50 protein-coding genes and 3 pseudogenes (2 of these 53 cut by a window edge) are annotated in these 56519 nt (G+C 72.7%); 24 read left to right on the top strand and 29 right to left on the bottom strand.

The window, feature by feature from the left end:
* Positions 1-1074 carry the 3' portion of a PucR family transcriptional regulator gene (locus OG534_RS04680; protein ID WP_326586797.1) on the top strand. Its footprint begins 33 nt before the window's first position, so 1074 of the gene's 1107 nt are visible here — the last part of the coding sequence; its start codon lies beyond the left edge, outside the window; it ends in the stop codon at positions 1072-1074.
* A gap of 400 nt (positions 1075-1474) precedes the next feature.
* Here OG534_RS04680 and OG534_RS04675 read toward each other — a convergent pair whose 3' ends face one another.
* The 4 genes from OG534_RS04675 to OG534_RS04660 form a co-directional block, all read right to left on the bottom strand.
* Positions 1475-2848 carry a DUF1996 domain-containing protein gene (locus OG534_RS04675; protein WP_326586796.1) on the bottom strand — a complete coding sequence of 458 codons (1374 nt, stop codon included), beginning with the start codon at positions 2846-2848 and terminating at the stop codon, positions 1475-1477.
* Positions 2849-2857: 9 nt separating this feature from the next.
* Positions 2858-3496, bottom strand: coding sequence for a DUF4142 domain-containing protein (locus tag OG534_RS04670; protein WP_326586795.1), 639 nt, complete (start codon positions 3494-3496; stop codon positions 2858-2860).
* Between the two features lie 336 nt (positions 3497-3832).
* Entirely contained in the window at positions 3833-4555 is a 723-nt protein-coding gene (locus tag OG534_RS04665) for a sigma-70 family RNA polymerase sigma factor (protein WP_326586794.1), read from the bottom strand.
* 164 nt (positions 4556-4719) lie between these two features.
* Positions 4720-5394 (bottom strand): hypothetical protein, encoded by a 675-nt coding sequence (locus OG534_RS04660; RefSeq protein ID WP_326586793.1) that lies wholly within the window; start codon positions 5392-5394, stop codon positions 4720-4722.
* A 369-nt stretch (positions 5395-5763) separates the two neighbouring features.
* Between OG534_RS04660 and OG534_RS04655 the strand changes: the two genes are divergently transcribed.
* A complete protein-coding gene (locus tag OG534_RS04655) occupies positions 5764-6918 on the top strand; it encodes an MFS transporter (RefSeq protein ID WP_442807212.1) in 1155 nt (384 codons plus the stop codon).
* The gene (locus OG534_RS04650) at positions 6915-8057 is read left to right on the top strand and encodes a sugar ABC transporter permease (RefSeq protein ID WP_326586791.1); all 1143 of its coding nucleotides are present in this window, start codon (positions 6915-6917) and stop codon (positions 8055-8057) included. The genes OG534_RS04655 and OG534_RS04650 overlap by 4 nt, the downstream gene beginning before the upstream one ends.
* Before the next feature lie 49 nt (positions 8058-8106).
* Here the strand turns inward: OG534_RS04650 and OG534_RS04645 are convergent, their stop codons facing one another.
* Positions 8107-9372, bottom strand: coding sequence for an MFS transporter (locus tag OG534_RS04645; RefSeq protein ID WP_326586790.1), 1266 nt, complete (start codon positions 9370-9372; stop codon positions 8107-8109).
* Between the two features lie 427 nt (positions 9373-9799).
* Positions 9800-10561 (bottom strand): maleylpyruvate isomerase family mycothiol-dependent enzyme, encoded by a 762-nt coding sequence (locus tag OG534_RS04640; protein ID WP_326586789.1) that lies wholly within the window; start codon positions 10559-10561, stop codon positions 9800-9802.
* Positions 10562-10712: 151 nt separating this feature from the next.
* Here OG534_RS04640 and OG534_RS04635 point away from each other — a divergent pair.
* Positions 10713-11008: pseudogene (locus tag OG534_RS04635) on the top strand (transposase); the annotation flags it as partial.
* A gap of 89 nt (positions 11009-11097) precedes the next feature.
* Here OG534_RS04635 and OG534_RS04630 read toward each other — a convergent pair.
* Positions 11098-12309, bottom strand: coding sequence for an acyl-CoA dehydrogenase family protein (locus OG534_RS04630; protein WP_326586788.1), 1212 nt, complete (start codon positions 12307-12309; stop codon positions 11098-11100).
* Between the two features lie 128 nt (positions 12310-12437).
* Here OG534_RS04630 and OG534_RS04625 point away from each other — a divergent pair, with 128 nt between their 5' ends.
* Positions 12438-14324, top strand: coding sequence for a CoA transferase (locus OG534_RS04625; protein ID WP_326586787.1), 1887 nt, complete (start codon positions 12438-12440; stop codon positions 14322-14324).
* Positions 14321-16021 (top strand): class I adenylate-forming enzyme family protein, encoded by a 1701-nt coding sequence (locus OG534_RS04620; protein WP_326586786.1) that lies wholly within the window; start codon positions 14321-14323, stop codon positions 16019-16021. Before OG534_RS04625 ends, OG534_RS04620 begins: the two co-directional genes overlap by 4 nt.
* 81 nt (positions 16022-16102) lie before the next feature.
* Here the strand turns inward: OG534_RS04620 and OG534_RS04615 are convergent, their stop codons facing one another.
* The 3 genes from OG534_RS04615 to OG534_RS04605 are packed head-to-tail and all read right to left on the bottom strand — an operon-like array spanning position 16103 to position 18353.
* Positions 16103-16897, bottom strand: a complete 795-nt coding sequence (locus OG534_RS04615; protein ID WP_326586785.1) for a metal ABC transporter solute-binding protein, Zn/Mn family — start codon at positions 16895-16897, stop codon at positions 16103-16105.
* Positions 16855-17721 (bottom strand): metal ABC transporter permease, encoded by an 867-nt coding sequence (locus tag OG534_RS04610; RefSeq protein WP_326586784.1) that lies wholly within the window; start codon positions 17719-17721, stop codon positions 16855-16857. The genes OG534_RS04615 and OG534_RS04610 overlap by 43 nt, the downstream gene beginning before the upstream one ends.
* Complete coding sequence (locus OG534_RS04605) at positions 17718-18353, bottom strand: ATP-binding cassette domain-containing protein (protein WP_326586783.1); 636 nt, start codon at positions 18351-18353, stop codon at positions 17718-17720. Before OG534_RS04605 ends, OG534_RS04610 begins: the two co-directional genes overlap by 4 nt.
* Before the next feature lie 280 nt (positions 18354-18633).
* On the opposite strand from OG534_RS04605, the gene OG534_RS04600 reads away from it, so the two are divergent.
* Entirely contained in the window at positions 18634-19053 is a 420-nt protein-coding gene (locus tag OG534_RS04600) for a TOBE domain-containing protein (protein ID WP_326586782.1), read from the top strand.
* A 7-nt stretch (positions 19054-19060) separates the two neighbouring features.
* On the opposite strand, the gene OG534_RS04595 is transcribed toward OG534_RS04600, so the two are convergent.
* The 3 genes and pseudogenes from OG534_RS04595 to OG534_RS04585 form a co-directional block, all read right to left on the bottom strand.
* Positions 19061-19489, bottom strand: coding sequence for a molybdopterin-dependent oxidoreductase (locus OG534_RS04595; protein ID WP_326586781.1), 429 nt, complete (start codon positions 19487-19489; stop codon positions 19061-19063).
* A gap of 128 nt (positions 19490-19617) precedes the next feature.
* Positions 19618-20109, bottom strand: a pseudogene (locus OG534_RS04590) ((2Fe-2S)-binding protein); the annotation flags it as partial.
* Positions 20106-20930 carry an FAD binding domain-containing protein gene (locus OG534_RS04585; RefSeq protein ID WP_326586780.1) on the bottom strand — a complete coding sequence of 275 codons (825 nt, stop codon included), beginning with the start codon at positions 20928-20930 and terminating at the stop codon, positions 20106-20108. The gene OG534_RS04585 and the pseudogene OG534_RS04590, both read right to left, overlap by 4 nt.
* 303 nt (positions 20931-21233) lie before the next feature.
* Here OG534_RS04585 and OG534_RS04580 point away from each other — a divergent pair, with 303 nt between their 5' ends.
* Entirely contained in the window at positions 21234-22703 is a 1470-nt protein-coding gene (locus OG534_RS04580; RefSeq protein ID WP_326586779.1) for a PucR family transcriptional regulator, read from the top strand.
* Between the two features lie 16 nt (positions 22704-22719).
* Here OG534_RS04580 and OG534_RS04575 read toward each other — a convergent pair whose 3' ends face one another.
* From OG534_RS04575 to OG534_RS04560, 4 genes are all read right to left on the bottom strand, one after another.
* Positions 22720-23118: a TOBE domain-containing protein gene (locus OG534_RS04575; protein ID WP_326586778.1), complete on the bottom strand. Its 399-nt coding sequence runs from the start codon at positions 23116-23118 to the stop codon at positions 22720-22722.
* Between the two features lie 9 nt (positions 23119-23127).
* Positions 23128-23961: a hypothetical protein gene (locus tag OG534_RS04570; RefSeq protein WP_326586777.1), complete on the bottom strand. Its 834-nt coding sequence runs from the start codon at positions 23959-23961 to the stop codon at positions 23128-23130.
* Positions 23962-24137: 176 nt separating this feature from the next.
* A complete protein-coding gene (locus OG534_RS04565; protein ID WP_326586776.1) occupies positions 24138-25946 on the bottom strand; it encodes an Ig-like domain-containing protein in 1809 nt (602 codons plus the stop codon).
* Between the two features lie 242 nt (positions 25947-26188).
* Positions 26189-27268 (bottom strand): hypothetical protein, encoded by a 1080-nt coding sequence (locus tag OG534_RS04560; RefSeq protein ID WP_326586775.1) that lies wholly within the window; start codon positions 27266-27268, stop codon positions 26189-26191.
* A 502-nt stretch (positions 27269-27770) separates the two neighbouring features.
* On the opposite strand from OG534_RS04560, the gene OG534_RS04555 reads away from it, so the two are divergent.
* Both OG534_RS04555 and OG534_RS04550 read left to right on the top strand, forming a co-directional pair.
* Positions 27771-28841 (top strand): ferritin-like domain-containing protein, encoded by a 1071-nt coding sequence (locus tag OG534_RS04555; protein WP_326586774.1) that lies wholly within the window; start codon positions 27771-27773, stop codon positions 28839-28841.
* A gap of 551 nt (positions 28842-29392) precedes the next feature.
* The gene (locus OG534_RS04550) at positions 29393-32113 is read left to right on the top strand and encodes a DUF6777 domain-containing protein (protein ID WP_326586773.1); all 2721 of its coding nucleotides are present in this window, start codon (positions 29393-29395) and stop codon (positions 32111-32113) included.
* A 104-nt stretch (positions 32114-32217) separates the two neighbouring features.
* Here the strand turns inward: OG534_RS04550 and OG534_RS04545 are convergent.
* Positions 32218-32430 (bottom strand): annotated as a pseudogene (locus tag OG534_RS04545) (hypothetical protein); the annotation flags it as partial.
* 14 nt (positions 32431-32444) lie between these two features.
* On the opposite strand from OG534_RS04545, the gene OG534_RS04540 reads away from it, so the two are divergent.
* The 3 genes from OG534_RS04540 to OG534_RS04530 all read left to right on the top strand — a co-directional run bounded on the left by OG534_RS04540 (position 32445) and on the right by OG534_RS04530 (position 35135).
* Positions 32445-33146 (top strand): hypothetical protein, encoded by a 702-nt coding sequence (locus tag OG534_RS04540; protein WP_326586772.1) that lies wholly within the window; start codon positions 32445-32447, stop codon positions 33144-33146.
* 101 nt (positions 33147-33247) lie between these two features.
* Positions 33248-34576, top strand: a complete 1329-nt coding sequence (locus OG534_RS04535; protein WP_326586771.1) for an FAD-dependent oxidoreductase — start codon at positions 33248-33250, stop codon at positions 34574-34576.
* Between the two features lie 151 nt (positions 34577-34727).
* Positions 34728-35135: a hypothetical protein gene (locus OG534_RS04530; RefSeq protein ID WP_326586770.1), complete on the top strand. Its 408-nt coding sequence runs from the start codon at positions 34728-34730 to the stop codon at positions 35133-35135.
* 78 nt (positions 35136-35213) lie between these two features.
* Here OG534_RS04530 and OG534_RS04525 read toward each other — a convergent pair whose 3' ends face one another.
* Together OG534_RS04525 and OG534_RS04520 are read right to left on the bottom strand one after the other, a co-directional pair.
* A complete protein-coding gene (locus tag OG534_RS04525; RefSeq protein ID WP_326586769.1) occupies positions 35214-35669 on the bottom strand; it encodes a GNAT family N-acetyltransferase in 456 nt (151 codons plus the stop codon).
* 170 nt (positions 35670-35839) lie between these two features.
* Positions 35840-36256, bottom strand: coding sequence for a VOC family protein (locus OG534_RS04520; RefSeq protein ID WP_326586768.1), 417 nt, complete (start codon positions 36254-36256; stop codon positions 35840-35842).
* A 282-nt stretch (positions 36257-36538) separates the two neighbouring features.
* Between OG534_RS04520 and OG534_RS04515 the strand changes: the two genes are divergently transcribed.
* The 3 genes from OG534_RS04515 (at position 36539) to OG534_RS04505 (ending at position 40242) form a co-directional block, all read left to right on the top strand.
* Positions 36539-37189, top strand: a complete 651-nt coding sequence (locus OG534_RS04515; RefSeq protein WP_326586767.1) for a DUF4232 domain-containing protein — start codon at positions 36539-36541, stop codon at positions 37187-37189.
* Positions 37190-37557: 368 nt separating this feature from the next.
* Positions 37558-38034, top strand: a complete 477-nt coding sequence (gene bfr, locus OG534_RS04510; RefSeq protein ID WP_326586766.1) for a bacterioferritin — start codon at positions 37558-37560, stop codon at positions 38032-38034.
* 144 nt (positions 38035-38178) lie between these two features.
* Complete coding sequence (locus OG534_RS04505) at positions 38179-40242, top strand: SpoIIE family protein phosphatase (protein WP_326586765.1); 2064 nt, start codon at positions 38179-38181, stop codon at positions 40240-40242.
* Positions 40243-40311: 69 nt separating this feature from the next.
* On the opposite strand, the gene OG534_RS04500 is transcribed toward OG534_RS04505, so the two are convergent.
* Entirely contained in the window at positions 40312-40509 is a 198-nt protein-coding gene (locus OG534_RS04500; RefSeq protein ID WP_326586764.1) for a hypothetical protein, read from the bottom strand.
* Positions 40510-40675: 166 nt separating this feature from the next.
* Here OG534_RS04500 and OG534_RS04495 point away from each other — a divergent pair, with 166 nt between their 5' ends.
* On the top strand, positions 40676-40972 hold the full coding sequence (locus OG534_RS04495; RefSeq protein ID WP_326586763.1) for a hypothetical protein: 297 nt from the start codon (positions 40676-40678) through the stop codon (positions 40970-40972).
* A 76-nt stretch (positions 40973-41048) separates the two neighbouring features.
* Here the strand turns inward: OG534_RS04495 and OG534_RS04490 are convergent, their stop codons facing one another.
* Together OG534_RS04490 and OG534_RS04485 are read right to left on the bottom strand one after the other, a co-directional pair.
* Positions 41049-42173 carry a CapA family protein gene (locus tag OG534_RS04490; protein WP_326586762.1) on the bottom strand — a complete coding sequence of 375 codons (1125 nt, stop codon included), beginning with the start codon at positions 42171-42173 and terminating at the stop codon, positions 41049-41051.
* A 204-nt stretch (positions 42174-42377) separates the two neighbouring features.
* On the bottom strand, positions 42378-43187 hold the full coding sequence (locus tag OG534_RS04485; RefSeq protein ID WP_326586761.1) for a DeoR/GlpR family DNA-binding transcription regulator: 810 nt from the start codon (positions 43185-43187) through the stop codon (positions 42378-42380).
* A gap of 95 nt (positions 43188-43282) precedes the next feature.
* On the opposite strand from OG534_RS04485, the gene galT reads away from it, so the two are divergent.
* The 3 genes from galT (at position 43283) to OG534_RS04470 (ending at position 47630) form a co-directional block, all read left to right on the top strand.
* Entirely contained in the window at positions 43283-44350 is a 1068-nt protein-coding gene (gene galT, locus OG534_RS04480; protein WP_326586760.1) for a galactose-1-phosphate uridylyltransferase, read from the top strand.
* Positions 44347-45567, top strand: coding sequence for a galactokinase (gene galK, locus OG534_RS04475; protein ID WP_326586759.1), 1221 nt, complete (start codon positions 44347-44349; stop codon positions 45565-45567). Before galT ends, galK begins: the two co-directional genes overlap by 4 nt.
* 146 nt (positions 45568-45713) lie before the next feature.
* A complete protein-coding gene (locus OG534_RS04470; protein ID WP_326586758.1) occupies positions 45714-47630 on the top strand; it encodes a glycoside hydrolase family 5 protein in 1917 nt (638 codons plus the stop codon).
* A 248-nt stretch (positions 47631-47878) separates the two neighbouring features.
* Here OG534_RS04470 and OG534_RS04465 read toward each other — a convergent pair whose 3' ends face one another.
* Positions 47879-48433 (bottom strand): DM13 domain-containing protein, encoded by a 555-nt coding sequence (locus tag OG534_RS04465; protein WP_326586757.1) that lies wholly within the window; start codon positions 48431-48433, stop codon positions 47879-47881.
* 420 nt (positions 48434-48853) lie between these two features.
* Between OG534_RS04465 and OG534_RS04460 the strand changes: the two genes are divergently transcribed.
* The gene (locus OG534_RS04460) at positions 48854-49282 is read left to right on the top strand and encodes an Rrf2 family transcriptional regulator (RefSeq protein WP_326586756.1); all 429 of its coding nucleotides are present in this window, start codon (positions 48854-48856) and stop codon (positions 49280-49282) included.
* A gap of 83 nt (positions 49283-49365) precedes the next feature.
* On the top strand, positions 49366-49878 hold the full coding sequence (locus tag OG534_RS04455) for a GNAT family N-acetyltransferase (RefSeq protein ID WP_326586755.1): 513 nt from the start codon (positions 49366-49368) through the stop codon (positions 49876-49878).
* A 3-nt stretch (positions 49879-49881) separates the two neighbouring features.
* On the opposite strand, the gene OG534_RS04450 is transcribed toward OG534_RS04455, so the two are convergent.
* Positions 49882-51027 (bottom strand): epoxide hydrolase family protein, encoded by a 1146-nt coding sequence (locus OG534_RS04450; RefSeq protein WP_326586754.1) that lies wholly within the window; start codon positions 51025-51027, stop codon positions 49882-49884.
* Positions 51028-51090: 63 nt separating this feature from the next.
* Here OG534_RS04450 and OG534_RS04445 point away from each other — a divergent pair, with 63 nt between their 5' ends.
* Positions 51091-52062, top strand: coding sequence for a helix-turn-helix transcriptional regulator (locus OG534_RS04445; protein ID WP_326586753.1), 972 nt, complete (start codon positions 51091-51093; stop codon positions 52060-52062).
* A 25-nt stretch (positions 52063-52087) separates the two neighbouring features.
* Here the strand turns inward: OG534_RS04445 and OG534_RS04440 are convergent, their stop codons facing one another.
* The 4 genes from OG534_RS04440 to OG534_RS04425 form a co-directional block, all read right to left on the bottom strand.
* A complete protein-coding gene (locus tag OG534_RS04440) occupies positions 52088-52354 on the bottom strand; it encodes a hypothetical protein (protein ID WP_326586752.1) in 267 nt (88 codons plus the stop codon).
* Positions 52355-52397: 43 nt separating this feature from the next.
* Positions 52398-53612, bottom strand: a complete 1215-nt coding sequence (locus OG534_RS04435; protein WP_326586751.1) for a cytochrome P450 family protein — start codon at positions 53610-53612, stop codon at positions 52398-52400.
* A gap of 175 nt (positions 53613-53787) precedes the next feature.
* Positions 53788-54912, bottom strand: coding sequence for a hypothetical protein (locus tag OG534_RS04430; protein ID WP_326586750.1), 1125 nt, complete (start codon positions 54910-54912; stop codon positions 53788-53790).
* A 149-nt stretch (positions 54913-55061) separates the two neighbouring features.
* On the bottom strand, positions 55062-56108 hold the full coding sequence (locus OG534_RS04425; protein ID WP_326586749.1) for a helix-turn-helix domain-containing protein: 1047 nt from the start codon (positions 56106-56108) through the stop codon (positions 55062-55064).
* Between the two features lie 219 nt (positions 56109-56327).
* Here OG534_RS04425 and OG534_RS04420 point away from each other — a divergent pair, with 219 nt between their 5' ends.
* Positions 56328-56519 carry the 5' portion of a DUF3224 domain-containing protein gene (locus tag OG534_RS04420; RefSeq protein WP_326586748.1) on the top strand. 216 nt of this gene lie beyond the right edge of the window, so only the first 192 of its 408 coding nucleotides appear in the window; its start codon is at positions 56328-56330; the stop codon falls past the right edge of the window.

Genomic DNA, 56519 nt, shown 5'->3' with positions numbered 1-56519 from the left:
CAGGAGCAAACCCGGGAACAGACACCGGACGAGGACAAGCACCAAGCGGAGAGCGAGGACGACATCGAGGACCGGAGCAGGGTCGAGAGCAAGATCGAGAGCAAGATCCGGGACAGGATCGAGCGCGGGGCAGCGGCCCGGGCGGAGGTCGGGACGGACGTCGGGACGGACGTCGGGACGGAGGTCAGGGCAGTGGCCAGGGAGGAGGTGGGACACCTGATCAGGGAGGACTGCGAGGTCACGCACGAGGGCCGCGACGAAGGCGTCCGCGAGGGCGACCGAGCCCGCCAGGACCTCTTCAAGACCCTCACCGACGACCGGGCCGCGTCCGAGAGTTCCCTCAGCGAGCTCGCCGAGGCGGCCGGCTGGCCCCTCCCCCCGGCCGTACGGGCCATCGTGCCGGCCACGCCCGGCGAGGCGCACCAGCTCGCCGCCGCACTGGACGACAACGTCCTCACCGGCGTGTTCGCGGGCCGTCCGTGCCTCCTGGTCCCGAGTCCCGACCCGGACACCCGCGCCCCCATGGAACACCTGCTGCGCGGGCGGTTCGCGGCCGTGGGCCACGCCGTACCCCTCCGGGACACGGCCTCCTCACTGCGCTGGGCGCTGCGCCTGTTCGCGCTGACGCCCGCCCGCCCGGGCCTGGAGGCCCGGCCCGTCTTCGTCGACGACCACCTCTCGACCCTGCTGCTGCTCCAGGACGAGCCCCTGGCCCACGCACTGGCCGCCCGGTGGCTGCGGCCGCTGGCGGATCTGACCCCCCGCCAGAGCGAGCGGCTGGAGGTGACCCTGCTCGCCTGGCTGGAGGGCGGCGGCGCCCCCGAGGCGGCCAAGGCCTTGAGCGTGCACCCGCAGACCGTGCGGTACCGCATGCGCCAGCTGGAGAAGCTCTTCGGAACCGGCCTGCGGGACCCGCGTACCCGGTTCGAGCTGGAGATGGCCCTGCGCAGCCGCCGGCTGATGGCCCAGGTGCGGCGTCAGCATTCGCGGGTGACCCGTAGGACGGCCCGCGTGATACAGGCGGACTTCACTCCGCTGGTCGTCGGTCGGATGGCTCGCGTCAACGGTCTGTGAACCACGGCCGCCCGGCCCGGTCCCGTCGTCACGGGGCCGGGCCGGGCGGTTTTGTGTGCGTGTGCTCCGTCGGGACGCGGCCGGGCACACGCGTGCGGTGTTGGCCCGAAGTCGGCTTCGGGCCAACACCTTTCCCGGGGCGGGCGCGGTGGGTGGGGGAGGGAAGCGCCCGTCCCGGGAGCGGAGGGGGTCCCGTGGACCTGTGCGGGCCGCGGGACCTGTGCGGACGGTGCGGACCGCAGGGGACCCGAGCGGACCCGTGTGGACCGGAGGCCCGTGCGGACCTGTGTAGACCCCGTGCGGACCTGTGTAGACCCCGTGCGGACCTGTGGAGAGCTGTGCAGACCCGTGTGGACCCGTGCGGTTCCGTGTGAATCCGCACGGGTCCGTGTCGCCGGCGTCAGCGGCAGGTGCGTCCGTCGTTGATGCAGCCCACGGCCTTGTTCATCAGGCCGTTCGACATCACGTTGATGAAGTCGTCGTGGTCGGTCACCGGCTTGTGCAGCTGCTCGGGGAAGCTGTCCACGGCGAAGCGGGCACCCGGCGCCACCCCGTAGGTGAGGCGCATCACCAGCTGCGGGATCGCGGTGAAGCCCTTCTGGCAGCGGCCGTTGCGGTCGGGGAAGGCCACATGGGTCCGGTGGTTGGCGCTGTCGATGTTCTTGCCGTCCCAGCAGCTCTGGAAGGTGTGGGTGCGCACCACGTCGCTGCCCTTCGGGCAGGTCGGGTACTTGTCCTTCAGCTGGCGGTTCTCGAATCCGGTGCAGCTCCACGAGGCGTTCGCGTTGGCCGTGCCGTTGGTGAAGGCCTTGGCGTCACCGGTGATGATGCGCAGGAAGCGCGGCATGGCCGTGACCTTGCTGACGGGACTGCCCTTGAAGGTGATCGACACCTGCTTCGGCTGCAGGATGGTGCCGACGTTGCCGTCCTGGCCGCCGCCGGGCGCCTGGGCGTCCCGCTCCTTCTTGCCGTCGCGCAACCGCAGCACGGGCCAGTAGTAGCTGGACTGGTCGCCGTTGCCGCAGGTGGTGCCGGACTTGGCGAGGCTGTCGTTGGTGGAGAAGGCGTCGGTGGACTTGTTGCCCACGTAGTCGTGCATGTGGTGGGCGCCGTTGGAGACGCCGGGCGCGACGATGACGTTGTCGGGGTTGAAGTGGCCGTTCTCGTTGCGGCCGCACTGCGAGCTGAAGGAACCCGTGGACGCACCCCTCGCGGGCGCGGGCGTGCGGACGTTCGGCCGGATCTTGGTGATGTTGACGAAGTCGCTCTTCGCCGGCCCGCCCTTCTGTCCGGCGGCCTGGGCGGCACCGCGCTGGCCCTCGGCCTGGGCGCCGCCCCCGCCGTCCTCGGCGGCGGGCGCCTTCTTCATCGTGCACGCGCTCAACGACGCGAGCTCCTGGGGGCGTTCGGCGGAGCGGCCGATCGCGTCGGCCATGCCGGCGATGGTCTTGTCCCGCTGTCCCTTGAGCTGACCGAGAAGGGCGTCGCCCTTGGCCTCGCCGGCGGCGAGCTTGCGGTAGGCGTCGGCCACCTGGTCGTCCAGCTGGGCGAGGTTCTTGTCGACCTCGGCCTTGGCCTGGTCGGGGACGGCGGTGAGCTTCTCTCCCACGTCGGGGCAGTCGATGGTCGTCGTCTGCGCGGCGCGCTCGCCCTCCTGGCCCGCGGACGCGTTGCCGGCCACGACGGCCACCCCGCCCCCGCCCAGCGCGAGCGCGCAGACCACGCCCAGGAGTTTGTTCGACAACCTCGGGCGTTTGTGGCCCTTTTGGCTCATGCGATCACTTCACTTCGTCGGTTGGACATTGTCGGAAAGCGCGTCGAAGTCGACCAGGCCGGTGTCTTCGAGGACCGTGATGTGGTCCAGGACCGTGGCGTTGGCGGACGTGGCGAGGGCTCGCACCATGGAGTTGCGGGTCTGAGCCCGGATTCCGGCCAGCAGGGCGAACACCTTTCCGTGCGCTCGGCGCAGCAGCTGGGTGAACAGCCGTTCGTATTCGTCTCCCTTGGCGCGGGTCAGCTGGCCCAGCCAGTCCTGCTGCTGCGCGGAGGGCTGGTTGGGCAGGTCGATGCCGAGGGCCTGGCCGACCTGGATGACCTGTCGGTCCAGTTCGGCGTGGCCGTCGACGAGGTGCTCTCCGGCCGTGCGCACCGCGGGGCGCGTCCCGCGCTGCTGGGCCTGCCGTCCTGCGGGCAGCTCCCACAGGCCGGCGAGCCGGACCTTCCGTACGAAGTCCCGGTCGGCCGCGGTCAGCGGGCCGTACGCCGTGCTCAGCGTTCCGGCGCCGTCGTCCACGTCCGCCGGGACCGCGACGGCGGCCGAGGCCCGCCCGTCGAAACTGTCCACGGGTATCAGCAGCGCGATCAGGGTGAGGGCCAGGGCGGTGATGACGACGCCGCTTCCGATCGCGTATCGCGTGGCCACCGACAAGCTGCTGATGGATCTCCGCCGCAATGACAGCACTGTGCCTCCTTGCTCCAGGGGGCCGGGAGGGTGGCGGGGCAGGAGGGTCCGCACGTGCCGTGCGGTGCACACCCGCTTTCCCGGGGTGTCACGGGACGCTAGTGCCCGGTGTGGTGGCGCTGCGGGAGGACATCACCATCGGATAAACATCCTGGCGGATCCTCGAAAGGCTGATACATTGCCGCGCTCGGCCCCGCCCGCCGCCCGAGGCCGCGCGCAGGCCGGTCCCGGCCGTCGCGCGGGAGGGACCGGTGGGGCGCACGGCCTGCGGTCCCTCCCGCGCGCATGCCCGCAGGATCAGGCCGACGACGCCGTCAGCACGACGTCCCGCGCCGCCCTGGAGGTCCGGTCCTGCCGTGGCGCGGGGTGCTCCGGCGCCGCAGCAGCCGTCCGCGGGTCCGCCTGCGTCTCCGTCTGCGTGTCCGTCAGGAGCGCGATGAGGGACGTACGGGCGCGGGCGACGCGGGAGCGGACGGTCCCGATCGGGCAGCCGATCGCCGTCGCCGCCTCCGCGTAGGGCAGACCGAGCAACTGGGTCAGGACCAGGGCCTCCCGGCGCTCCGCCGGGATCGTGGCCAGGAGTTCCGCCAGGGCGATGCCGTCCTCGAAGCCCGGTACGTCGTACGGCTGGGCCAGTTCGGCGGCCGTCTGCCAGTCGTGGCGGTCCGAGAGTCTGGGCCGGGCGGCCGCGTGCCGCAGGCTGTCGACGACCGTGCGACGGGCTATCGACAGCAGCCAGGTCCGCGCGGAGGAACGGCCTTCGAACCGGTGGAGGCCGGCGAGGGCCCGCAGGAACACGTCCTGGGTTAGGTCGTCGGCCGCCTGCGGGTCGGCGCTCAGGTAGGCCACGTAGCGCCAGACGTCGCGGTGCAGCGCGCGGACGAACCGGTCGGTCTTCACGGGGTCGCCGTCGCGGGCGGCGAGCGCCAGCCGGGTCACCGCCGCGTCGGAGTCCTGGGTGTGCCGGGCCGGCCGTTCGTCGGCGGCACGGGTCGTCTGGGTGGGCAGGGCAGGAGTCATCGCCACAAGGTCCTTACGGATAAGGGGTGTCCGGCGCCGCCACGAGGGGCGGGGCCGGTGAGGGGTACGGCCTGCCGGAGGGCATGACCGAGGCCCGAGGCGCCACATGCGGGTGTGGGTGCGAGTGCGGGAGCAGTCGCGGACGCGGCTCGGGTAACCAGCTGTCAGAGGACAGCGGTTCCCGCGGGCGGACCCCGTGAGGTGATGGCATGGGAGAGGAAGAGGCGCCGCGGCGCGCGGTCGTGGCGCCGGCGGCGTACCCGGAGGCGCGGCGGCCGGTGCGCGGGCGCGGCCGGGCGGAGCAGCAGGCGCAGCGGGGTCCACAGCCGTGCGCCGACGGCGCGCGCGACGCGGAAGGCGGCCCGTTCGCCGTAGGCGAGCCACAGGCCGCACAGCACGGCGGCCAGCAGGTGGGCGGCCAGCATCCCGGCCGGTGACATGGCGGCGGCCTCGTGGCCACCCGCCGACAGCGGCCCCGCGGCCGTGGTCGACGCGGCGTCCGCCATCTCGTGCACGCCGTGGTGGGCGTGGGCGGCGGCCTCCGATGTCCCGGCTCCGGGCGGCGGGTGCGGCATCCGCCCGGTTCCGGCCGTCGCCGCGGACGGGACGAGGGTCTGGGCCGCGAGGGACTGGGCCAGGGAGAACCCCGCGTGCAGCACGGCCTGGACGGTCACGGCCGCGGCCGTGACGGCGAGCAGCCCGCGTTCCCGGCCGGCGAGGGACCAGGCCGCCGCCGCCGTACCGGCCAGCGCGGCGAACGCCGCCCACCAGGGCACCGCCGTCCCCGACATGAGCACGTGGCCGGTGGCCGCGAGCAGCACGCAGAGGGCTGCGAACATCGCAGCCCGTAAAGCGCGTAGACAGCGGACCGGCCTCATGGAGGGCTCATCCTTGCACCGGCCTCCCGAGCCGCACATCAGGGTGCGCACTTCCGGACAAGTTCCTGCGGCCCGCCGTGTCACGGCTTGGCCGCCCGCCTCGTGTGGTGCAGGGCACAACGGAACGGGGGAACCGGTCCGCCGCTCCATCCGACTGCCTACCCGGTCGGTCGAAGAGTTCAACGTCCTGGGAAGGGAGACTTCGTGACGGCGGAAGGGGCGGCGGAGCCGACGGCGACCGCATCGCCGGCAGCGGCGGCGGATGGCGCGGCGAGAGCGGCGGCGGACGACGGGGCGGGCCGGTGGTTGACCGCGCTCCTCACCTGCGCCATGGCGTTCTCGATGCTGCAGCTGTTCCTGCTCGGTGCGCTGGGCCCGCGGCTGGTCGACGAACTGGGCATCTCTCCCGCGGTGTTGGGACTGACGACCACGATCGGGTTCGGCACCGCCGCCGTCCTGTCACCGGCCGGGGGCCGGATCGTGGACCGGATCGGTCCACGGCGTTCGCTGGTAGCCCTGTTGCTGCTCTCCGCCGCCGCGCTCGCCCTGATCGGCGCCGCGCCCGGCGCCGGTCTGCTGCTGGGCGCCGTCGCCCTGGGCGGAGTACCGCAGGCGCTGGCCAACCCGGCGACCAACAAGGCCGTTCTGCGTTCCGTCCCGCCCGCCCGGCGGGGCGCGGTGACCGGGCTCAAGCAGTCCGGTGTGCAACTGGGCGCCTTCGCGGCCGGACTGCCGCTCGCACTGCTCGCGGGCGGGATCGGCTGGCGCGGCGCGGTGTGGACGGGCGCCGGTGCGGCCCTGCTCTGCGGAATGTGGGCCCTGCGCGTGCTCCCCGCGGACCAGCCGCCGCCCGCCGCGGGTCCCCGTACGACGCTCGTGCCGCGGGGGATGACGGCCTGGCTGGCGGTCTTCTCGCTGTTCCTCGGCGCCGGAATCGCCTCGGTCAACACCTACCTGGCTCTCTTCGGTGCGCAGCGCCTGGGCATGGGCGCGACGACGGCGGGCGCGCTGGTCGCCGTACTGGGCGTGGCGGGGATCGTGGGCCGGGTGGGGTGGTCGAAGGCGGCCCGCCCCGGGCGCGCCGAGTGGCTCCCCGGCTGGCTCGCATGTGGCGCTCTGGGAGCGGCGGTTCTGCTGGCGGCCGCTCTGGCCGCGGGTCCGCTGGTGTGGGTCGGTGCGGTTGCCGTCGGCGTGTTCGCCGTCTCCGGCAACGCCGTCTCGATGGTGCTGGTCATGCAGCGGGCCGCCCCGGGCCGGGCCGGACAGGACTCGGCGCTCGTGGCGGCCGGGTTCTTCGCCGGATTCGCGGTGGGACCGCCGCTGTTCGGCCTGCTCGCGCAGAGCGGACGGTACGGACCGGGCTGGCTGCTGGTGGCGGCGGAGTTCGCGGCGGCGGGAGCCGTCGCCTTCCTCTGGGCGGTACGGGACCGGCGGGACCGACCGGGCCGGCTGGACCGAGCCCACCGACCGGAAGGGAAGACGTGAGCGGCACGATGGAGTCCGGTACCCCCGGCGACCGGCTCGGCCAGGCGCTGGCGGACGTCATCGGGCGGGTGGCCGTGACCGGGGCGGCGGTGGGCTCCCGCTTCCCGCTGTACGCCGAACCGGGCGACGGGCGGTGGACGACGACCGGCCGCGGATCCTGGACCGGAGGCTTCTGGGCCGGGCTGCTCTGGCTGCGGGCGCGGTACACCGGAGCCGAGGACGACCGGCGGGCGGCCGCCGCGTGCACGGCCCGCCTCGAACCGTGGGTGGGCGCCGACACCGCCACCCGGGGACTGATCTTCTGGTACGGGACCGCTCCGGCCGGGGACGACGCCGAAGCCGCCGCGCTCCGCGCGCGGGCGGCCCGGGCCTGCCTGTCGGCGTACGACCGCGAACTCGGGCTCGTGCCCTGGGGCGACGCACTGGGCGGCCCCCGCCTGCTCGCCCGCGTGGACGCGGTTCCCGGGACCGTACCCCTGCTGGCGGGCGCGGGACCACGAGGGGCGGCCGCGGCCGCGGACCACCTCCACCGCCACCTCGACCTCTGCCTCGGCGCGGGCGAGGGCGAGGGCGAGGGCGCGGGTCCTTATGAAGGACGGAATCCGCACATCCGCCCCGCCCTGCGCTTCGACGCGGGCGCGGGCTGGCAACCCTGCGAGGACCCGCCGCCGGGCTGGAGCCGCGGACGGGCCTGGCTGTTGCTCGCCGTCGCCGACGCCCTGCTGCGTCCGGAGGTCTCGGCCGGCGGCACGGCCCGCCTCGAACAGGCGGCCGCCGTCCTGCTCGCGCCGCAGGCAGCCCCGGCCGGACCGCTCGTCCCGCCCGCCGACGCCTTGCGGCCGGACGGGCCCCTCGACACCTCGGCCGCCGCGATCACGGCGGTCGCCCTGCTGAAACTCGCCCGGGTCCCCGGCCCCCGGGCGGCGCAGTACGCGGCCCGGGCCGAGGCGGTCCTCGACCGCCTCGCGCGGAACCACCTCACCGGCCGGGCCCCCGGCCGCCCGCCCGGCATGCTCCTGGACGGCTGCTACGACGCGGCGAAGGGGCTGGCGGTCCGGCACGAACTCATCTGGGGCGACTTCTTCCTGACGCTCGCCCTGGCCGCCCTGCACGGGATCGTGGACATCACCCGCGTCTAGGAGTGTCCTGTGAAGCTCCCACGGATCAGGACTCCGCGTGCCCTTCTGCTCAGGCGGCCTTCACCCAGCGGCCGTTGAGGATCGACGGAATGCTGAGGACCAGGGCGGCGGCGGGGACCGCCGCGTACCAGGCGAACCCGGTTCCGGAGCCGAAGGTGTCGATGAGCCACCCCAGCAGGAAGTAACCGCAGGCGATCAGCAGCGACTCGACGAACGTGATGACGGACAGCAGGCTGGAGCGGTAGCGCGAGGGCACGCCCTGGTTGAAGACGTCGTCCACCACCACGGCGGTGATGTCCGGGGCTCCCACGGCGAGCAGGAACACCACGATGGTGAGCCACGCCCATTCCATGCCGCTGAAGCCGAGGGACGCGATGAGGACGGCCAGGGTCAGCGGCACCAGCAGGCGTACGCCGAGCCGCCGATTGGCCCGGTCCGCCAACAGGGGGGCGAATCCGCCGATGAGGAATGCGGCGGACATCACGGCGCTCACGAGGCTGGTGGCCACGCCCTGATGGGTGAGGGCTTCCTGGATGAAGATGAAGTAGGGCGTCATGGTCGCGTGCATCAGTCCCGAGACCAGGACCAGGGAGGCCAGCCGGGGAGTGACGCTCTTCAGTACGGCCATCTTGCCCAGTTGCGGTCCGTCGGCGTCGGCGTCGGCGTCGGCGCCGGTGTCGCCGTCTCCACCACCGTCGCGGTCGTCACCGGACTCGGCCGGCTCGTCGAGATCGGCCACGTCCTTCCCCCGGAGCTCGGGCACCCGGGCCATCAGCACCACGGCCGACAGGGTCAGGGCAACAGCCGCGCCGAGGTACACCAGTTCCCACGAGATCTTCTGGAGACTGCCGCCCACGGCGATGGCCAGCGCCATGGTGAGGGAGCCCAGCGTCGTGTAGCGGGACTTCACCTTGACGTAGTGGATCTCCAGGCCGCGCCGCCGGAGCAGGTCGTACAGCAGCGCTGTCTCGGCTCCGGAGACGAACGCCATCCCGATGCCGTACAGGATGAAGATGGCGACGAACCAGGGATACCCGGAGAGCGTGACCTCGCCGACCAGACACAGCGCGATGAGCGACTGTCCGAAAACGATGCTCGTTCGGCGCCCGATCCGGTCGGCGAGGAACCCGGTCGGGATCTCGGCCAGTGCACTGACCAGATAGAGAAGTGTCTGCAGCAGCGCAATCTGGCCGGCCGAGAAACCCTGGTCGATCAGATAGACAACGAAAACGCCACGCTGGAACAATGAATTGGACAGGACGGCATAGACGTAGTAAGGAAGTGCCAGCGACCTCGTACCCTTGTAGGGAGGCACTTGGTCTGCATGTTTCTGCCCCGTCGGGTCTAATGCGCCAGGTTCCGCGACCATGAAGCTCAACCTCCCCCTTTCGCGCCCGAATTCAAATTCCGGGCGCGGCAACCCCACACCGGCCTCAGTTCCTCCGATTTGACGGGGCGGGCGGGTGTCGATTTCTTGATCAATCTATCCCATGGGCGCGTCGGCCAGATGGTGGGGTGAAAGGGGATAATTCGGCCTCGGTTGATTTGCGGTCTTGGAGCACCTAACAGAACGCCTGGGCGTAGCCATATCCCCTTCCTGGCTGAGTCGGCAGTGCTGCGGGAGGCGCTCGGGCCCGGGCTGTACGAGGCCGTACTGGCCGTCCGCCGCGCGGACGCGGAGCTGTTCGCGATGTTCACCGAGGCGGACGTCATCAAGGCCGTCCGCCGGCGGTATGGACCGGCTACTCCTCGGGCTCCCAGGCGATCAGCTGCTCGAACACCTGCTGGTCGCCCTCGATCTTCAGGTCACTCAGCGTGAGGCGGCCCCAGACGAAGAGGAGCAGCTGCTCGGCCGTGCCCGTGGCCGAAGCGGAGGCGGGCGCGGCGTCGTCCGTGAGGGGTGCGGGCCAGGCGCCGGTGCCGTCCAGCGCGAGGAGCCAGGAGCGGCCCTCGGTGGCGTGGTAGTGGATGGTGGCGGCCTCGTGCGGCCAGGCCGCCGGGGTGGAGTTGCAGGTGTCGAGAAACTCGGCCACGCCATCGATCGCGACGTCCGCCGGCATCGGCTGCACGGCGCCTGCGGCGAGCTGGGCGTCGTAGGTGTGCACCAGCACCTCGTGCACCCGGCGCCGGGCAACGCCCCAGGCATTCGTCGGCGACACGCCGGCGCCCCACCACGCCCAGCACTCGCGCTCCGGGCCGGCCTCGCGCAGCGCACTCAGCAGCAGCTCGTTCGACTCGGCGTACCAGGCCAGCAGCGCCTCGAGCTCGCGCGGCACCTCTGCGGCATCCTTGGCCGGCGGAGCCTCGGCCGGGCCCGCGGCGACGATCGCGGCCCACCAGCGCTGGCCCGTACCCAGGTGCTGCACCAGATCGAACAACGTCCACTCGGGGCAGGACGGCACCGGAGCCCCAAGGCTGGGCGCGGCGGCAACCGCACTCCGGAACGCGGCCGAACGCTCGTCGATCAATTGCAGCAGGGCGGAAAACTCAAGACTCTCTGTCACATCGCTTACCTATCACTCCAGCTCAGCCGACCGCACCCTGTTTTCCAGGCCGTCAGCTGCGGGAGTCAGAGCACCTAATGGCAAGCCTGGTCATGGTCATATCCCCTTCCTGGCCGGTTCGTTGAACGAGTCATGGGGAAGGGGAATGGTCCTCCGTGGATGGTCCGGTCGCCCCCGTCACCGGCCGCGGCGGTTGTTCGCCGACCGGGCTACGACTTCGACAAGTACCGTCGGCTGCTGTGGAAGCGCGGCACCAAGCCGGTCATCGCCCGACGCGGAGTTCCGCACGGCTCCGGCCTGGGCTCGGTCTGCTGGGTAGTCGAGCGGACGAACGCGTGGATCCACGGCTTCCGACGGCTACGGATCCGCTGGGAGATCCGCGACGACATCCACGAGGCGTTCCTGAAGCTCGCCTGCTGTGTGATCACCTACAGGCGCCTCCAGGCATTGTGTTGGCTCCTCTTGATCGTCGGGCCGGTAATGAGCAGGCGCGGCGGTTCTTCGACGGGCGGTGCGGCGCACCGGGCGGCGCGGGCTCATCCGTGCGTGGCGCCCGGGCAGGACGGGGGAACGGGCGTCCGGCCGTATGCGCGCAGGACGCGGCGGGCCACCGAGGTGATGTGCAGCTCGTCCGGGCCGTCGAGGATGCGGGCGGCGCGTCCCGTGCGGAAGAGCGCGGGCAGCGGGGTGTCCGGGCCGAGGCCGGCGGCTCCGTGGACCTGGATGGCGGAGTCGGTGACCTGCTGGAGCATGCGGGCGGCGGCGACCTTGGCGAGCCCCACCTCCGTACGCGCGTCCTGCCCGGAGTCGATCAGGGCCACCGCCTCGTGGACGAGCGGGCGGGTGGTGCGCAGCGCGAGCAGGGCGTCGAACACGTGGCTCTGGATCAGCTGCTGGTCGGCGAGCGGCCCGCGGGAGCCGCTGTGGCCGGCGGCCCTCGCGCACATGAGGTCGAAGGCGCGCTGGGCCTGGCCGAGCCAGCGCAGGCAGCGCAGGGTACGGCCCAGCTGCAGCCGCTCACCGGCGATGGCCGGAGCGTCGCCCGGCTCACCGAGGAGGTGGTCGGCCGGGACGCGGACCCGGTCGAACGCGATCTCGTACTGGCCCACCGCACCGAGCACGGGGAGTTCGCGTACGACGCGGAAGCCGGCGGAGGCGGTCGGCACGAGCAGCAGCGACAGCCCCTCGCGGTCGCCGGGGGCCCCGGAGGTGCGGGCCATGACGGTCACCAGATCGGCGCCCGCCGCCCCGGAGGTGAACCACTTGCGGCCGGTGACGACCCAGCTGCCGTCCGGGAGGCGCTCGGCCCGGGTGCCGGTCCGGAACGGGTCGGTGCCGGGCACGTCCGGCTCGGTCATGGCGTAACACGTCCGGATGTCCCCGGCGACGAGCGGCTTCAGGTACGCCTCGCGGACCCCGGGTCCTCCGTACCGCGCCAGCATCGTGACGTCGAGCAGCGGGGCGGACCCCAGCGCGGCCGGACCGTGGTCGCTGGCGCCCTCGGCCTCGGCCAGCTCGGCGTAGGCACGGAAGGGCAGCCCGCCGCCGCCCAGTTCCACAGGGAGGGGCAGTGCCCAGAGGCCCGCGTACCGGGCCTCGCTCCGCAGCGCGGTCAGCACTTCGGCCGCGGCGGGCCCGCCCCCGTCCAGCACCGCCTCCCGGGGGACCACCCGCATGCGGACGAACCGGGCGACCTGATCCCTCAACTCGTATCCCCTGCATGGATCTTCCACTGTGTTCCTCCTCATTCCCGGGAACTCGCGGGAACGGCCGACCGACTGTCTGTCCGTGGAACTGGTCGGGTGCGAACGCTCCCGGGTTCCCGCGTTCCGCAAGACCCGGGCGCCGGCCACCGCCGCGCCAGGAGAGGAGAGGCATGGCGTCACCAGCCATCACGCGGACGGTCCGGCCGCTCGACACACTGCGCTTCGACGTCTCGGGCCCCCCGCAGATCACGGGCGTCGTCGCCGAGCACCTGCGGCTGTTCGGCGCACGGACGGACCGCCCCGGCCCGGGGGACGCGTCCGACGGCGGCACCACGCTCACGGGCGGCGGCTTCGAACCGGCGCACGCGATCGCCACCTGGGCGGATCCCGCGAGCGGGCTCGCCGACGAGGCCACGGTGCAGGCCGCCACCGGCATCATGGCCGTGCACGGCCGACGGGACGGCGACCCGCGCGGCCTGGCGGTCGACTACGCGGCGACGGCCACCGCCGTCCTGACGGTGCAGGGGCTGCTCGCCGACCTGGTGGGCCAGGCCCGAGGCCGCGCCGCTTCCCCGGTCACCACCGGCGCGGACCGGGCGGGCCTGCTCGCGGTCTCCCAGTACCTCGCCGCCGCCGGGGCCGACGAGGGCGAAGCCGCAGAACTCTCCTCAGGTGGACCCCCGTTCACCTCCGCCGACGGCGTCCTCTTCGAGCTGGAGACGCTCGATCCGGGGGCCTGGGCCGACTTCTGGCGGGCACTGGAGGCACCCGCCGACGCCATGCGGTCCGGCTGGCGGCCCTTCCAGTTCCGCTACGCCACCGCCTGCGCCCCCTTCCCGGCGGCCCTGCACACCACGGCCCGGAGCCACGGCTGGGAGCGGATCCGCCGGGCCGCGGCCGCCTCCGGCGCCGAAGTGTGCGCCCTGCGCACGCTCGGGGGGCGGGCCGCGGAGCACGACGGGGCCGCCCCCTGGTCCCTGACCCCGTCGGCCGCCGGGCCGATGACCGGCAGGCCGGGCCCGCTGCCCGACGGACCGCCACTCGCCAGATCACCGTTCGGCAGACCGCCGTCCCGTGGACCCCTCCCGCTGCCCGGCGGACCACCGCCGCACGGGCCGCTCCCCGACGGGCCGCCGTCCGGCGGACCGCTGGCCGGGCTGACGGTGCTGGAGGCGGGCCGCCGCATCCAGGCGCCGCTCGCCGCCCACCTGCTCGGGCGCCTCGGCGCCGACGTCATCCGCATCGAACCGCCGGGCGGCGACCCCCTGCGCGGCATGCCCCCGGCCTGTTCCGGGGTCTCGGCCCGCTGGCTCGCCCTCAACCGAGGCAAGCGGGCCGTCGAGATCGACATCAAGGTGGAGGCGGACCGCCGGCGGCTGCGGGAGCTGGCGGCGCAGTCGGACGTCTTCCTGCACAACTGGGCGCCCGGCAAGGCCGCCGCGCTCGGCCTCGACGCCGACGACCTCGCACGGGTCAATCCCGCGCTCGTCTACGCGTACACCAGCGGTTGGGCGGACCGGCTCCACGACGCCCCCATGGGCACGGACTTCATGGTCCAGGCGCGCACGGGCGTCGGCGAGGCCGTCCGCCCCGAGGGCGAGCCCCCGGCCCCCTCGCTGATGACCCTGCTCGACGTGCTCGGCGGACTGCTCGGCGCCGAGGCCGTCCTCGCCGGACTCCTGCTGCGCGAACGCACCGGCCACGGCGTACGGGTGGACTCCTCCCTGCTCGGCGCGGCCGACACGCTGACCGCCCCCGCCCTGCGCCGGGCGGCCCGCGGGGAGAACCCCCGGCGGCCGGCCGGATTCCGGCGCCCGCTGCCGACGGCGGACGGCTGGATCGCGCCCGCCGACGCCGACGCCCGCGCCGCGGCCGCGCACGACCTGCGCGGCCTGTCCACGAGCGAGGCCCTGTCCCGGCTGCACGGGCGCGGACTGACCGCGACGGCCGTCACCACCGAGCTGTCCGACCTGCACCACGATCCGCGTTTCACCGGCTCGATCAGCCGCGACGCGCACGGCGCCCCCGCAGTCCCCGACCCCTGGAGCTTCGCATGACCGCCGACAGCCCCGTCCTGCACGACCTGCTGCCCGCCGAACTCCGCCGCGCCTGGGTGGTCGACGGCACCTGCCCCGACCTCGACCTCTACAGCCTCTTCCGGGCCCGCCAGATCGCCGATCTGCACCGGACGGCCGTCCTCGACGCCAAGGGCAAGCTCTGCTACACCGCGCTGGACCGCAAGGTGCGATGTCTGGCGACCGGCCTCAGGGAACTCGGGATCCGCCCGGGGGACGTGGTCGGCGTGCAACTCCCGAACGACCGCAACGCCGTCATCGCCGATCTGGCGCTGGCCGCGCTCGGCGCGATCGCGCTCCCGTTCCCGGTGGGCCGGGGCGTCCTGGAGGCCGAGTGCCTGCTGCGCCGCGCCGGGGCCGTCGCCGTCATCGCGGCGACCGAGCACCGCGAGTTCCGGCACGCGGCCGACCTGCGCACGCTCGCGGGATCACTCCCGAGGCTGCGCCACGTCATCGCCGCGGGGCGCGGAGCAGCGCCGGAAGGAACGATTCTCCTCAAGGAGCTCCTGCGCTCCGACCCCAGTGGCTTCGTCCCCGCCCGCCCCGACCCCGACAGCGCCGCACGCATCCTCGTCTCCTCCGGCTCCGAGGCCGAGCCCAAGATGATCGCGTACTCGCACAACGCGCTGGCCGGCGGGCGCGGGAACTTCCTGGCCTCCCTCATCCCGGACCGGACCCCGCCGCGCTGCCTCTTCCTCGTCCCGCTGGCCTCCGCCTTCGGGTCCAACGGGACCGCCGTCACCCTCGCCCGGCACGGTGGCACCCTCGTCCTGCTCGACCACTTCACTCCGGAAGCCGCGATCGCGGCGGTACGCGAACACCGGCCCACGCACGTCCTCGGCGTGCCCACCATGGTCCGCATGATGCTCGAACGCCTCGACGCGGAGGGCGGGGAGCAACTGCCCGCGCCCACCGCGCTGGTCCTCGGCGGGGCGCCGCTCGACGAGACCACCGCGGCCGCCGCGGCGCAGGCCTTCGGCTGTTCCGTCGTCAACCTCTACGGCTCCGCCGACGGCGTCAACTGCCACACCGGGCTGGGCAACACGGTGCCGCCCACCGACGGCTCCGGCGTCGTCGCCGGCCACCCCGACCCCCGGGTCGCCGAGATCCGGATCGCCGACCCCGAGACGCACGATCCGCTGCCCGACGGCGCGATCGGCGAGATCATCTCGCGGGGCCCGATGACCCCGCTGTGCTACGTCGGCGCCCCCGAGCTCGACGCCCGGTACCGCACGCCCGACGGCTGGGTCCGTACCGGCGACCTCGGCTATCTCGACTCCGACAGCGTCCTGCACGTCGTCGGCCGCCTCAAGGACATCGTCATCCGCGGCGGCGCCAACATCAGCCCGGCGGAGGTCGAGCGCGAACTCACCGCGCACCCCCAGGTGCGCGACGTGGCCTGCGTCGGCGTCCCCGACCCGATGATGGGGGAGCGGCTGGCGGCCTGCGTGGTGGCACGGGGCGGGCAGCCGCCCACCCTCGCCTCCCTCGGCGAACACCTGACGCGGCGCGGGCTGGAGCGGCGCAAGCACCCCGAGCGGCTCCTCGTGGTCGCGGAACTGCCGCTGACGGCGGCCGGCAAACCGGACCGGGCGGCCCTGCGGGAACGGCTGGCCGAACACCGCCCGCGGCCCCAGGACACGACGGCCGCCGCGGCCCCGCTGGCCCAGGCGGGATGAGGAACGGGGTCCGGCGGCTGGATGCCGCCGGGCCCCGTTGTCCTTTGTCCTGTTGTCCTGTTGTCCCTTGTTCCGTTGTCCTCAGGCGCCCATGGCCTTCTTCAGCTCGGCTGCGGCGTTGCGGTAGACCGCCAGCAGATCCAGGTCCTCACCCGGGTAGTTGACGATCTTCACCTGCTTGGCGCCGGAGTCGGGCAGCACGGTGCCGGTGGACATGTGCGCGTTGTCCAGCACCAGCGCCGGCTTCTTCCCGGAGAGTTCGGCGAGCTGCGCCGGGGTCACCGCCTCGGGCCCGTACGTGCCCACCGTGGTGGCGCCGGCGAGCTTCGCCGACCAGGCGGTGAAGACCTGGGTCACGACGGACGGGCTCCGGCCGCCGGGCCAGCCGGCCTGGAGCTCCTTGTTCAGCTTCGCGTACTCGGTGTCGAAGCCGGTCTTCCACTGCGCGGCGGCGGTCTCGGTGCCGAAGAGCCCGCCCAGCCGGGCGACTTCGGCCGCCACCTTGTCGGGGTCGTTGTCGAGGTTCACCTCGACCAGCTTCGCCTTGGAGCCCGCGGCCTCCTTGATCTTCGCGGCGTACGGCTCGAAGGGCGCGTACAGCACGAAGTCGGCCTTGGCCACGGCGGCGAGGTCCGACGGCTTGGGGTCGTAGTCGGGGGCGTGGTGGACGGACTGCGGCACGATGACCTTCACGTCCTCGGCGCCTGCGGCCTTCGCGAAGGCGCCCTCCCACGTGGTGGTGACGACCACGACCGGCTTCCCGTCGTGCTGGGGCCTGGCGTCGTCGGACGAGGCATCGTTCCCGCAGGCAGCGGTCAGGAAGAGGGCCGCGCTCAGTGCGAGGAGGGAAGGGATACGGACGCGGGTGCGCGCCATGAGCTGATTCTCCGTTCGGGTATGAAGTGGACCGCGAGGACCAGCGCCCCCGCGGTCAGGACGAGGACCGGGCCGGGCGGCCAGTCCAGCCACAGGGCCAGGAGGAACCCCGTCAGGTTCACCGCGACGCCGATGCCGACCGCCCAGAAGGTGATCGACTTCAGTGAGCTGCCCAGGCGGCGTGCGGCGAGTGCGGGCAGCAGGGTCAGGGCGTCCACGAGCAGCGCGCCGGTGAGTTTGATCGCCCCGGCGACCGCGATGGCGACCAGGACCAGAAGTACGGCCGTCAGGGCCCGCACCGGGACCCCGGAACACAGGGCGAGCTCGCGGTCGTACAGCAGCAGGCCGATCTCGCGCCGCCGCCACCAGAACAGGCCGGGTACGACGACGGCCAGCCCGCCCAGCACGACGAGGTCGGCGGTGCCGACGGACAGGATCGACCCCCACAACAGGGCGAAGGCGCCGGAGGCGTTGACCCCCGACACGGCCAGCAGGAGCAGTGCGGCCGCGATGGCCAGACTCATCAGCAGGCCCATCGCCCCCGACAGGCCGTCCGGGGTGCGGGCGAGCGGGGCCACGCCCGCACCGGCCAGCGCGCACGCCACCAGCGCGCACAGCATGGGGTCGAGCCCGGTGAGCAGCCCGACGGCGATGCCCAGCAGGGCGACGTGCATCATCGCGAACCGGACCGGCATGATGTCGAGCCCGACGATGACCACTCCGATGACCGGCAGCCCGATCGCGGCCAGCAGCAGGGCCACGGCGGCCCGTTGCACGGGCAGCAGCGACAGGAGTTCGGCGAGGTCGGCGGTGGCCAGGGTCACCGGACCTCCCGCAGCCGGCCCGCGGCCATCTCCAGGACGCGGTCGCAGCGGTCCGCGAGACCCCGGTCGTGGGTCACCACGATGAGCGTCACCGGCAGGGAGGTCAGGACGTCCGCGGCCTCCGACTGCCCGTCGAAGTCGAGCGCGGCCGTCGGCTCGTCGGCCAGGAGCAGTTCGGCTCCCGCGGCGACGCATCCGATGGCCCGGGCCAGGTACATCCGCTGCAACTGGCCACCGGAGAGGGTGTGCAGGGGCCGCCCTACGAGCGGTCCCACCCCCAGCCGGTCCGCGGCTTCGGCCGCCTCCGCCGGAGCGTTGCTGGCGGCCAGCAGCTCGGCGCCGAGCAGGGGGAACCGGCCGGCGGCCGGCTTCTGCGGGATCCAGGCGCAGGCACGCCGCCGCCAGGCCCACTCGGCGGGCGAACGGCCCTCCCGGCCGCCGACGAGGATCGAGCCCGTGGTCTGGCGGTGCAGGCCCAGTACGGCACGCAGCAGCGTCGTCTTGCCCGAGCCGTTGGTCCCGGTCAGCGCCACGCGTTCACCGGCGGCGATCTCCAGATCCACGTCGGCGACGGCCTCCACCCGGCCATGACGGCAGACGACCTTCCGCATGCGCACATCCAGCCCGCCCATCACACGCCCCTCGATCGTCCTCGGCTGTGTGGGAAGACGAGGCTCCGTCTCCCACGCGGCAGTAGTCGGATGCGGGGCGTCCGGGGTTCCCGCGATCCCGGACCGTTTCCGTCGTGGCCGGCCGGTCGACGCGGTTGGTGCGGCAAGGGCCAGCCGGGCGGGTGGTTCCGGTGGGCAGATGCGAGGGGGTGACCGCGAACCGGATCAAGGCGTCCTACGGTCGGTCCTGTGCGGTTCCCTTCCGGCCGCGCGCCGCGTCCACGTAAGAGGTCGACGTTTCATGAGTCTCAGCATCCGCAACCAGATCGCAGGCACCGTCACCGCCGTCACCGTCGGCGAGGCCATGGCGGCGGTCAAGGTCCGGCTGGAGGGGGGCCAGGAGATCACCGCAGCGATCACCGCCGACGCCGTCAAGGACCTGGGCCTCGCCACCGGCTCCGCGGTCAAGGCGCTCGTCAAGGCCACCGAGGTGGCCCTGGCCACCGGCCCCGTCGAGGGGCTGTCGATCCGCAACCAGATCCCGGGGACCGTCGCCGACGTGGCCACCGGCCCCGCCATGGCCTCCGTCAAGGTGGACGTGAACGGCGGTGGCCTGACCGCGGCCATCACCGCCGACGCGGTCGAGGCGCTGGGCCTGGCCGCCGGCTCCTCCGTCGTGGCGCTGATCAAGTCGACCGAGATCTCCCTCGCCACCGCCTGATCCGCGCTCAGATCCCCGGCGTCGCCAGGGCGCCGAACCACACGTGGGTGACCGCGCTGACATAGCGCGCCCCGCACCGGTCCGAGGGGACCACCAGCTGCGCCCCCGCCTCGTCGAGCTCCTCCCCGTCGAGACGGGTGGCCAGCAGCACCGGGCTGTCGCCGAAGTCCACGTCCAGCTCGGCCCAGGCGAGGACGGCGTGGTGTCCGTCCCCGCCGCTGACCGCGAGCAGGAACCGCGAGCGGTCCTTGCGGCGCCGCGCGTCGAAGGCCGGACCGGCGCCCGCGACCACGTCGCGCAACAGCGCCCCTTCGAACACGTGGTGCTGCGGGCCGTTGGTGGCGCAGTCGAACACCACCTCCGTGCGGTGCTGTTCCCATTCCCGCAGGTCCGCGACGCTGAGGGTCGCCGGGTGGTCGAGGTCTCCGTGCAGCATGAGTTTGGCCATACGAGTCCGATGCCCAGACTTCTTCATTCCGGAAACGTATCTGCCATCTTTATCTCACCATGTAACTCGCATGTGGGCATCACTTCCGCATCATCGGCTTGCATTTTCCGCCACACCACGGCCTGGCCGGCGCAGGGGCGCTCGGTGTGCTTGACCCCGTGCACGGCGCCCTCGATGGCGCGGTACCCGGTGCAGCGGCAGATGTTGCCCTTGAAGGCGCGCGGGAGGTCGTCCAGCTTGCCGTCGTCGTGGGCGGTGCCCTCCTCCGCCTGGAGGGCTGCGGTCGTCATCAGGAAGCCCGCCGTGCAGAAGCCGCACTGGAAGCCCTGCGCGTCGAGGAACTGCCGCTGGACCGGGTGGAGTTCGCCGCCCGGGCGGGCGAGGCCCTCGACGGTGGTGACGGATCGGCCCTCGGCCCGTACGGCCGGGTAGAGGCAGCTGTGCACCGGCTGCCCGTCGACGTGGACGGTGCAGGCGCCGCAGTCCCCCTGGTCACAGCCCTTCTTCACGCCGAACCAGCCGCGCTCGCGCAGGTACGTGCGCAGGCACTGGCCGGCCCGCGGCTCGTCCTCGAACCGCTGCCGGTTGATCTCGATCTCGTACGTCATCGGTGTTCCTCGGGTGAGAGCTCGCGGCGGATCTCCTCGGCCAGGCGCAGCGCCATGTGCCGCCGCCAGTCGGGCAGTCCGTGGATGTCGTCGAACCACTCGGCGGGCCGGACGGCGGCGTCGATCGCCGCGCGCAGTTCGGCGGCGGTGGGCGGCAGCGCGGACCAGAAGCGGAAGGGGCGGGTGGTGGCGGCGGTGACCGTGACGGCGAGGGAGCCGTCCGCGGGGTCGCAGGCGCCGATCACGAGGGCGCCGGAGCGCCCGAGGCCGTAGAGGGAGGCTTGCCGGAAGGCTGTACGGGAGTCCAGCGTGCGCGGGGGCAGGCGCACGGACCGGAGCAGCTCCCCGTCGCGGAGGTCCTTGACTCCGGCGCCGCGGATGAAGTCGGTGACCGGGAGGCGGCGGGTGGCGCCGTCCTGGCCCTGGAGGAGGACCGTGCCGTCGAGGGCGGCGGTGAGGGAGATCATCGGGCCGGCGGGCAGGTTGTTGCAGAGGTTCCCGCCGACGGTCGCCATGTTCCAGATCTTGAAGCTGGCGAGGAAGGCCCGGCAGCACTGCTCGAAGAGCGGGGCCGCTGTGGTCGGCAGGGTCCGGGCGAACCGCGAGAGCTCGGTGATGGTGCAGGTCGCCGCGATGTCGAGGGAGCCGTCGGGCTGCCAGGACAGCGGCGGCCAGCCCATCCGGGAGAGGTCGACCAGGCGGCGGATGTGCGGCTGCGGCTCGGAGAAGAGGTACGTGCCGCCGCCCAGCCAGGCGTCACCGGGACGCCAGGGCTCGCGACGGCGCGCGTCGCGCACGTCGAGCACCGTGTTGAGATCCAATGCGTGCCACCAGCCTTTCCGGCCCCGGCCCTCGGCCGCTCGGCCGCTCCGGCGGTTCCTGCGGTGCCGGCGGACCCGGCGGTTCCGGGCCGAGAGGGAACACCCGGGGGGTTTCCGCCAGTGAAGCAACGGGAGGCGGGGCGGGACGACTGGTCCCGGACACGGAATCGGACGAGCTCGGCCACCCCCGCCCTGGAGAATCAACCAAGAGGCTCACAAGGTGCTTCACCTAGCATTTACGATGAGTCAGCCTCTATTCACCTCGCGAATGTGGGTCATCGCCCACCGCAAGGAGTCCCCGCCATGCACGTCCTCGACCTGCTCCAGCTCGACAGCCTCGGCCTCAGCCTGCTCTGGGGCGAGGAGACACTTCTCGGCCAGGAGGTCGTCGGGGTCACGGCCACCGACCTGGAGGAGCCCGGCCGGTTCCTGGGGCCCGGCGAGCTCGTCCTGAGCGGTCTGGTGTGGTGGTCGGAGGGCGACGCGGCGAAGGCCGACCGTTTCGTCACCGCCCTCGCCGAGGCCGGGGCCACCGCCCTGCTGGCCGGGGAGGAGACCCACGGCAGGGTCCCCGACGAACTGGTGGCCGCCTGCCGGGCCCACCGGGTGCCGATCGTGGCCGTCCCCGCCCGGACCAGCTTCCGGGCGGTGACCGAGGCGGTGTACCTGCGTCAGTGGGGCGACCTGAGCCGCCGCCCGACCCGGCTCTTCGCCCTGCCCGAGAACGTGCGCGCCGAACTTCGCCGGCTTGTGGAGGGCGGGGCCGGCCCCGCCGAACTGCTGGACCGGGCCTGCGCGCACCTGGGCAAGGTGTCCTGCTACCTGCTCACCGCCAGTGGCCGCACGGTGGCCCGTACGCCGTCGGCCCCCGCGCTCCCCGCCCCGCGGCTGTCGACCGCCTCGGCGCGGGGCGGGGTCTGGCTGCGGATCGAGGCCGAGAGCTCCCCGTACGACGCCTGGCAGCTGCACGTGCCCGACCCGGACGCGGCGCCTCCGCGGGTGCTCCACGAGATCGCCGAGGTGCTCGCCCAGTGCCGGGGCGGGCAGGCGCGCCGGCTCGCCGCGGACCGCGCGGCCGGACAGGAGCTGATCGGCCTGCTGGAGGGGACCTCGACGGGCTCCGCCCCGGCCGACACGGGAGCGCTGGAGGAGGCGCTCGCCGCGGCCGGACTGCCCCCGGGCGGGCCGTACCGGGTCCTGGTGGCCACCTCGGGCGACGCCCTGGCGGAGGGGCTCGGGCACCTGGAGAACGCCTCGTACGCGGTCGGGCGGTCGGTGGCCGTGCTGTACGAGGACCCCGCCGCCGGCATCGAGGCGACGGGCCGGCTCCGCGCGGTGTGGCCGCTGCTCCAGCAGTGCGGGGGCCCCGAGGCGGACCTCCGGCTGGGCGTCGGGGCGCGGGCCGAGGGCGCGGAGGGGCTGCGCGCCTCGCTCAGCCAGGCCCGGTTCGCCCTGACCGCGGCGGACGAGGCGGCGCCGGTGCGCGCCGTCGAGCAGGTGGACACCCTCGCGGAGCTGATGGCGGGGGTCCCGCCGGAGGTGCGGGCGGTGTTCGGGACGCGGATCCTGGGGGCGCTCGGGGACGGGATGCTGCGGGAGACCCTGGAGGTCTTCCTGGCGAACAACTGCTCCTGGGCGCGCACGGCGGAGGCGCTCCACCTGCACGTGAACACCGTGCACTACCGGATCGAGCGGGTCGAGGTCCTGACGGGCCGGGACCTGTCCCGCCTCGACCACAAGCTGGACCTGTACGCGGCGCTGCGCTGCGGGTGACGGACCACCGGCCCGGCTACGTCAGGTCGATGTGGACGTCGGTGGACTTCACCCGGGCCGTGACGGTCGCCCCGACCGTGATGCCGAGCGCCTCGACCGACTCCCTGGTCACCACGGACACCACGCGGTGCGGACCCGACTGGATCTCGACCTGGGCCGCCACGTCGTCGAGCCGCACGGCGGTGACGATCCCGGCGAAGGAGTTCCGTACGGAGGTGACGGCGGCGCCCGCCGGTACGGGGTGCAGCCCGGCGGCACGTTCCTTGGCGAAGGCGGCGAGGACCACGCCGTCGACGGCCCGGGCCCCGTCCGCGGCGCGGACCGCGGCCAGACGTCCGGTCTCGGCCCAGCGGCGGACGGTCTCGGGGCTCACGCGGAGCATCTGGGCGGCCTGCCCCATGGAGTACGACGGCACGCCCGCAGCCTAAGGGGTGCCGCGGGCCTCAGGCGGGTCCGGGGCGGCCCGGTTCTGCGACTGCAGCGACTTCGTCAGGAGCGAGCCCGCGACGATCAGGGCGACGCCGAGCCACCACATGTCGTCGAAGATCAGGACGGCGATCCCGATCGGCACCAGCAACCCGGCCAGGGGCAGCAACAGCCCGGCCAGTCGGGGCGGTTCGGGGCCCTGCCCGGTCGCCTCCCGGGTGGCGCGGGCTCGGACGACATCCGGATACCAGACGGTGAACTTCAGGGCCGCGACGATGGCCAGGATCTGGATGATCCAGCCGGTCCAGATGTTGTTCGGGTTGTGCAGGACCAGGTCCCCGTAGGCGCCGGCCAGGGCCGCCACCAGGAAGGCGAGCCCCCACACCCCCGTGATCACGTAGTTGGTGCGGACGAAGCCGGGCGTGTGCCAGAGGGCCGGATCGACCTGCTCGCGTGCGTACTGGATGGTGAAGGGCATCCCCACGGCCATGGAACCGAAGGCGATCACGGCGAGGGTGACGTTCGCGACCTCGCCCGCGTACGTCTCCAGCCAGCGCAGGGTGCCTTCGCTCGCCAGGGCCCCGATGACGGCCAGCGCGGCGAAGAACACCACGTCGGCCAGTTCCAGCAGCTTCCAGGAAGTGCCCCGGTTGACCAGGCGGCTCAGCACGATCAGGGTGACGACCGCCGCCAGGGCGACGCCGACCGCGATCTCGAACCGTCCCGGCCCGACCAGCAGGGAGAACAGGATCCACGGCGCCATCCCGACGACCGGGTTCTCCAGGAACCCGGCCACCGGGCCGGTGGCCGTGCCGTCCGCCTTGGTCCGCACCCTTCCATCGTGCGCGGGCGCCGGATGACCGGCCAATCGACGTGCGGCGGCGGCCGGGGCGGACGCCGGCGGACGTCGAGGCACCCGGGACCAGGGGTCCCGGGTGCTCGTACCGGTCTACCGCTCGCCACCGGTGCCACGGACCCCTGAGGATCCGTGACGATCCCTGGCGATCGCTACGGCGTCTGGCGGCACTGGCCGGTGCGGGGCCCCTGCACGACGGTGCCCGCGTGGACCAGTGACGGCGCGTTGCCCTCGCAGCGCAGCGGTCCGGTGACTTGGTTGGCCCGGAACGCCGGGACGCTCTCCTCGCCCGGCAGGCCGCTGCCGCCGCTGGTGCCGTTGCTGTTGTCGTTGATCCTCACCGGGCCGGTGATCGTGTTGCCCGAGGCCTGGAGACCGCCGGTGTTGCCTTCGAGGGTCAGCGGTCCCTGGAACGTGTTGCCGGCGCAGGCCGTCGCCTCACGGTCCGATCCGATCAGGACGGGGCCGGTGCTTCGCGTGACGGAGACCGGGCCGGTGAGGTGCGACCGGCAGACGGTGAGGGCGAGAGCACCCTCGGCGGACACGGGTCCCGTGACACGGGCGTCCGAGAGGGCCAGGGCGCCTCCCGGAGCCACGGTGACCGGCCCGGTCTGGCTGCCGCCGGAGGCGATGCAGAGCGCCTCTCCGGCGGCCACGGTCAGGGCGCCGTGCCGGGCCGTCGTGATGCAGGGCAGGCTGAAGCCGACCGTGACGTCGGACGGTGCCGCCGTCGCGCTCGGGGTGTGCCGTGCGTCCCCGCCGTACGTCGCGGTGATCGAGTGGGAGCCGGGCTGGAGCGAGCCGGTGCGCAGCCGGGCCTGTCCGGCGTCGAGCGGCACGGTCCCCAGCGGGGTCGTCCCGTCGAAGAACGTGACCGTCCCGCCCGGGGTGCCCGCGGTCGGATTCGCCGAGGCGGCGGTGGCGGTCAGGGTGACGGCGTGGCCGAACAGCGGTGTGGCCGTGTCGGCGGCCACCGCGAGCGTGGACCCGTACCGGAACGAGACGATCGCCTTGCCGTTGCCGCGGTTGACGCCCGGGAGGAGGGCGACATCGGAGGCCGTGGCCGCCGCGAAACCGCTGCCGCCTCCGCCGCCGGCGCCGTAGAGGTTGTCGGGGTTCCCGCCGCCGGAGCCACCGCCGCCGCCGAAGTAGCCGCCTCCGCCGCCTCCGCCGCCGTTGCCCCCGCGGGCGCCGTTGCCGCCGGGGCCACCGCTGCCCGGGTTGGGCTGCCCGGTGTTGGGGTCGATGTCGCTGCCGGGGATTCCGGGGCCGCCGAGGCGCGAGTTGGGGCTGCCGGTCCCGTGGGCCGTCTGGGTCGCGCCGCCGCCGGCGACTCCGGAACCCTCGCCTCCGCCGCCCTGGCCGCCGGGCTCACCGGCGGGGCCGCCGCCGTGGCCGCCGCGCAGCAGGGGCCCGCCGTTGCCCGCGCCCCCACCGCCGCCCGCGACCACGACCCGGTCCGCCGGGCCGAAGGCGTCGACGCGGACGTCGGTGGCGCCGCCGCCGGAGCCGCCCCCGCCGTGCGAACCGCCGCCGCCGGCCCCGTGGCCGGTACCGCCGGGCCGGGCGTACTCGCCGCGCCGTGAACTGCCGGAGCTGCCGGCGCCGCCCACCGTGATCTGGAGGTGTTGGCCGGCGCTCACCGCGAGGGTCGCGCGGGTCTCGCCGCCGAGGCCGCCGGGCGCGCCTTCGTTCGGGGGGTTGGGGGTGACGAAGCCGGCCGCGCTGCCGCCCTCGGCTCCGAACACGTCGACGGTGGCTGCGCTCACGCCCTCGGGAACGGTGAAGGTGTCCGTGCCCACCGCGGTGTAGGCGCAGGTGGGGGGTGAGGCGGTGAAGGTGCCGCCGGCGCCGCACGGTGATGCGGCGGGCGCCTGTTCGGCGGTCGCGGGAACGGCCGTGAGTACGGCTGCCAGGAGGCCGGTCACACCGGCCGCCATCGCTGTCTTGGAACGAAACATGGTCAACGAGGGTCCAAACGAGGGTACTTGGAAGGGGATGGGATGCGCCGCCCCTCGGCCCCGTGGAGCGGGGCCGGGGCGGGACGGGCACTGCGCAGGCGGGCCCGGACCGGTTCCGGATGGGCCCGCCTGCGGACAGCGGCTGCCGGCTGCCGGTGGCTCGGACGCTTCGGGCTCGGACGTCGCCGCCGGCCGCTTCGGGGTCAGCGGTCCGGCTCGGACGGCCTGCTCAGACGTCCGTCTCAGACACCGTCGTCGGCGCAGAGCGCCCAGGCGTCGGAGTAGGTGTTCGGCGAGCTGCCCCCGCCGGTGTGGGTGAAGGCCGTCCAGTAGGCGGCGGTGGTGGTTCCGTCACCGACCGGGGTGCCGCCGGAGTTACTGGGGTAGCTGCCGTTGAGGTGGTCGCCGACGGAGCCGGGTCCGGTGAAGTTGGTGGTCGTGACGTTGCCCCCGCTGATGGCGGCGCCGCCACTGACCAGCTTGCCGTCCCCGCCGTCGCAGCCGACCGTGACGGTCTGGCCGCTGGTGGCCGCGGTCGGGCCGCTCACCTCGCTGTGGCGGACCTTGACGGTGGCGCCGCTGACGTTGATGCCGTTGCCGCTGCAGATCGCGTAGGCGTACGTGGTGTTGTTGCTGTTGCCGCCGCCTCCGTTCCAGCCGACCGCGCTCCAGGAGTCGGGGTTGGTCTCGCCGTCGGCCGCGGCCTTCTGGCCGAAGCCGTGGGCGGAGTCGTTGAAGGTGGGGAAGCCGGCGATCGGCTTGAGGCTGCCGACGCTGGCCGGGGTGATGCGGGCGCCACCGCCGATCAGCCGGGTGTTGGCCGGGCAGGTCGCTGTGACCAGGCCCACCGTCCCGCTGGTGGTGGGTCCGGCGATCTTGTTCATGACCACCTGGGTGCGGTTGATCAGGTTGCTGGTGAAGCACATCGCGTACGGGGTGCTGGAGAAGGAGGCGTTCACCGCGCCCCCGCTGCCGCCGATGCCGAGCCAGTACGTCACGTCGGTGCCGACCACGCCGGTGGAGCCGGTGTACTCGGTGCTGCCGTCGGGGCTCGGCGAGGTGCCGTTGATCTTGTTGCCGTTGGACGAGGTGCCGGTGCCGATGGCCTGGTTGATCCCGCCACCGGAGATCAGGCCGCTGCTACAGGCCGCGTTGGTCGATATCTCGGAGAAGGCGGAGCCGGGCCCCATGGTGGCGCCCGGGGTCTTCACCGTCACGCCGACTGTGTTGGCGTACGCGATTCCCGGTACGGCCAGGGCCAGCAGGGCGCCCACGACCAGCGCCTTCCCCGCGGCGGTACGCCGCAGAAGCATCTTCCTCATCAACTTGTCCCTTTCGGAGGTGGATCTCGGCTTGGAGGCGGCCACGGCCGCACGGGCTCCGACGCATCCGTCGTGGTTCTCAGGACTTCGGTCTGACCGAGGTGTTCGGCACGGCGTCGACCAGGTCGTGGACCGCCGTGACGTGATGGGTGTGCGAGTTGCGCTTGCGGAATGTATCAGTCAGATAAGCCTGCAAGTAAGGCGGATTCCGTGATTTCACCTAGCAGATGCTGTACTCGCCGGTAGCGGGTGAAAGGGTGCGGTCCGACGAGCCGGCGGCGGTCCGGTGACGTAGCGTGGAAGGCGCCTGCCCGGCTCGGCCGTGCTCTCGAACGCACTCCGGGGGAGGCAGATGTCCACCTCGGCTCCACCTTCCCGGCTGCTTGCTGCGCGGGACCACGGCCCGCCGCCGGCCACCGGGTGCCTGTGCACCGGGTGCCTGTTCACACCTGGCGCCGGTTCACCGGGCACCGGAAGGAAGGCGCACGGAAGGGGATCCTTCGTGACCACGCTTCTCGCATACCGCAGCAACAGGATCGTCGAATTGATGGCCGAGCCGGCCGAAGGCCGCGGTGCGGACTGGCTGAAGGACGCGCTGCAGCAAGCCATCATGCTGGAACTCGCCACGCTTCCGCCCTACTTGTGCGGTCTGTGGTCGATCAAGGACCCCTCCGAGGACGGGGTCGCGGCCGAGGCGATACGGCGGATCGTCTTCGACGAGATGTCGCACCTGGGCCTCGCCTGCAACCTGCTCACCACCATCGGGGGAGTTCCCCGCCTCGCCGACGAGCGCACGGTGCCGAAGTACCCCGGCCCGCTGCCCGGCGGCGTACGCCCGGAGCTGTCCGTCTTCCTGAGCGGGCTGACGAAGGAGTCGCTGGACCTGTACGCGCGCATCGAGGAACCCGACGCCCCGGTCGCGGACGCCGAGGGCGCGACGCACACCTCGATCGGGGCCTTCTACACGGCGGCCCTCGCCGTGTTCCGGCAGCACGAGGGCCTGATCACCGGCGCCCGGCAGCTGAAACGGCGCATGGCTCACCACGGCACGGGCAACAGCATCGAGCCGCTCACCTCGCTCGCGGCCGTCGAGAAGGCCATCGGCATCATCAAGGAGCAGGGCGAAGGCACGTCCGGGTCACCGGCGAACCCCCACCCCGGGGAGGACGGCGAACTCGCCCACTACTACGTCTTCCGGGAGCTCTTCCTCGGCCGCAAGCTCATCAAGACCTCGGAGGCCCCGGAGACGTGGGCGTTCGCCGGCGAGGACATCCCGATGCCGGCGGCCCATCCCATGGCCACCGTCCCGCTCGGCGGCTGGGAGGCGGCGGGCCCGCTCGACGCCGACACCAGGCGCCGGCTCGGCGACGTCAACCGCGCGTACAGCCAGATGCTGAGGTTCCTCGAATCGGCCTGGCAGACGGATTTCCCGGCCGAGGCGGACGATCTGCTGACCGAGGCGGTGGGCCAGATGTTCGAGCTCGAGGGCCCGGCGCGGATGCTGATGGAGCGACAGCTGCCGGACGGCAGCGGCAGGACCTACGGCCCGGAATTCCGGTACGTCGACGCCTGAGACACCACTTCCGGCGGTCGGCGCGGCCGCGTTCGTCTGTCAAGTCCCGAACATTCGCATCATGACGTGTACCGAGGTCGGGGGCTTACTCAAGACGTGGGCTCACGCACAGCAAGTGGCCCCACCCGCGTCGACTCGTGAAGGGACGGGCTGTCCGCCCGCCTCCCTCTTCACCCTTTCTCGCGGGAGCGGAACCTCCACTGGTTCCGCCTCTGAGACGTGGAGGCCATGGTTGCGATAGGGAGCCAGAGCATGCGCATCACAGTTGATCGCCCGATGTCCTGCGGCGGGGGGAGAGTGTCGTGACTTCCTTCCCCCCTCCGTCCGAGCGCCCCACCGGCCCCCCGGCCGGTCCGCTGTCCGATCGGCCGACGAACGAGCAGCCTTCGCCCCCACCGCCCCCTCCTCCGCCACCAGCGCCTCCGCCCCGGTCCGGACCCCCGGGTCCGCCGGCCGGCAGCGGCAAGCCGGACGAGCCTGGCCGCCGCCGAGGGTCGGCTTCCGGATGGCGGTCGCGCAGGACCCTGCTGAGCGCGAGCACCGCGGTGGTCATGGCGACGGCCGCGGTCATCGGCTTCACCATCATGGGCGGGGAGCGGGCTGCCGGCGGCGAGGTCTTCCTCCAGGCAGCCTCGTCGGCCGGCCCCGATCCGTTCACCCCTTCGACGGTCACGGCGACGGAGTCCGAGGCCGCCGTGGTCCCGCCCGCCACGAGCGGCGAGCGCACGATCGAGGTCAACGGTGCGCACCCGGGTCTGTACGGGGGCACGCGGAACGTCGCGAGCTGCGACGTCGAGAAGCAGATCGGGTTCCTCGTGCGGCACGCGGACAAGGGGAAAGCCTTCGCCGCCCCTCTGCGCGTCCGGCAGGCCGACATCCCTTCCTACCTGCGGTCTCTGACGCCCGTCCGGCTGGGCTGGGACACCCGGGTCACCAACTACGGGTACAGGAACGGCGCGCCCACCAGCAACCAGGCGGTCCTGCAGGCCGGCACGTCCGTCCTGGTCGACGACCGCGGCGTCCCCCGGGTCCGCTGCGCCTGCGGCAACCCCCTTTCCCCGCCCGTCGCCGTCCAGGGCAATCAGGCGTACAGCGGCACGGCGTGGCCGTCGTTCGAGTCCTCCGACCGCGTTGCGGTCACACCCGCCGAGAAGCCGGTGAAGGCCGTCGCGATGTTCGACCAGGACCGCAAGGACTGGTACGCCCGCCCGAGCGGCGACGCGCAGGGCAAGAACGACCAGGCGATCCCCCCGCCGAAGGGCCACACGCCCGACGCGCCGTACCCGTCCCTGCCGTCGCCCCAGCCGGAATCAGCGGAGAAGCCCCCCGACGGGGAGGAGCACGGGGAGCACGACAAGACCGGGGACAAGGGAAAGCACCCGGGCACGCCCCCCGGCCAACCCCCGGGCAACGCCCCCGGCACCAATCCGGACCAAGGCCCGGGCAAGGCCCCTGGCGCCAAGCCCGGCCAGGACCCCGGGAAGGGCTCCGGCGAAAAGCCCGCTCAGGACCCAGGCCAGGACCCCGGAGCCAATCCGTACCAAGGCCCGGGCAAGGCCCCCGGCGACAAGCCGGGTCAAGACCCCGGGAAGGGCTCCGGCGACAAGCCGGTCCAGGCCCCTGGCGACAAGCCGGACGAGGGTCCGGGGCAGGACTCGGGTAGTAAGCCGGGTCAGGACCCGGGGAAGGACTCGGGCCGGCCTCCTGGGAGTGACTCTGGCACCAAGCCGGGCAGCGAGCCCGGTCAGGACCCGGGCCAGGATCCTGGCGACAAGCCGGACGAGGGTCCGGGGAAGGACTCGGGTAGTAAGCCGGGTCAGGACCCGGGGAAGGACTCGGGCCGGCCTCCTGGGAGTGACTCTGGCACCAAGCCGGGCAGCGAGCCCGGTCAGGACCCGGGCCAGGACCCTGGCGCCAAGCCGGACGAAGGTCCGGGGAAGGACTCGGGTAGTAAGCCGGGACAGGACCCGGGGCAGGACTCGGGTAGTAAGCCGGGACAGGACCCTGGGCAGGACTCGGGTAGTAAGCCGGGACAGGACCCTGGGCAGGACTCGGGTAGTAAGCCGGGTCAAGACCCTGGGCAGGACTCGGGTAGTAAGCCGGGTCAGGACCCGGGGAAGGACTCGGGCCGGCCTCCTGGGAGTGACTCTGGCACCAAGCCGGGCAGCGAACCCGGTGAGGACCCGGGCAAGGACCCTGGCCGTAAGCCTGGCCAGGGCCCGGGGGAGGACTCCGGTGGCAAGCCGGACGAAGGTCCGGGGAAGGACTCGGGTAGTAAGCAGGGCCAAGACCCCGGCAATCAGCCGGATCAAGGTCCGGGGAAGGGCTCAGGCCAGCCTCCGGGAAGTGACTCTGGTACCAAGCCGGATCAAGGTCCGGGGAAGGGCTCGGGCAACGATCCTGGCAGCAAGCCGGGCCAGGACCCGGGGAAGGACTCTGGTGGCAAGCCGGGCAACGAGCCTGGTCAAGACCCCGGAAAGGGCTCCGGTGGCAAGCCCGACCAAGGCCCTGGGCAGGACTCGGGCCAGCCCCCTGGGAGTGACCCTGGCACCAAGCCGGGCAATGAGCCCGGTCAGGACCCGGGCAGTAAGCCTGGCCAGGGCACGGGGGAAGACCCCGGTGGTAAGCCGGGTCAAAACCCGGGCCAGGACCCTGGTGGTAAGCCGGATCAAGGTCCGGGGAAGGGCTCAGGCCAGCCTCCGGGGAGTGACTCTGGTACCAAGCCGGGCAACGAGCCCGGTCAGGACCCTGGGAAGGGCTCCGGTGGCAAGCCAGGTCAGGACTCGGGGAAGGATTCTGGTGGCGCGCCGGGCCAGGACCCGGGTAGTAGGCCGGATCAAGGTCCGGGGAATGGCTCGGGCCAGAATCCCGGGAGTGGCTCTGGTACCAAGCCGGGCAATGAGCCCGGTCAGGATCCGGGGAAGGGCTCCGGTGGCAAGCCGGGCCAGGACACCGGCAAGGGCTCGGGCAATCAGCCGGATCAGGGACCGGGTCAGGATCCTGGCCATGCGCCGGGGCAGGATCCGGGGAAGGGCTCCGGTGACAAGTCGGGTCAGGACCCGGGCCAAGACCCCGGCACCAAGCCGGACCAAGGGCCCGGGAAGGGCTCGGGTCAGAGCCCCGGAACTGGCCCCGGTACCAAGCCGGGTCAGGAGCCGGGCCATGATCCTGCGCACGAGCCGGGCAACTCGCCGGGCCGGGATCCAGACCAGGACTCTGGCAATGCGTCGGACCAAGGCGCCGTGAAGGGCTCTGGCGGCAAGTCCGGCTAAGCCCCCGGCATCAGGCCGAACCCAGGCCCCGGGCCCCGGTAATCATCCGGATCAAGGCCCGGGCCAAGACCTCGCAGTTGCCCAGAACCCAGACAGTTACGCGATCAACGAGGGGTCGGGGCCGCCCGCTCGTGGAGTGTGGGGGCCGTGCCGAGGGTCGCGTCCTGCCGCGCGGTGTAGGCCGTGCGCATCTCTGCGGGGGGCCGGTACAGCACACACTGGCGAAGCGGTCCTTCTGGCACGCTCGGATCCTCGAAGTCGTCGGCCGGGTCTCGGGTCATGCCGATCCGGCGCATCACTGCCTGGGAACGAAGGTTGTAGACGGCTCCTCATGGCCTCCCTCGACCTCGCGCGGATGGCCTTGGTGGCCGGGGCCGACGCCGTCGGAGGCAGCGTCGAAGCCGCCGACAAGATCCGTGGACGGATCCGCGCCCTCGGCCGCTTCGCCGTCGTCAGCGACGGCTTCGACCGCTTCCCGGACATCGTGGCGGCCGATCCGCTGCGCATCGCGATCGACACCCGGGCCGGAGGCGTCCCCGGCCACGAGGCCCGGCGGCTGCTCCACCGCGACCACCAGATCATGGTCGAAGTCGCCACCGACGCGGCGATCGTCGCGGTGGTCGGAGCCGGATCGGAGCCGGACTGCGACCGGTTCATCGAGGCCCTGCACACCCTCCCGCCGACGCCGACGCCGACGCCGACGCCGACGCCGACGCCGACGCCCACGCCGACGCCGGCCGAGGCCGACCGCGAAGAGCCGGTACGACTGTCCCTGCCGGAACCCGGGCCCTCCCGGATGACCGTGCGCGAGGCCTTCCTGAGCCCGGCCCGGGTGCTGCCCGCCGTGGAGAACATCGGACGGATCTCCGCCGACACCCTGGCCGCGTACCCACCCGGCATCCCCAACGTCCTGCCGGGCGAGGTCATCACCGCCGAGACCGTCCGCTTCCTCCAGCACACCGCGGCCGCGCCGAACGGCCACGTCCGCGGCGCACTAGACCCGGGCGTCACCCGCCTGCGCGTCGTCGCCTGAAGCCGCCGCCGCAAGCCCGCGCCCGAAGCAGACGGGAAGGTTCCTCCTGCCGGTGGGAGAATCGGAAGGGGCGGATCGGGGGCCGCTCCGTAGGAGTCCGGATGACCCGTGGTGTACCCCGCCGCGTGGCACAGACGGCGGTCGTGGCCGGCGCGAGCATGGCCGGGCTGTGTGCGGCGCGCGTCCTGTCGGACCGATTCGACGAGGTCGTGGTGATCGACCGCGACATCCTGCCGGACGAGGACCGGTGGCGTGCGCAGGTACCGCAGGGGCGCCAGCCCCACCTCCTGCTCCACGCGGGCGCGCAGTTGCTGGAGGAGTGGTTCCCGGGCATCACCGAGGAGCTTTACGAGGGCGGAGCCGTCGAGCTCGACGTCTGCCGCGACTTCTACTGGCACCAGGGCGGCGGTGCGCTGACCAGCCCGCCTTCCGCCCTCCGCGGCCCGATGATGTCCCGGCCGCTCCTCGAGGCGACGGTGCGACGGCGCCTGGCCCGGATTCCGTGCGTCACCCTGCGCGACCGGACCGCAGTGGAGGGGCTGGTCCCCGACGGTACGGGCACGCGAATCGCCGGGGTCCGCCTGGCCGGGCAGCCGCCCGTCCGGTGCGATCTGATCGTCGATGCCACGGGGCGTCAGGCGAGGAGCCTGGGCTGGCTCAAGGAACTCGGGTACGGGCCGCCGCCCCTGTCCGTGGTCACCGTCGACACCCACTACGCGAGCCGCCTCCACCGTCGCGAGGAGACCACGGCGCGGGACTGGAAGGCCGCGGCGGTGATCGGCAGCCCCGACAGCCGGCGGCTCGCGATGGCCCTGCCGCTGGAGCACGGCCGATGGATCATCCTGCTGGTGGGCGTCAACGGCGAGGTGCCGCCGACCGACGACGAGGGGCGGCTGGCCTTCGCCCGCAGCCTGGAGTCGCAGGTCATCGCGGACCTCATGGCCACCTCGGAACCGCTCGCCGACCCGGTGGCCCACCGGTTCCCGTCGAACCAGCGCCGCCACCTGGACCGGATGCGCCGCTTCCCGCTGGGCTGGGTGATGCTCGGCGACGCCATCGCCTCCTGCAACCCCGTCTACGGACAGGGCATGACGTCCGCCGCCCAGCAGGCGGCGGCGCTCGGCGCATGCCTCGACCACACGAGGGCGCTCGACCTGGCCTTCGCCCGCCGGTACTTCGGCGCCGCCGCACGCACGGTGGCCGCCCCCTGGTCCCTCGCCGCCGGCGGGGACTTCGCGTACGCGGGCACCACGGGACCGAAGCCCGCGGGAACCGATCTGCTCAACCGCTACATGCAGCGCGTCGTCCTCGCCGCCCAGCACGACGACGCGGTCGGCATCCGCTTCGGCGAGGTCGCGGGCCTGGTCCGGCGTCCCGAATGGCTGCTCACTCCGCCCTTCCTCCTACGGGTCCTGCGCTCCGCGCACTGAGTGGGGCGGGTGAAGGGGCAGCCGCGAGCCCCGGTACCCGCCCGTCGCACGGCAGGGGGCCCGGCTTGACGGAACCCGCCGCCCGGCGTAGTCCGGAGGCACGGGCACATGGCACATCAGATACTCGGGGGCTTCCGAGAGGAGTCCGATCATGCTCGGCGATCTGCTCGGTGACGAACAGGGACAGACCACCGGAATGAGGGTCCTGCACACGGACGACGGCCTGCACCCCGCGATGGAGGTTTCCTTCCAGGCGACGGGGACGCTGATGAGTGCGGCTGTGACCGACAGGGGGACGTACGAGTCGGTCATGCGGCCCGACGGGTCGCTCTACGGTGAAGGCCAGGGCATCATCATGACCCGGGAGGGCGACACCGTCACGTGGCGTGGCCAGGGCGTCGGCCACTTCGACGATTCCGGCGGCGTGCACTGGCGCGGCTCGATCTTCTACGAGACCGGGGCCCCGAGGTTCGCGGAGCTGGCGGGGACCGCCGGCGTGTTCGAGTTCGACACCGACGAGAGCGGCAAGATGGCGTCCAAGGTCTACCAGTGGAACTGATCCCGGCGGACGCCTGACCCATGCCCTCGCGGCACCGGAGCGGTTCGACGTTGCCCGAGGGGCAGATGGGCCAGATGGTCAGCGGGCGGGTGTCATGTCGTAGGTGACCCACATTGTCCGCGTGGCCACCTGGTCGTACTTCGCCCGCGCCCGGTGGTTGTCGTCGGCGGTGATCCAGCGGATCACGCTCCAGCCCCGCTCGGCGGCGAGTTCGCGCAGCGCGCCGAGCAGCAGGTCGGCGGCGCCCGAACCACGGTGCTCCGGAGCCACGAACAGGTCGTCGAGGAAGCAGCCGACCGTCGCGGAGAGCGGCCGGGCGAACGGGCGGTAGTGGGCGAGGCCGAGGAGCCGGCCCTCGGTGTCCTCGGCGACCAGCGCGCTGACCTCGTGCGCGGGGTCGGTCACCCACGACCACACCGTGGCGGCCGCTTCCTCGGTCTGCTCCACCTGGTAGAAGTCGGCGTAACCGCGGTAGAGGGCGCGCCACTGCGCGAAGTCCCCGGCCTGTACGGCACGCACGGTGATGTCGGACATGGGCAGGACTCCCGGGATCGAAAGGGTGTGGGTGGAGAATCGATCATGCTGGAGCCCGGCGGGCGTGGCAGCTGCCGCCGTGTCGAAACGCGGGCCGTCGGAGCGCCACCTTGGAAGGGTCGGAGCGCCACCTCGGAAGGTGACCCGGCGCGGCGCGGGCAGCGGCCCGATCAGGTTTGCGGCTGGTTGATGTTGACCATCCAGGTGATGCCGAAGCGGTCCGTGCACATGCCGAAGACGTCGCCCCACATCTGCTTCTCCAGCGGGACCGAGACCGTGCCGTTGCCGGAGAGCTTGTCCCAGTAGCCGCGCAGCTCGTCGGCGTCCTCCCCGCTCAGGCTCACCGAGATGTTGTTTCCGGGCGTGTACTCCGTCCCCGGCGGGTTGTCGGCGCCCATGAGCGTGAAGCCGCCGGTGGTCTCGAGCATGCCGTGCATGATCTTGTCGGCGGCGTCCCCGGCCTGCTTCTCGCCGAAGTCCGCGTACGTGTGCATCCTCAGGGTTCCGCCGAAGACCCCCTCGTAGAACTCCATGGCCTGCCGGGCGTCGCCGTTGAAGCTGATGTAGGGGTTGAGGCGAGAAGCCATGACAATCTCCTCTTCGTGATGATGTGTCATTTTTGCGCCAGATTAGGCGATATGGCGCCACCGGTCGGAGCGACTCCCCGGGGGTCGTGGTGGACTCGGGAACGCGCCGTCACCAAGTTGTGAAGGTTCTGCGGGACGCTGGTGCTCAGGCCGGCCCGCTCAGGCCATTCCGGCCCGGTCCGTCCCAGCCCATCCAGGCCCATTCCATTCCAGTTCAGCCCAGCCCGTCCCGGCCCGTTCCAGCCCGGCGCGTTCCGCGCCTCTCCTCGGGGGTACCACGCCATGAGCACCGTTCGCAGAGCCGCCGTCGTCCTTGCCGCCGTATCCGCACTGGCCCTGACCGCCTGTGGTCCCTCCGAGGACGGCGCGGCGGGCGGGCCCGAGCAGCCGACCACGACCCCGACGCAGTCCGCGACCCCGACGAGTTCCCCGAGCCCGGCGGGCTCCGCCACCCCGGCGAAGCCGACGAAGTCCGTGAAGCCGTCGAAGCCTGTGTCGCCCTCGCCCGGCTCCGACTTCGACGTCTTCCCGTGCAGCACGTTCGACGTGAAGTTCACGGCGACCCTGGCGGAGCCGACGACGAGCAGCTACCTGCTGAAGATCACCAACAAGGGCACCAAGGCGTGCAAGGCCCTGGGGCATCCGGTCGTGACCTTCGGCGATCTGGACGGGCAGGCCACGGAGCGGGGTGCGGCCCCCGTCATCGAGGACGCGATCCGGCTCGACCCGGGCGAGTCGGCCTACGCCGGCCTCATGGGCGGCGCGAACGACGGCAAGGGGAAGACCGTCGGCTCGATCGAGCTGACCCTGAACACCGAGTCCGACCTGGAGCAGACACCGCTCAAGGCGTCGACCCCCGGCCTGTACGTCTCGCCCGACAAGAACTCCGTCACCGCGTGGATGGACAACGCGGAGGACGCCCTCAGCCTGTAGCTGCTGCCCCGCGCATGCGCGCCGCCCGGCAACGGCGAAGCCCCTGCGCGCCGAACACCGCGATCGGCGCGCAGGGGCTCCCCGTGGCAGGCCGCTCCGTGACTGCGAGAGCCGCCAAGCAGTCCCGGAGGATGGTGGCCGCGGCTGGTCAACCAACAGTCGCAAGTTAATCATCCAAGAGGCAAAATCGCCATAGCAGCCAGCATTTGCCAGCCAATACGCGGGCAGAGTGTGGCGCCTGCGGATCCTCGGCGTGAGGTGGGGCGCCGCGATGGGGGCCGGGATATCGTCGAAGCAGGGGTGGTCATGGTGTCCGGGCCGGTTCGAGGGGTGGCGGGTGAGTCGGCCTCTCCGGGAGGCGACGTGTCATGCAGGGCGACCCCGAGGTCATCGAGTTCCTCAACGAGCAGCTGACCGCGGAGCTGACCGCGATCAACCAGTACTTCCTCCACTCCAAGGTGCAGGAGAGCAACGGCTGGACCAAGCTCGCCGCCTCGACCCGGCGCGGGTCGTTCGACGAGATGCGTCACGCGGAGGTCCTGACCGAGCGCATCCTCCTGCTCGACGGACTGCCCAACTACCAGCGGCTCTTCGCCGTGCTGGTGGGGCAGACGGTCACCGAGATGTTCCAGGTGGACCGCGAGGTCGAGCTGGAGGCGATCGACCGGCTCAGGCGCGGCATCGAGGTCATGCGCGCCAAGGGCGACGTCACCTCGGCGAACCTCTTCGAGGCGATCCTCGTCGACGAGGAGCGCCACGTCGACCACCTCGACGCACAGCTGGAGCTCGTCGAGAAGCTGGGCGAGCCCCTCTACCTCGCCCGGCTCGGACAGCCCGAGAGCTGACCCGGCATGCCCCACCTGGTACGGCCCGGACCGGCCGGCAGGCGGCCAGGGGTGCCCTGCTGCCGCGGAAAACCCCTTCTGTCCGCATAATGGTTGGAAAGTGCGACGGGCGGAAAAAGAACGGCGGGCGGAAGGGGACAACTCGTGCCATCGGCTCGGCCGGGGGGCGAGGCGTCCCACGGCCCGTTCTGGTCGGAGCCGGGGACGCTGCTCGAACACGTGCCCGTGGCCGTCCTCGGCATCGATGACGACGACCGCGTCTGCTACTGGGGTCCCGGCGCGCGGGACCTCTTCGGGCACGACTCCACGGACGTCCTGTCGAAGCCCGGCGCCGTCCTCTTCACCGACGCGCCCCCGGGAACCCCCGACCCGTGCGCCCGCCTCACCGGGCTCGGCCGGACCCAGGGGTACTGGAGGGGGCGGCTGCCCGCCCGGCACCGTGACGGCACCGTCTTCGACTGCGGCTTCCGGGCCTTCTCCGTGACCGGATCCGGAGGCCCTTCGGTGGTGATGGTCCTCGCGAGCCGCAGCGACGAGCTCGACCGGGTCAAGACCAACCTGGCCTTCCTCGACGCCCTCTTCGAGACCTGCCCCATCGGCCTGGTCATGCTGGACGAGGACCTCCGGTACGTCCACCTCAACCAGGCGCTCGCCGACATGGACGGCCTGCCGATCGAGGCCCACCTCGGGCGCCACACGGACGAATTCATGATCATGTCCGACGGCGGCGAGTTCCGGCGCATGCTCCGCGCCGTCGCCCTGGGCGGAGCGCCCGTCGTCGGGACGCTGGTGGGCATGCGCCCGCGGGGGCATCCGGACCGCGACCAGGTCCGGTCGGTGAGCTTCTTCCCCCTCAGCCAGGCCGTCGGCTCGCGCCCCGGAGTGGGCGGGCTGATGGTGGACGTCACGGACCGGGAACAGGCCATCCTGGAAGCCACCGCCGGCCGGAGGCGGCTGGCTCTGCTGGACGGCGCCTCCACGCGCATCGGGACCACCCTGGACGTGAACGTCACCGCCCAGGAACTGGTCGACGCGTCGATGCCGGACTTCTGCGACGGCGCCGTGGTCGAGGTCGTGGAGTGGATGGACGAGACGGAGGACTTTGATCCGGGGCGGCCGCTGTTCACCCGCCGGATCGCCTCCGGGACGATCCTGCCCCCTCCGGCCACCGAGCTCGTGAGCGGGGTGGAGACGGTGCGGTATCCGCCCGGCTCCGTCATCCACGACATGCTGCAGAGCGGGCGCGCCATCTCCGCCGTGGTGAACGAGGAGTTCGTGGCCCGGACCGTCGTCATCGAGTCGCGCGCACGGCTCATGGTCGAGAGCGGGCTGGCCTGCGTCCTCGTCGCCCCGCTCATCGCCAGGGGCACGGTCCAGGGCATCGCCATGTTCGGCCGGTCCACCGGCCGGCCGGCCTTCACCCCGGACGACGTCAGCCTGGCCGGCGAGCTCGCCTCGCGCGCCGCGATCTGTCTGGACAACGCCCGCCTCTACAGCCGCGTCCAGGACATCGCGCTCACCCTGCAGCGGGCGTTGCTGCCCACCGCCTTGGCGACCGGCCCGTACGTGGACGTGGCCCACCGGTACGAGCCCGGCAGCCGGATCACCGAGGTCGGCGGCGACTGGTACGACGTGATCAGCCTGCCCGACGGCCGGGTCGTGCTCGTGGTGGGCGACGTGATGGGGCACGGGGTGTCGGCCGCCGCCGCGATGGGCCGCCTGCGCATCACCACCAAGGCGCTGGCCCGGCACGACAGCGAGCCCGACGAGCTGCTCACGGAGCTCGACGCGTGCGCCCAGGAGGCCGGCATCGAGCTGGCGACGTGCCTGTACATCGTCTACGACCCGCGGAACGGACGCGCCCGCATCGCCAGCGCCGGCCACCCCCCACCCCTCGTACTCCGGCCGGACGGCACCGTGGAGACCCTCGACGAGGTCTTGGGCGTTCCCCTCGGCGTCGGCGGCAGCCCGTTCCGGACGACCGAGGTCGAGCTCCCCGACCAGGCGGTTCTCGCCCTGTACACCGACGGCCTCATCGAGGCGCGCGGCCGGGACATCGAGGCAGGCCTGGAGGCGCTGCGCGTCGAACTGGCCGGGGAGCCAGGGCCGTTGGAGGCGATGGCCGACCGCATCCTCGCGCGCCTGCTGCCCGACCCGCCGACCGACGACACGGTCCTGGTCCTCGCCCGCGTCCGCCGGGCCCCTTGAGGCACCGTTCTCCGCCTCGGAGCCCGGGGGGCCGGTGGGGGGGCCGGTGGCGGCCGGTGGGGTGACGGTTCAGGTCCGGCCGATCTGGTCCTTCCCGTCCACCCGGCGCCAGCCGGGAGGCCCCACCGGCCTGGGCACCGTCCGCCCGGCGCGCATCCACTCGCGCTCCAGCCGGTCGTAGATCGGCGAGTCGGACCCCTCCCAGTACGGCCGGAGGGGCTGCGGGACCCGGGCTGCTGCCTGCTTGGCGAAAGTCGTCTCCTGCATGCTGAGCCAACGATTCTGCTGCCCCAGGTGTGGCGGGGCGTGACCGTTTTGTCATCTCTCGCCACCCGCCGGCGGGAGCGGTGGGCTCGGAGGCGGAAGCGTCCGCACGGACCTACGGTGGTCAGAGAGGCGGGGCGGGCCGGTCCCCGCGCTGGAGGAGGCTGCCATGGAGGAGCAATTTGTCTGGGTGACGACGCGCCGGATCAAGGCGGGCACCCTGGAGGAGTTCGAGAGGGCGTGGCGCCCGGGTTCCCACCCCGACGGCATCCGCGGCGCGTTCGCGTACTGGTCCGAGGACGGGCAGGAGATCACCGGAGTGTCGCTCTGGGACTCCAGGGAGGCGTGCGACGCCTGGCGGTCCTCCGAGGCGGAGGAGCGGCGGCGCGAGGTCATGGCCCCCTACGTCGTCGAGGAGCGGGAGAGCTTCTGCCGCGGAGGCGCACTCACCCTTCCCGGAGGATGACCGGGATGTGAGGGCCGGGGTGTGAGGACCGCCACGTGAGGACCGCCATGTGAGGACCGCCATGTGGGGGGCGGCCTCAGGGCCCTCGCGGCGGGCGGACGGTCAAGGTGGTGCCGTCCGGGTCGCGGGTGATGCGGGTGCCGAAAGCGCGGCTGGTGCGGGCGAGGACCTCGTGGAGCCAGCCGCAGTCCTCCCGCGCGGCGCGGCGCAGGCGCATCCGGTGGGCCTGCACGGGGACGAGGCGGGCGTGGTCGAGCCGCCCGGTGTCGGGCTCCAGGACGACGAAGTACAGCACGCGCAGGTCGTCCCGGTACCGCTCGTGGCCGCCGATGCCCTCGTAGTCGTCGATCAGGTCGCCGCAGCCGTACAGGACGGGACGTCCCCGGTACACCTCGAACGGGCGCGGATGGTGCGAGGAGTGCCCGTGGACGACGTCCGCGCCGCCGTCGACGAGCGCGTGCGCGAAGCGGACCTGGTCGCGCGGGACGGCGTGGCCCCAGTTGGAACCCCAGTGGATCGAGACGACCGCGAGGTCGCCGGACCGCTTGGCCCGCCGGATGCGGGCGGCCACCGCGGCCGCGGCCGCGTCCGAGGCCTCGTCGACGAAATCGACCCCGCTCCGGTCCGCGGTGGCCGCCCAGTCGTGGGGGATCCCGCTCGACGCCGTCCCCAGTGAGAACACCAGCAGGCGCCGGCCCCCCGGCAGGGAGTGGGCCACGGGCCGCTGCGCCGCGGCGAGGTCGTGGCCCGCACCGGCCGATCGCAGGCCTGCGGCGGCGAGCGCGTCCAGCGTCTCGGCCAGTCCGCGGCGGCCGTAGTCCAGGACGTGGTTGTTGGCCAGGGCGCAGACATCGGGACGGGCGGCGGCCAGGCAGGGCAGGTTGGCGGGGTGCATGCGGTAGTGGACCGCCTTGCCGGGGGCGATGTCCTCACTCCGGGTGACGGACGTCTCCAGGTTGATGATCCGGGCGTCGGGCGCGGCCGCGTCGAGGAGGCCCAGCGCCTCTCCCCAGGGCCAGGAGAACGGCGCCCGGCGCGGAATCGTGCCGTTCACCGCCTCCGCCAGCTCGACGTACGTACGGGCATCGGTCACGTACGCCTCCGGCAGCGCGGGATCACCGGGGTGCGGAAGGATCTGGTCGACGCCGCGGCCGAGCATCACATCGCCGGCGAGGAACAGCGTCACGGGTGCACCGCCCATCCCTCCAGGCTAGGGCGTGTCTTTCGGATCTTGTCGGCCGAGCCCGCGTTGTCCGGTGCCGTGCATCGCAAGGCGGAGGTGCTCCGCTCGTACTGGACGTACTGGGGAGCCCCGGCAGCGCGGCGAGGTGCGGTGCCGGGCAGCGCGGGCCCGGCAAGATCCGGAAGACACGCCCTAAGCGGGGCGCGCCGCCGTGGGCCGCGCTCACTGCTCCTCGCCCGCGACGAGGAGTTCACCCACCGTCTCCGTGAGGACGGCGCGGGCCGGGGCGGGCATGCCCGGGTCGGTCACGAACCAGTCGGCCTGCTCCAGCGCCGCGAATCCGCTGAGCCCGACCACGCCCCACTTGCTGTGGTCGGCCACGACGGCGATCCGCCGCGCCGAGGCGACCAGGGCCCGGTTGGTCTGGGCCTCGGTGAGGTTGGGGGTGGTCAGTCCGGCCTCTTCCGTCACCCCGTGCGCGCCGAGGACGAGCAGGTCCACGTGGAGGGATCCGATCACCAGGTCGGCGAGCGGGCCGACCAGCGCGGCCGAGGGCGTGGGGGAGCCCCCGGTGAGCAGCAGGGTGGGGGCCGCGTCCCCGCCGCCCTGGCCGGCGGCCCGCACCAGGTCGGCCACCGGGAGGGAGTTGGTGACGATCGTGAGCCGCGGGACGCCGAGCAGCCGGGCGGCGACCGCGTGCACGGTGGTGCCGCCCGAGAGCGCGACGACGCTGCCCGGTTCCACCAGGGTCGCGGCCGTCGCCGCGATGGCGGCCTTGGCGGCCGCCTCCCGACCGGACTTGGCGTCGAATCCGGGCTCGTGCCCGCTGGTCCCGGCGGTGGCGACGGCCCCGCCGTAGACCTTCTCCACGGCGCCGCGCCGGGCGAGGGCGTCCAGGTCCCGGCGGATCGTCATGTCCGAGACGCCGAGCTGTCCGACCAGGTCCGCCACCCGTACCGTGCCGTCGCGCCGGACCGCGTCGAGGATGAACGCGCGACGCTGATGGGCCAGCTGCGCTGCCTGCTCGGCCACGAGGTCACTCCCGGGGATCGGGGAATCCGGTCAGGAAGCAACAACATAACACGCGAGTGATGTTGTTTTCTGTGGAATCTGTTTAGTCTTGGTGGGTGAAGAAGACCCTCGCGAAACTCGCGGACGGCCGCGAACTGATCTACTTCGACCACGACCACGACGACGACCGCGACGACAGCGCCGTGCGCGACGCGCCCGACCTGCGCCCGCTGGATCGCGTCGACAGCCGGCCGGAACTGCGGCGGGACGAGGCGACCGGTGACTGGATCACGATCGCCGCCCACCGCCAGGGCCGGACCTACCACCCGCCCGCCGGCGAGTGCCCGCTCTGCCCCTCCCGGGACGGCCGGCTCGGTGAGATCCCCGCCGCCGACTACGCGGTGGCCGTCTTCGAGAACCGCTTCCCCTCCCTCGCGGGCGAGGCCGGACGCTGCGAAGTCGTGTGCTTCACCCCGGAACACGAGGCCTGCTTCGCCGACCTCACCCCGTCCGCCGCCCGCCTGGTCCTGGACGCGTGGACCGACCGCACCGCGGAACTCTCCGCCCTCCCGGGCGTCGAGCAGGTGTACTGCTTCGAGAACCGGGGGGCCGAGATCGGGGTGACCCTCGCCCACCCGCACGGCCAGATCTACGCCTTCCCCTTCGTCACGCCGCGCACCGCCAAGATGACCGCCGCCGCGGCCGCCCACCGCGCCGCCACCGGACGCAACCTCTTCGAGGACCTGCTGGCGGGCGCCCGCGCCGCCACCGAGCGGGTGGTGACGGCCGGGGAGCACTGGACCGCCTTCGTGCCGTACGCCGCCCGCTGGCCGTACGAGGTGCACCTCTACCCGCACCGCCGCGTTCGCGATCTGACCCGCCTGACCGAGGCCGAGCGGGCCGAGTTCCCCGGCATCTACCTGGATCTGCTGCGCCGGTTCGACCGGCTCTTCCCCGTACCGGGGCGGCCGCAGGGGCCGGCTCCCACCCCGTACGTCTCCGCCTGGCACCAGGCGCCCCGCACCCACGGCGAGGAACTGGCCCTGCACCTGGAACTGTTCACCGTCCGCCGGTCTCCCGACAAGCTGAAGTTCCTCGCCGGGACGGAGTCCGGGACGGAAGCGTTCATCAACGACGTGGCCCCCGAGGCGGCCGCGCGGCGACTCCGGGAGGCCCTGTCGTGAACGGGACCGTTCAGCGCGACGGCGACGGCGACGCCGATGCCGTCGCCGATGCCGACGGCAACCGTCGGGACCGGGTCGCGGACACCTTCCGGCGGCTCTTCGGCGTGGCCCCGGACGGGGTCTGGGCGGCGCCGGGCCGGGTCAACCTGATCGGCGAACACACCGACTACAACGACGGTTTCGCCCTCCCGATCGCCCTCCCGCAGACCACGCTGCTCGCCGCCCGCGGCCGTACGGACGGACGGCTGCGGCTGCACAGCGCGCAGGGCGACGGCCGGATCACCGACCTGGCCGTGGCCGCGCTGGCCCCCGGCGCCGTGACGGGCTGGGCCGCCTACCCGGCCGGCGTGGTCTGGGCACTCGCCGAGGCGGGACACCCGGTCGGGGGCGCCGACCTCCACTTCGACAGCACGGTTCCCACCGGCGCGGGCCTCTCCTCCTCCGCCGCGCTGGAGTGCGCGGTCGCCATCGCCTACGACGAGCTGTACGGACTGTGCCTGCCCGGGCCCGAACTGGCCCGGACCGCCCAGCGCGCGGAAAACGGGTTCGCCGGCGTGCCCTGCGGGATCATGGACCAGATGGCCTCGGTCTGCTGCACCGCCGGCGCCGCGCTCCATCTCGACGCCCGCACCCCGGAGGACCACCGGCAGGTGCCCTTCGACCTGCGGGGCCAGGGGCTGCGGCTGCTGGTGATCGACACCCGGGTCACCCACGACCTCGGGGACGGGGCGTACGCCGCCCTGCGCGCGGGCTGTGAACGCGCCGCCGCGCTGCTCGGCCTGACCGCCCTGCGCGACCTGTCCGCCGGGGAGCTCCCGCGGGCCCTGGACGCCCTGCCGGCGGAACTCGTCCCGCTGGTCCGCCACGTGGTGACCGAGAACGACCGCGTCACCGAAGCCGTCTCGCGGCTGCGGGAGGGGAACGCCGCGGCGCTCGGCCCGATCCTCACCCACGGCCACGCCTCGCTCCGCGACGACTACCGCGTCTCCTGTCCGGAGACCGACCTCGCCGTGGCGGCTGCCGTGGACGCCGGGGCACTCGGCGCCCGGATGACGGGAGGCGGCTTCGGGGGCTCCGTCATCGCCCTGGTGGAGGCCGGACGGGAGAGCGCGGTGGGCGGGGCCGTCACGGCCGCCTTCGCCGCCGCCGGTCACCGCCTCCCGCGTATCCTCACGGTCACCGCCGCCGCGGGCGCCCGCCGCCTCGGGACGCGGTAGCCGGGCGCCGCCCCTCGAACCGCGGGGCGTGGCCGTCCCCGGCAGCGACGGCAGTCGAGCGTACGACCGCGCCACCGCTCAGGCTCCACCCGCACCACCCGCTCCACCCGGCACGTCCACCCCCAGGTCACCCGGAGGAAGACACCGTGAGAAGACCCCTGTTACCGGCGGCACTCGCCGCGGCGCTCCTGCTCGGAGAGCTCGCCGCCGCACCGGCCGCCGCGGCACCCGCCATACCAGCGGCACCCGCGATACCAGCGGCACCCGGCTCGTCGGCCGTCCTGGCCGACTCCTGGCGTCCGCCCCTCAGCACCCGGGGCCGCTACGTCGTCGACGCCGACGGCAACCGCTTCAAACTCAAGTCGGCGAACTGGCAAGGAGCACAAGGCACTTGGAGCGGCTCGGGCGACATCAACGACCCGGCCAGCCACCACGACGGCGAGAAGGCCGACCAGATGCCGCTCGGCCTGGACCGTGCGCCGATCCCGCGGATCCTCGCCGGGTTCCACGAACTCGGCATCAACAGCATCCGACTGCCGTACTCGAACGAGATGCTGCACGATCAGCGTCCGGTGTCCGACGCCTCGGTCGCCGCCAACCCGCAGCTGCGCGGCAAGACCCCGCTCCAGGTCTTCGACGCCGTCATCGCCGCCACCACGGCCGAGGGCTTCGCGGTGATCCTCAACAACCACACCATCACCTCGCGCTTCTGCTGCGGCCTGGACGGCAACGAACGCTGGAACACCAGCCAGTCCACCGCGCAGTGGGAGGACGACTGGATCGGCCTGGCCCGCCGCTACAAGGACAACAAGCGCGTCGTCGGCGCCGACCTCTACAACGAGGTCCGCCGCACCGTCACCGACGACGCCAACTGGAACTGGGGCAACGGCCACGACTGGTGGGCCGCGTCCCAGCGCCTCGGCGACCGCCTCCTCACCGAGGCCAACCCCGACCTGCTGATCGTCGTCGAAGGCATCAACTGGCAGGGGATCCCGGCCGACGGGCTGCCCCACTGGCGTCCCACGCTCGAACCCGTACGGACCGTGTCCCACACCCTCGTCGCCTCGAACAAGCTGGTGTACGCGGCGCACTTCTACGGCTACACCGGCCCGAACCACACGGGCGCGACCGGCATGGGGGAGACCCACGACCCGCGGTACCAGGAACTCTCCCGCGAAGACCTGTTCGCGACCCTGCAGCGCCAGGCGTTCTTCGTCACCTCCGCATCGGGCGGTCACTTCACCGCACCCCTGTGGATCAGCGAGTTCGGCATCGGCAGTGACGAGACCAACCCGCAGGCACGCGCCTGGTTCGGAAACTTCGTGGACCACCTGATCGCCAACGACACCGATTTCGCCTACTGGCCCCTGGTCGGCTGGGCCGGACACGGCACCTGGTCGGTCCTCGACTTCGATGCGACGGGCCGCCGTTCCGGGATCCTGGACGGCGGTGACTGGCGCGCCGCCGACTGGAACCGGCTCGTCACCTCGCCGGAGAAGCGCGGGCCGGTCGCCGTCGCCGACACCTGGGACATGCTCAACCTCGACCACGCCGACGCGGTCCAGTCGGCGCACATGCGGACGCTCCCGGACTGGGACCAGGGAGCCCGCAAGGGGGTGTGCCCCGACGGACAGCGGCTCGTCGGCCTGGCGCACCGCGACGGGCGCGGCCTGTGCACCGACGCAGGGGCCGCAGGTCTGGCGTCCCCCGATCCGGAGGCGAGCGCCGTGCGCGACGAACGCCACGTACAGCAGGGCGACTGGGCGTCCGGGTACACCAAGTACCAGTGCGGGCCGGGCCAGTTCATGACCGGCTACAGCGTGCGGGGCCAGGCGGTCTCGGCGGTCCTGTGCGCCCGGGCGGGCAGGCCCCTCGGCACGAACGGCCGTACGGTCTGGTTCGACCGGGGCGACAACCGGCCGGCCGGTGGCCCGGGCGGAGAGTTCGCGTACGGCAACCACAAGGGGCAGTGCGCAACGGACGAGTACGCCGCGGGCCTCGCCTTCACCGGCGCATGGGCCAAGGGCAAGACGCCGGACGCCCTGCTGTGCCGCAAGCTGTGAGCGCCGCGACCCGGCGACGACGGCCGCAACCGGCGCGTCTGCCGCAGCCGACGCCTCCGGAACGAGGCTGACTTCCGCCGCACCGTGACGGTCGGGTCGGAGAGCCGGCGGCCGGCGATCGTGCCGGGTGGTGACGTCGCGCCCGCGAAAGCGGGCGCGGAGGGCGTACGACGGACACGCCCCGCCCGTCATCACCCGGTCCGGCCGGCTCCCGGCCGCCTCGGCCCGGCCTGATCGGCCTGCACCCCCTACGGCCGGTCCAGCCGGGCTGCTCCGAAGGAGACGTCGAAGCGGTCGCACCAGATGGAGAGGCTCGTGTAGTCGGCTGGGTTCACTTCGGGCGGGACCGCGTAGTTCTGGTCACCCTTGTTGCCTTTGAGTGCTCCCAGGCTGATGTGCTCGCCGTCGTCGAACACATGCCAGCCTTCCCGGCCCTCCTTGACGGGCGCATCGGTCAGCCACACCCTCAGATCCGGTCCGTTGCTGGTGTCGAGGTCCTCCAGCCGCAGGACGTGCGAGCCGTCGGCGAGGCGCAGGAGCCTGACGGTGCCGGTGGTGGTGTGCTCGTGGCTGATGAGCGTGCCCTGCGCGACCGTCACCGGTCCCGGAGCCGGGGTGGCCGTGCCGGAGACCGAAGGGGCGGCCGAGGTGCTGGGCAGGGCCTCCTCGACCGTGCGGTCCACCCACAGTTTCCAGGGCTCGAACCAATAGAGCCCGAGTGCCAGCCCGGCGGCCAGCACGATCAATGCGCCGATGACCAGCGGCCTGCGCCGCCACCTGCTTCCACTGCTTCCACGTACCACGGTCGTACTCCGCTCCCGCGTCCCGTCCCTGACGACGAACACCATGCCCCGCCGGTGCCTGGCGGACCCGCACCACGTCACCTCCTGGTCGTCACCTACCGGGGCCGGCGTCGCGCCACATGGACCGGAGGGGCGGTCAGCCGTCCGGCAGCCGGATCGGCGGCTCCTGCACCGCGGAGGGGACCATCCACACCAGGACCGGGTCGTCGCCGAAGGCGCGGGCCGGCAGGGCTGTGCGTGGGTTCATCGGGCCACGGTAGGCGGCGGCACCGGACCGCGCCTGCCGTCCGCCGATGGACACGCCGCCGGATGGGCCACCCGCCGCCGGGGCTGGACACACGGCCCTGTGTCGTAACAGAATCAGTTGCGACACAGGCGAGGGGCAACAGGCGCCACAGATCGCGGCGGAGCGGAGGATCCATGGGTGCGAGCAGTCGGATGACCGTGGCCACGCACGCGCTGACCTGGATGGCCCTGGTCTGCCCCGGGCGGCCCGACCACATCGTGACGTCCGACCAGATCGCATCCAGCGTCAACACCAATCCCGTCGTCATCCGCCGCGTCCTCGGCAGCCTGCGCGACGCGGGCCTGGTCGTCTCGCAGCGCGGCCAGGGCGCCGGCTGGAGGCTGGCGCGAGCGCCGGAGACGATCACGCTGAGGGACGTCTACCTCGCCGTCGAGCCTGATCCGCTCATCGCGCTGCACGCGGCGACCCCCAACCAGGAGTGCCCCGTGGCGCGGGGGATCCCGCCCGTGCTGCGCGAGGCGTACGGCCGCGCGGAGGAGTCGATGAAGGCCGAACTGGCCGCCGTCACCGTCGCCGACGTGCTGAGAGAGACGGTCGCGTGAACCGTGAACCCTGAACCGTGAGCCCTGAGCTTCTGAAACCGGAGTCCGGACACGGCGGACTCCCTCACCAAGGACTGAACCAAGTGATCACCACGGACCGCCTCCGGCTGCGCCCCCTCACCGACGCCGACACCGACTGGTGGGTGCGCCTGCACGCCGACGAGGAGGTCAACCGGTTCGTCGGCGGCTACACCCGGGAGCAGGCCGCGGCGCGCCTGCGCGAGATACAGCAGCAGTGGACCCGCCGCGGCCACGGCCTGTGCGCCGTCGAACTGCGCGGCACCGGCGAGGCGGTGGGACGCTGCGGCCTCAACTGGTGGGAGCAGTTCGGCGAGACCGAGATCGGCTGGATCTTCGCCCGCTCCCACTGGGGGCAGGGCTACGCCACGGAAGCGGCCCGGGCCGTTCTCGCGCGGGGCTTCGGCTCCCTGGGGCTCCAGCGGATCACCGCCATGATCCACCACGGCAACAGCGCGTCCTCCGCCGTCGCCTGGCGCCTCGGGTTCACACCCCTGCGCGAGGACACCGTCCTCGACCGCCCCTGCACCGTCTACGCCCTGGGCCGGGACGGCTTCGCCGCCCGGCCCCGACCGTAGGGGTCAGCTGCCCAGCGTGCCGAAGAAGGCGCGGACGTCGGTGACGAAAGCCTCGGGCTGCTCCAGCGAAAGGAAGTTGCCGCCGCGCTCCAGCTCGGTCCAGTGGGTGATGTTGTGGTCCCGCTCGGCGAAGCGGCGGATGGCGATGTCGGTGTGCAGGGCGACGGCCACGCCGGTCGGGACGGTGCCGCGCGGCTTCGGGGCCCAGGCGCTCGGGTCGTGGCCCGACTCGTAGTACAGGTTCGCCGAGGAGCCCGCCGTGCCGCTGAACCAGTAGACGCTGACGTTGGTCAGCAGGCGGTCGCGGCCCACGGCGTCCTCGGGGAGCTCCGTGGCGGGGTCCGTCCACTCCTTGAACTTCTCGGTGATCCAGGCGAGTTGGCCGACCGGCGAGTCGTGCAGGCCGTAGGCGAGGGTCTGCGGGCGGGTGGACTGGATGGCGTTGAAGCCCATCTTGTCCTGCTGGAAGTCCTCCAGCCGGGCCAGTCGTTCCTGTTCGGAAGCGGTCAGCCCGTCGAATTCGGCCGGGTCGCCGGAGGGGAAGGTGACCAGGCCGTTGACGTGAACGCCGATGATCCGGTCGGGTGCCCGGCGCCCCATCTCGGCGGCGATCCAGGCGCCGCCGCCCGTTCCTTGGACCCCGTAGGACCCGTATCCGAGCCGGTCCATCAGCTCGACGAACGCGCCCGCGATGCGGCCGGTGTTCCAGCCGGCCTCGCCCAGCGGACCGGAGAAGCCGGTGCCGGGCGTGGAGGTCACGATGACGTGGAAGTCCTGCGCCAGCGGCCGGACGGCCTCGACGAACTGCACGAACGAGCAGGGCCAGTCGTGCAGCAGGAGCAGCGGGACGGCCGCCGGGTTCTGCGAACGGACGTGGAGGAAGTGGATGTTCTGGCCGTCGATCTCGGTCGTGAACTGGGGGAACTCGTTGAGCTCCGCCTCCGCCTTGCGCCAGTCGAAGCCGTCGGCCCAGTACGCGGCCAGGTCTTTGAGGTAGGCGGTGGGCACACCCCGGCTCCAGCCGGCGCCGGGGATCTCGCTGCCCCAGCGGGTACGTGCCAGCCGGTCGCGCAGGTCGTCGAGCTCGTCCTGCGGGACGTCGATGCGGAAGGGGTGGATCCGGGCGTCGGTGTTGCTGCTGCTCTCCATGGATACGACAGTATTCTCGATATAGGCACGTTGCCTTCCTAATGGCAGAACAGGCTGGACCTCATGCTGGACACCTCCGCACGGTTGCTGCGCCTGCTCTCCCTCCTGCAGACCCCGCGGGCCTGGCCCGGATCCGAACTGGCCGAGCGCCTGGGGGTGAGCGGCCGTACCGTGCGCAACGACATCGACCGGCTGCGCGAACTCGGCTACCCGGTGGACGCCACGCGCGGAGCCACCGGCGGCTACCGGCTCGGCGCCGGCGCCGCGATGCCCCCGCTGCTGCTCGACGACGAGGAGGCCGTCGCGGTGACGATCGCCCTGCGCACCGCGGCGACGCAGGGCGCCGTACCCGGCACCGAGGAGACCTCGCTGCGGGCGCTCGCCAAGCTGGAGCAGGTGCTGCCCTCGCGGCTGCGCCGCAGGGTGCGAACCATGCAGGCCTACACCGTGACCGTACCGGCCGACCGTCCGGCCCCGACCGTGTCCGCGGACGTGCTGACCGCCCTGGTGTCCGCCTGCCGTGACCGGGAACGACTGCGCTTCGACTACCTGGACCACGCCGGGTCGCCCACCCGCCGGGTGGTCGAGCCGTACCGTGCGGTGAACTGGGGGCAGCGCTGGTACCTGGTGGCGTGGGACGTCGAGCGCGAGGACTGGCGGACCTTCCGGGTCGACCGGATCCAGCCCCGCACCCCGACCGGACCGCGCTTCACCCCGCGCGAACTGCCGGGCGGCGACGCCGCGGCGTACGTCTCCCGGGGGGTGTCGAGCGCGGCCTGGCGCTACGGCGCGCGGGTGACCGTACACGCTCCGGCGGCGGCGGTGGCCGAGCGGATCAACCCCGCGGTCGGCACGGTCGAGGCGCTCGACGCCGGCACTTGTGTCCTGGTCACCGGTGCCGACACGGTGCAGAGCCTCGCCGTTCACCTGGGCATGCTCGACTTCGACTTCGAGGTCACCGAACCCGCGGAACTGGTCGCCCACCTCCGCCGCCTCGCGGACCGCTACGCCCGCTCGACGGAGCCTGCCGGCTGAGGTCGCCGAGCCCCGCTGAGGCGGTTCAGATGATGTGGATCCGCTCCAGGGTCCCGGCGGTGTCGCGGACCATCAGGTCGTGGCCCTTGGCGCGCTCGCCCTCGATGAAGCCGAGCAGCAGGACCGCACGGTTGATCACGTCGGACTTGCTGACTCCCGACGCGGCGGTGAGCTCGGAGACCACGGTGACGGCGGGAGGGCACAGGGTCACCGAGTACCGCTCGCTGTCGGGGTGGGGAGGAAGCTGCTGGTCCATCTCGATGCCCTTCGGTCGGACCGGTCGGATGCGCATCAAGAGTGCACCAGAAGTGCGCGCATGTGGAGCGAATTTGCGCTCAGGGGGCGTTGGTGACCGGCAGTTCGCGCAGCGCGCGGAATCGGAAGGTGCTGTTCCAGCGCAGTTGGTCTGCCGGACGGGCGAGCTTGAGGTGGGGGAGCCGGTCGATGAGCGCGCCCAGGGCCAGGGTGAGCTGGAGCCGCGCCAGGGGTGCTCCGAGGCAGTAGTGCATGCCGTGCCCGAGGGCGAGGTGGGCCTTGTCGGCGCGGTCGATGTCGAAGCGGTCCGGGTCCGGGTAGCGGGCCGGGTCCCGGTGCGCGGCGGCCAGGCCGAACAGGACGGTGTCCCCGGCCGGTATCCGTACGCCGCCGATCTCGACCGGTCCGGTGGGGAAGCGGCGGATCGCCGTCTGGTTGGGGCTGGTGTACCGCAGGAGTTCCTCGACCGCGTCCGCCATGCGCGCGGGCCGCGCCCGCAGTTCGGCCAGCTGGTCCGGTTGCTGTAGGAGCGTGAGCACGCCGGCGCTGATGACGTGCTGCACGTTCTCGCTGCCGGCGCCGAGGATCAGGAAGGCGAGCGAGACGAGCTCGTCCTCGGTGAGCCGGTCCTCCTCGTCGCGTGCCGCGATCAGGCCCGACAGCACGTCGTCGCCGGGGGCGGCGCGCCGCAGGGCCACGAGATCGACGAGGAAGCCGTGGATGTCACCGATGGCCTGGACGAGCCCCTCGCGGGAACGGGGGCCGAGCATGGCCGAGATCCAGGCGGAGAAGCGTTCCTGGTCGTCGGCCGGGACGTCGAGCAGGGCGCCGATGACCCGGAGCGGCAGCGGCTTGGCGAACGCGGCCACCAGGTCGGCCTCGCCGTCGCTCGCGATCCGCTCGCCGAGCTGCGCGACCAGGGTGTCGACGGCCGTGCCGATCTCGCCGCGGAGCAGGTCCACGTGGCGGGCGGTGAACCCCTTGGCCACCAGGCGGCGCAGGCGCAGGTGGTCGTCCGGGTCGATGTTCAGGAGGTTGCTGTCGAGCGCCGGCGGCAGCGAGAAGCCGCTGAAACCCATGGACGAATGGCGCTTGTTGACCGAGAGGCGCTGATCGGACAGGCCCTCGCGCACGTCCGCCTCGCGGGTCACCAGCCACACCGGGGAACCGTCCGGCAGCGCCACCCGGTGCACGGGCCCGGCCGCGCGCAGTTCGGCGTAGACGGCGTGGGGGTCGTTCGCGAACGACGTGCCGAACGGCTGCGGGAGGGCCACGTCTTCCGAAGTCTGGATCATGCGCATTCCTTGGGTACCCGGGGCGGCCGGTCGTCGGCGAGCGGGCTCGTCCTGAGCCTTGATCACCTTACTGAACTGCCGTACAGGGCAACGGGGGAGGCGTGCGGGGCCGGACGTGCCGACGGGCGGCTCCCCCGGGGGGAGCCGCCCGTCGCGTCGCGGAAGGTGCCGCTTTTCACATCTGGTCGGGTGCCGGTGCCGGTGCCGCAGCCGGTGCCGAGGCGGGCGCGGGGACGGCCGTGGCGAGCAGGGCCGCGGCCAGGTTCTCCTTGCGGATGCGCTGGTCGACGTAGACGAGGGTCACGAGCAACTGGGGGTAGCCGTAATGGAACAGGGAGCTGATCACGCCGCCGATCAGCGAGACGATCGCGTACACGACGAGTCCGGCGATCAGGCCGCTCGGGTCCGTGGTGTCCCCGTCCATCTCCGCCAGGGCCGGGAAGAGCGCGAACATGCCGACGAAGCTGAACGGCATCTGGATCAGGTAGCCCACGACCCCCGCCACGAGGTATCCGAGCATCGTGATGCCGAACACCCGCCACCAGTCACCGCTGACCAGCCGGGAGGAGCGCCGTAGGGCCGCCACGGGGCCCAGGTCCTCGCACACGGCGACGGCGGACGCGAGGCTGAACCGCGTCATGAGCCAGACGGTGACGGGAATGCAGACGAACAGGCCCAGGAGCATCACGGACATGACGATCGACGGGCCGGCCTCGGCCGACGCCGACAGGATGATCAGCGGGATGCAGATCGCGTACAGGAGGAGCATGGGCCCGCCCGCGATCAGCCAGGTGAGCAGCAGGACGCCGAGCACCGCGGGCAGCCGGGACCGGCTGCGGCGCCACATCGCGCCGAAGGTCGTGGGGCGGCCGACCACGGCCTCCTGCACCACGGAGGCACCCAGGGCGCTGATCATGGCCGCGCCCAGTGCGACCGCGACCAGCATGAGGACACCGGCCGGTATGAAGGCCAGGAGCAGGGCCAGCACGTCATCGCTGTGCGGGCTCTGCCCCGGTGCGAGGTCGAAGACCGCGGAGATGAGGTCCTGGACGACGGCCAAGGTGACGCCGATCGCTGCGGCCACGACCAGGATTCCGATGCCCTGGACCGCGAGCATGACCCCGATCAGGGGCTTCGCGTACCGGCGGAACGTCGAAAAGGCGCCGCCGAGTATGTCTCCCACGGAGAGCGGCTGGAGGGGTATGACGCCCGGCTGCGGCGCGGGCGGCGGCGTCCAGCCGCCTCCCCACTGCGGATTGGGCTGTCCCGGGTACTGCCCCGGCCCCGTGTAGTGCGACATCGCTGTTCCCCCTCGAATGAAGGGACACGGTAACCCGCCGAACTGCGCTGGTACTACACAGGGCCCCCGCGCAAGAGGCCGCTCGCGCGCAGGTCAGCGCGGGCGGGGGCCGGTCCGGGGCATCCCGGGCCGGGGCGGGCGGACCGGCCTCAGCCGTCGAGTAGCCGCCATGCGGTGAGGGCGAGTCCGGCGCGCATCAGGCCGGTGGGTTCGGTCACGTCGACGCCCAGGGTCCTTCCGATCTGTTCGAGCCGGCGGGCGACGCTGCTGTGGTGCAGGTGCAGCAGGTCGGCGGCCCGGCGCAGCGACCCGGTGGCGCAGTAGGCGTCCAGGGTCTCCAGATCTGCCGGGCTCCCGGCGATCCGGGCGATCGCGGCCACGTCGGCGTTGTCCCGCGCGGCGTCCTCGGGCACCTGGGCGAGCAGCGCCAACGCCCCCAGCGCGTCGTACCGGACGACCGGCCGGCGGGGGGTGGCGAAGCGGAGGGCGGTGCGGGCTTCCCGCCAGCACCGGTCCGGGCTCTGCGCGGCGCCGATGCCCGCGAGGACGCCCGCCGGAAACCGGGCCGGGTCGATGGCGGTGGGGGTGGCGGTGAGCAGGATGACGCCCACGTCGGCCAGCTGCGCCGCCTTCACCGGGCGGGCCGGGCAGACCAGGCCGCCGATCTGATCGAGCGGAAGCCGCGACCGGACGGCGACGACGCGGACCGGCTGGTCGGCGGCGAACCCCAGGAGCCGCAGCGCACGTGCTCTGGCCGCCTCGTCGCTGTCGGCGCTGATCACCAGTTCGACGAGGGCCGGGTCGGCCATGGTGGTACGGGCCGGTCCGTACCGCTCCGCGACGGACGCGGCGGCGAGGGCGAGCCGCTCCAGGAGCACGTCGTCGAGCGGGTTCGGCGGGCCGGGGCGTTCCAGCCACACCGTGCCGATCTCCTCCTCGTCGAGCGTGATCGGCGCCGTGGCGGAGGCGGGTCGCGGCGGCTCGGAGGCCGGCCTGCCGTCGGGCGCTACCCGGACCACGCGTCCCGCGCCGTGGAGCCGCACCCCGGCCACGCACCCGGCCAGGCCCGCCGAGGACCGGGCGAGAGCCGGGAGGTCCACCCGTCGTCGCATCAGCGTGTCGTAGAACGCGACGATGCGGATCGCGCCGTCGACGTACGCGTCCAGTCCCGACAGCCGCAAGGCCAGTGCCTCCATGCCAGGAGGATAGGGCCCCGGGAGGGGAGGAGAGGGGCGCCGAACGGTGCGGGATCGGGGCGGGACGCGCGACGGATGGCGGACGAGCCCGGGGAGCGGCCGAAGGCCGTCCTGCGCCGCGCACCCGCCGAGTGGGCACTCCGGCGCACTCCCCAACCCTGCGGCACGGCGGCCGCGTTGTCAGACGGCGTTGTCGGACCGGACCGGTACGGTCGGTCCATGAGAGCTACTGGAACGTTCACGGTCAAAGCGTTCGTCCCGGCCGAGCTGAAGCCCGAGCCGGCCGTGTCCACAGGGCTGCCGGTGGGTGTCGCGACGATGGAGAAGCACTTCGAGGGCGAGGTGGCCGGCCGCGCGGCGACCCTGTTCACCGCCGCGTTCGATCAGACGACCGGAGTCGGCACCTACGTG

Origin of the sequence: Streptomyces sp. NBC_01294 (assembly GCF_035917235.1) — a bacterium.
GTDB classification, from domain to species: domain Bacteria; phylum Actinomycetota; class Actinomycetes; order Streptomycetales; family Streptomycetaceae; genus Streptomyces; species Streptomyces caledonius.
The sequence above is the reverse complement of the archived record's forward strand: the minus strand, read 5'-3'. Positions and strand labels throughout refer to the sequence as shown.

Bases quoted from the DNA above. Each gene is read 5' to 3' on its own strand.
- OG534_RS04675 (WP_326586796.1), bottom strand. From the start codon at position 2,848: ATGAGCCAAAAGGGCCACAAACGCCCGAGGTTGTCGAACAAACTCCTG.
- OG534_RS04665 (WP_326586794.1), bottom strand. From the start codon at position 4,555: ATGACTCCTGCCCTGCCCACCCAGACGACCCGTGCCGCCGACGAACGG.
- OG534_RS04660 (WP_326586793.1), bottom strand. From the start codon at position 5,394: ATGTTCGCAGCCCTCTGCGTGCTGCTCGCGGCCACCGGCCACGTGCTC.
- OG534_RS04655 (WP_442807212.1), top strand. From the start codon at position 5,764: ATGGCGTTCTCGATGCTGCAGCTGTTCCTGCTCGGTGCGCTGGGCCCG.
- OG534_RS04630 (WP_326586788.1), bottom strand. From the start codon at position 12,309: ATGAGGAGGAACACAGTGGAAGATCCATGCAGGGGATACGAGTTGAGG.
- OG534_RS04625 (WP_326586787.1), top strand. From the start codon at position 12,438: ATGGCGTCACCAGCCATCACGCGGACGGTCCGGCCGCTCGACACACTG.
- OG534_RS04620 (WP_326586786.1), top strand. From the start codon at position 14,321: ATGACCGCCGACAGCCCCGTCCTGCACGACCTGCTGCCCGCCGAACTC.
- OG534_RS04615 (WP_326586785.1), bottom strand. From the start codon at position 16,897: ATGGCGCGCACCCGCGTCCGTATCCCTTCCCTCCTCGCACTGAGCGCG.
- OG534_RS04605 (WP_326586783.1), bottom strand. From the start codon at position 18,353: ATGGGCGGGCTGGATGTGCGCATGCGGAAGGTCGTCTGCCGTCATGGC.
- OG534_RS04600 (WP_326586782.1), top strand. From the start codon at position 18,634: ATGAGTCTCAGCATCCGCAACCAGATCGCAGGCACCGTCACCGCCGTC.
- OG534_RS04595 (WP_326586781.1), bottom strand. From the start codon at position 19,489: ATGCTGCACGGAGACCTCGACCACCCGGCGACCCTCAGCGTCGCGGAC.
- OG534_RS04580 (WP_326586779.1), top strand. From the start codon at position 21,234: ATGCACGTCCTCGACCTGCTCCAGCTCGACAGCCTCGGCCTCAGCCTG.
- OG534_RS04565 (WP_326586776.1), bottom strand. From the start codon at position 25,946: ATGTTTCGTTCCAAGACAGCGATGGCGGCCGGTGTGACCGGCCTCCTG.
- OG534_RS04560 (WP_326586775.1), bottom strand. From the start codon at position 27,268: ATGAGGAAGATGCTTCTGCGGCGTACCGCCGCGGGGAAGGCGCTGGTC.
- OG534_RS04550 (WP_326586773.1), top strand. From the start codon at position 29,393: ATGGCGACGGCCGCGGTCATCGGCTTCACCATCATGGGCGGGGAGCGG.
- OG534_RS04540 (WP_326586772.1), top strand. From the start codon at position 32,445: ATGGCCTCCCTCGACCTCGCGCGGATGGCCTTGGTGGCCGGGGCCGAC.
- OG534_RS04535 (WP_326586771.1), top strand. From the start codon at position 33,248: ATGACCCGTGGTGTACCCCGCCGCGTGGCACAGACGGCGGTCGTGGCC.
- OG534_RS04530 (WP_326586770.1), top strand. From the start codon at position 34,728: ATGCTCGGCGATCTGCTCGGTGACGAACAGGGACAGACCACCGGAATG.
- OG534_RS04525 (WP_326586769.1), bottom strand. From the start codon at position 35,669: ATGTCCGACATCACCGTGCGTGCCGTACAGGCCGGGGACTTCGCGCAG.
- OG534_RS04520 (WP_326586768.1), bottom strand. From the start codon at position 36,256: ATGGCTTCTCGCCTCAACCCCTACATCAGCTTCAACGGCGACGCCCGG.
- OG534_RS04515 (WP_326586767.1), top strand. From the start codon at position 36,539: ATGAGCACCGTTCGCAGAGCCGCCGTCGTCCTTGCCGCCGTATCCGCA.
- bfr (WP_326586766.1), top strand. From the start codon at position 37,558: ATGCAGGGCGACCCCGAGGTCATCGAGTTCCTCAACGAGCAGCTGACC.
- OG534_RS04500 (WP_326586764.1), bottom strand. From the start codon at position 40,509: ATGCAGGAGACGACTTTCGCCAAGCAGGCAGCAGCCCGGGTCCCGCAG.
- OG534_RS04495 (WP_326586763.1), top strand. From the start codon at position 40,676: ATGGAGGAGCAATTTGTCTGGGTGACGACGCGCCGGATCAAGGCGGGC.
- OG534_RS04490 (WP_326586762.1), bottom strand. From the start codon at position 42,173: ATGGGCGGTGCACCCGTGACGCTGTTCCTCGCCGGCGATGTGATGCTC.
- OG534_RS04460 (WP_326586756.1), top strand. From the start codon at position 48,854: ATGGGTGCGAGCAGTCGGATGACCGTGGCCACGCACGCGCTGACCTGG.
- OG534_RS04450 (WP_326586754.1), bottom strand. From the start codon at position 51,027: ATGGAGAGCAGCAGCAACACCGACGCCCGGATCCACCCCTTCCGCATC.
- OG534_RS04445 (WP_326586753.1), top strand. From the start codon at position 51,091: ATGCTGGACACCTCCGCACGGTTGCTGCGCCTGCTCTCCCTCCTGCAG.
- OG534_RS04440 (WP_326586752.1), bottom strand. From the start codon at position 52,354: ATGCGCATCCGACCGGTCCGACCGAAGGGCATCGAGATGGACCAGCAG.
- OG534_RS04435 (WP_326586751.1), bottom strand. From the start codon at position 53,612: ATGATCCAGACTTCGGAAGACGTGGCCCTCCCGCAGCCGTTCGGCACG.
- OG534_RS04430 (WP_326586750.1), bottom strand. From the start codon at position 54,912: ATGTCGCACTACACGGGGCCGGGGCAGTACCCGGGACAGCCCAATCCG.
- OG534_RS04425 (WP_326586749.1), bottom strand. From the start codon at position 56,108: ATGGAGGCACTGGCCTTGCGGCTGTCGGGACTGGACGCGTACGTCGAC.